General features: G+C 69.1%; 67 protein-coding genes, 1 tRNA gene and 2 pseudogenes (1 of these 70 cut by a window edge). 20 read left to right on the top strand and 50 right to left on the bottom strand.

The features are described 5' to 3' along the window. From ACZ4A5_RS02345 to ACZ4A5_RS02335, 3 genes are all read left to right on the top strand, one after another. A protein-coding gene (locus ACZ4A5_RS02345) for a hypothetical protein (RefSeq protein ID WP_467577446.1) crosses the window boundary here: on the top strand, positions 1 to 226 show its 3' portion. The gene continues 596 nt to the left of window position 1, outside the view; only the last 226 of its 822 coding nucleotides appear in the window; its start codon lies beyond the left edge, outside the window; the stop codon is at positions 224 to 226. 113 nt (positions 227 to 339) lie between these two features. Further along, a complete protein-coding gene (locus ACZ4A5_RS02340) occupies positions 340 to 909 on the top strand; it encodes an SET domain-containing protein (RefSeq protein ID WP_467577444.1) in 570 nt (189 codons plus the stop codon). Between the two features lie 370 nt (positions 910 to 1,279). Further along, entirely contained in the window at positions 1,280 to 1,516 is a 237-nt protein-coding gene (locus tag ACZ4A5_RS02335) for a hypothetical protein (protein ID WP_467577442.1), read from the top strand. An 8-nt stretch (positions 1,517 to 1,524) separates the two neighbouring features. Here the strand turns inward: ACZ4A5_RS02335 and ACZ4A5_RS02330 are convergent, their stop codons facing one another. Both ACZ4A5_RS02330 and ACZ4A5_RS02325 read right to left on the bottom strand, forming a co-directional pair. Beyond that, the gene (locus ACZ4A5_RS02330; protein ID WP_467577439.1) at positions 1,525 to 2,343 is read right to left on the bottom strand and encodes a lipase family protein; all 819 of its coding nucleotides are present in this window, start codon (positions 2,341 to 2,343) and stop codon (positions 1,525 to 1,527) included. Between the two features lie 917 nt (positions 2,344 to 3,260). Further along, the gene (locus ACZ4A5_RS02325) at positions 3,261 to 3,485 is read right to left on the bottom strand and encodes a hypothetical protein (protein WP_467577437.1); all 225 of its coding nucleotides are present in this window, start codon (positions 3,483 to 3,485) and stop codon (positions 3,261 to 3,263) included. 273 nt (positions 3,486 to 3,758) lie between these two features. Between ACZ4A5_RS02325 and ACZ4A5_RS02320 the strand changes: the two genes are divergently transcribed. Next, positions 3,759 to 3,947 carry a hypothetical protein gene (locus tag ACZ4A5_RS02320; protein WP_467577435.1) on the top strand — a complete coding sequence of 63 codons (189 nt, stop codon included), beginning with the start codon at positions 3,759 to 3,761 and terminating at the stop codon, positions 3,945 to 3,947. Positions 3,948 to 4,071: 124 nt separating this feature from the next. On the opposite strand, the gene ACZ4A5_RS02315 is transcribed toward ACZ4A5_RS02320, so the two are convergent. Then, entirely contained in the window at positions 4,072 to 4,440 is a 369-nt protein-coding gene (locus ACZ4A5_RS02315) for a hypothetical protein (protein WP_467577433.1), read from the bottom strand. A 198-nt stretch (positions 4,441 to 4,638) separates the two neighbouring features. Then, entirely contained in the window at positions 4,639 to 6,480 is a 1,842-nt protein-coding gene (locus tag ACZ4A5_RS02310; RefSeq protein ID WP_467577430.1) for a hypothetical protein, read from the bottom strand. 76 nt (positions 6,481 to 6,556) lie between these two features. Between ACZ4A5_RS02310 and ACZ4A5_RS02305 the strand changes: the two genes are divergently transcribed. Both ACZ4A5_RS02305 and ACZ4A5_RS02300 read left to right on the top strand, forming a co-directional pair. Next, positions 6,557 to 7,597, top strand: a complete 1,041-nt coding sequence (locus ACZ4A5_RS02305; RefSeq protein ID WP_467577427.1) for a DUF6624 domain-containing protein — start codon at positions 6,557 to 6,559, stop codon at positions 7,595 to 7,597. Positions 7,598 to 7,612: 15 nt separating this feature from the next. Further along, the gene (locus tag ACZ4A5_RS02300) at positions 7,613 to 7,948 is read left to right on the top strand and encodes an HIT family protein (protein ID WP_467577424.1); all 336 of its coding nucleotides are present in this window, start codon (positions 7,613 to 7,615) and stop codon (positions 7,946 to 7,948) included. A gap of 335 nt (positions 7,949 to 8,283) precedes the next feature. On the opposite strand, the gene ACZ4A5_RS02295 is transcribed toward ACZ4A5_RS02300, so the two are convergent. Beyond that, positions 8,284 to 8,931 carry an HAD family hydrolase gene (locus ACZ4A5_RS02295; protein WP_467577422.1) on the bottom strand — a complete coding sequence of 216 codons (648 nt, stop codon included), beginning with the start codon at positions 8,929 to 8,931 and terminating at the stop codon, positions 8,284 to 8,286. 91 nt (positions 8,932 to 9,022) lie between these two features. Here ACZ4A5_RS02295 and ACZ4A5_RS02290 point away from each other — a divergent pair, with 91 nt between their 5' ends. Continuing rightward, on the top strand, positions 9,023 to 9,466 hold the full coding sequence (locus ACZ4A5_RS02290; RefSeq protein WP_467577419.1) for an NUDIX hydrolase: 444 nt from the start codon (positions 9,023 to 9,025) through the stop codon (positions 9,464 to 9,466). 112 nt (positions 9,467 to 9,578) lie between these two features. Here the strand turns inward: ACZ4A5_RS02290 and ACZ4A5_RS02285 are convergent, their stop codons facing one another. From ACZ4A5_RS02285 to ACZ4A5_RS02235, 11 genes are all read right to left on the bottom strand, one after another. Further along, positions 9,579 to 10,439: a phytanoyl-CoA dioxygenase family protein gene (locus ACZ4A5_RS02285; RefSeq protein WP_467577417.1), complete on the bottom strand. Its 861-nt coding sequence runs from the start codon at positions 10,437 to 10,439 to the stop codon at positions 9,579 to 9,581. After that, the gene (locus ACZ4A5_RS02280) at positions 10,436 to 12,571 is read right to left on the bottom strand and encodes a phosphoketolase family protein (RefSeq protein WP_467577415.1); all 2,136 of its coding nucleotides are present in this window, start codon (positions 12,569 to 12,571) and stop codon (positions 10,436 to 10,438) included. The genes ACZ4A5_RS02285 and ACZ4A5_RS02280 overlap by 4 nt, the downstream gene beginning before the upstream one ends. Continuing rightward, positions 12,561 to 13,223, bottom strand: coding sequence for an L-threonylcarbamoyladenylate synthase (locus ACZ4A5_RS02275; protein WP_467577413.1), 663 nt, complete (start codon positions 13,221 to 13,223; stop codon positions 12,561 to 12,563). The genes ACZ4A5_RS02280 and ACZ4A5_RS02275 overlap by 11 nt, the downstream gene beginning before the upstream one ends. A gap of 13 nt (positions 13,224 to 13,236) precedes the next feature. Continuing rightward, entirely contained in the window at positions 13,237 to 14,025 is a 789-nt protein-coding gene (locus ACZ4A5_RS02270) for a phytanoyl-CoA dioxygenase family protein (protein WP_467577411.1), read from the bottom strand. 87 nt (positions 14,026 to 14,112) lie between these two features. Next, entirely contained in the window at positions 14,113 to 14,895 is a 783-nt protein-coding gene (locus ACZ4A5_RS02265; protein ID WP_467577409.1) for a class I SAM-dependent methyltransferase, read from the bottom strand. Then, positions 14,892 to 15,581: an HAD family hydrolase gene (locus ACZ4A5_RS02260; protein WP_467577407.1), complete on the bottom strand. Its 690-nt coding sequence runs from the start codon at positions 15,579 to 15,581 to the stop codon at positions 14,892 to 14,894. The genes ACZ4A5_RS02265 and ACZ4A5_RS02260 overlap by 4 nt, the downstream gene beginning before the upstream one ends. Then, complete coding sequence (locus tag ACZ4A5_RS02255; RefSeq protein WP_467577405.1) at positions 15,578 to 16,030, bottom strand: hypothetical protein; 453 nt, start codon at positions 16,028 to 16,030, stop codon at positions 15,578 to 15,580. Before ACZ4A5_RS02255 ends, ACZ4A5_RS02260 begins: the two co-directional genes overlap by 4 nt. Then, complete coding sequence (locus ACZ4A5_RS02250) at positions 16,030 to 17,070, bottom strand: enolase C-terminal domain-like protein (protein ID WP_467577403.1); 1,041 nt, start codon at positions 17,068 to 17,070, stop codon at positions 16,030 to 16,032. The genes ACZ4A5_RS02255 and ACZ4A5_RS02250 overlap by 1 nt, the downstream gene beginning before the upstream one ends. Positions 17,071 to 17,084: 14 nt before the next feature. After that, positions 17,085 to 18,194 (bottom strand): hypothetical protein, encoded by a 1,110-nt coding sequence (locus ACZ4A5_RS02245; RefSeq protein WP_467577400.1) that lies wholly within the window; start codon positions 18,192 to 18,194, stop codon positions 17,085 to 17,087. Positions 18,195 to 18,376: 182 nt separating this feature from the next. After that, complete coding sequence (locus ACZ4A5_RS02240) at positions 18,377 to 18,574, bottom strand: hypothetical protein (RefSeq protein ID WP_467577397.1); 198 nt, start codon at positions 18,572 to 18,574, stop codon at positions 18,377 to 18,379. Then, positions 18,571 to 19,074, bottom strand: coding sequence for a hypothetical protein (locus tag ACZ4A5_RS02235; protein ID WP_467577396.1), 504 nt, complete (start codon positions 19,072 to 19,074; stop codon positions 18,571 to 18,573). The genes ACZ4A5_RS02240 and ACZ4A5_RS02235 overlap by 4 nt, the downstream gene beginning before the upstream one ends. Positions 19,075 to 19,334: 260 nt before the next feature. Here ACZ4A5_RS02235 and ACZ4A5_RS02230 point away from each other — a divergent pair, with 260 nt between their 5' ends. From ACZ4A5_RS02230 to ACZ4A5_RS02215, 4 genes and pseudogenes are all read left to right on the top strand, one after another. Further along, a complete protein-coding gene (locus ACZ4A5_RS02230) occupies positions 19,335 to 20,192 on the top strand; it encodes a helix-turn-helix domain-containing protein (RefSeq protein ID WP_467577393.1) in 858 nt (285 codons plus the stop codon). Further along, a complete protein-coding gene (locus ACZ4A5_RS02225; protein ID WP_467577390.1) occupies positions 20,170 to 20,394 on the top strand; it encodes a DUF397 domain-containing protein in 225 nt (74 codons plus the stop codon). The genes ACZ4A5_RS02230 and ACZ4A5_RS02225 overlap by 23 nt, the downstream gene beginning before the upstream one ends. A gap of 308 nt (positions 20,395 to 20,702) precedes the next feature. After that, positions 20,703 to 20,987 (top strand): annotated as a pseudogene (locus ACZ4A5_RS02220) (P-loop NTPase family protein); the annotation flags it as partial. 105 nt (positions 20,988 to 21,092) lie between these two features. Further along, positions 21,093 to 21,866 carry a glycosyltransferase family 2 protein gene (locus ACZ4A5_RS02215; protein ID WP_467577388.1) on the top strand — a complete coding sequence of 258 codons (774 nt, stop codon included), beginning with the start codon at positions 21,093 to 21,095 and terminating at the stop codon, positions 21,864 to 21,866. Positions 21,867 to 21,990: 124 nt separating this feature from the next. On the opposite strand, the gene ACZ4A5_RS02210 is transcribed toward ACZ4A5_RS02215, so the two are convergent. Both ACZ4A5_RS02210 and fxlM read right to left on the bottom strand, forming a co-directional pair. Next, a tRNA-Met gene (locus ACZ4A5_RS02210) sits at positions 21,991 to 22,064 on the bottom strand. Between the two features lie 86 nt (positions 22,065 to 22,150). Continuing rightward, the gene (gene fxlM, locus ACZ4A5_RS02205) at positions 22,151 to 23,383 is read right to left on the bottom strand and encodes a methyltransferase, FxLD system (RefSeq protein WP_467577386.1); all 1,233 of its coding nucleotides are present in this window, start codon (positions 23,381 to 23,383) and stop codon (positions 22,151 to 22,153) included. A gap of 202 nt (positions 23,384 to 23,585) precedes the next feature. On the opposite strand from fxlM, the gene ACZ4A5_RS02200 reads away from it, so the two are divergent. Together ACZ4A5_RS02200 and ACZ4A5_RS02195 are read left to right on the top strand one after the other, a co-directional pair. Next, positions 23,586 to 24,443 (top strand): PhzF family phenazine biosynthesis protein, encoded by an 858-nt coding sequence (locus tag ACZ4A5_RS02200; protein ID WP_467577383.1) that lies wholly within the window; start codon positions 23,586 to 23,588, stop codon positions 24,441 to 24,443. Positions 24,444 to 24,479: 36 nt separating this feature from the next. Then, positions 24,480 to 24,719, top strand: a complete 240-nt coding sequence (locus ACZ4A5_RS02195; protein WP_467577381.1) for a hypothetical protein — start codon at positions 24,480 to 24,482, stop codon at positions 24,717 to 24,719. 28 nt (positions 24,720 to 24,747) lie between these two features. On the opposite strand, the gene ACZ4A5_RS02190 is transcribed toward ACZ4A5_RS02195, so the two are convergent. Both ACZ4A5_RS02190 and ACZ4A5_RS02185 read right to left on the bottom strand, forming a co-directional pair. Beyond that, positions 24,748 to 25,698 carry a hypothetical protein gene (locus tag ACZ4A5_RS02190; RefSeq protein ID WP_467577378.1) on the bottom strand — a complete coding sequence of 317 codons (951 nt, stop codon included), beginning with the start codon at positions 25,696 to 25,698 and terminating at the stop codon, positions 24,748 to 24,750. A gap of 192 nt (positions 25,699 to 25,890) precedes the next feature. Next, entirely contained in the window at positions 25,891 to 27,138 is a 1,248-nt protein-coding gene (locus ACZ4A5_RS02185) for an IS110 family RNA-guided transposase (protein WP_467577376.1), read from the bottom strand. 191 nt (positions 27,139 to 27,329) lie between these two features. Here ACZ4A5_RS02185 and ACZ4A5_RS02180 point away from each other — a divergent pair, with 191 nt between their 5' ends. Together ACZ4A5_RS02180 and ACZ4A5_RS02175 are read left to right on the top strand one after the other, a co-directional pair. Then, on the top strand, positions 27,330 to 27,689 hold the full coding sequence (locus ACZ4A5_RS02180; RefSeq protein ID WP_467577373.1) for a helix-turn-helix domain-containing protein: 360 nt from the start codon (positions 27,330 to 27,332) through the stop codon (positions 27,687 to 27,689). Positions 27,690 to 27,749: 60 nt separating this feature from the next. Then, a complete protein-coding gene (locus ACZ4A5_RS02175) occupies positions 27,750 to 27,935 on the top strand; it encodes a hypothetical protein (RefSeq protein WP_467577370.1) in 186 nt (61 codons plus the stop codon). Here ACZ4A5_RS02175 and ACZ4A5_RS02170 read toward each other — a convergent pair. The 7 genes from ACZ4A5_RS02170 to ACZ4A5_RS02140 form a co-directional block, all read right to left on the bottom strand. Next, on the bottom strand, positions 27,932 to 28,168 hold the full coding sequence (locus ACZ4A5_RS02170; RefSeq protein ID WP_467577367.1) for a hypothetical protein: 237 nt from the start codon (positions 28,166 to 28,168) through the stop codon (positions 27,932 to 27,934). The two genes, ACZ4A5_RS02175 and ACZ4A5_RS02170, sit on opposite strands and share 4 nt — an antisense overlap. Before the next feature lie 138 nt (positions 28,169 to 28,306). Further along, positions 28,307 to 29,845 (bottom strand): terminase large subunit domain-containing protein, encoded by a 1,539-nt coding sequence (locus ACZ4A5_RS02165; RefSeq protein ID WP_467577364.1) that lies wholly within the window; start codon positions 29,843 to 29,845, stop codon positions 28,307 to 28,309. Beyond that, entirely contained in the window at positions 29,832 to 30,383 is a 552-nt protein-coding gene (locus ACZ4A5_RS02160) for a hypothetical protein (RefSeq protein WP_467577361.1), read from the bottom strand. Before ACZ4A5_RS02160 ends, ACZ4A5_RS02165 begins: the two co-directional genes overlap by 14 nt. A 313-nt stretch (positions 30,384 to 30,696) precedes the next feature. Continuing rightward, positions 30,697 to 31,293: a hypothetical protein gene (locus tag ACZ4A5_RS02155; protein WP_467577358.1), complete on the bottom strand. Its 597-nt coding sequence runs from the start codon at positions 31,291 to 31,293 to the stop codon at positions 30,697 to 30,699. A gap of 87 nt (positions 31,294 to 31,380) precedes the next feature. Next, positions 31,381 to 31,878 (bottom strand): hypothetical protein, encoded by a 498-nt coding sequence (locus tag ACZ4A5_RS02150; protein WP_467577356.1) that lies wholly within the window; start codon positions 31,876 to 31,878, stop codon positions 31,381 to 31,383. A gap of 71 nt (positions 31,879 to 31,949) precedes the next feature. Beyond that, entirely contained in the window at positions 31,950 to 33,353 is a 1,404-nt protein-coding gene (locus ACZ4A5_RS02145) for a ParB N-terminal domain-containing protein (RefSeq protein ID WP_467577353.1), read from the bottom strand. Further along, the gene (locus ACZ4A5_RS02140; RefSeq protein WP_467577350.1) at positions 33,346 to 34,008 is read right to left on the bottom strand and encodes a ParB/RepB/Spo0J family partition protein; all 663 of its coding nucleotides are present in this window, start codon (positions 34,006 to 34,008) and stop codon (positions 33,346 to 33,348) included. The genes ACZ4A5_RS02145 and ACZ4A5_RS02140 overlap by 8 nt, the downstream gene beginning before the upstream one ends. Positions 34,009 to 34,194: 186 nt before the next feature. On the opposite strand from ACZ4A5_RS02140, the gene ACZ4A5_RS02135 reads away from it, so the two are divergent. Beyond that, positions 34,195 to 34,563 carry a hypothetical protein gene (locus ACZ4A5_RS02135; RefSeq protein WP_467577347.1) on the top strand — a complete coding sequence of 123 codons (369 nt, stop codon included), beginning with the start codon at positions 34,195 to 34,197 and terminating at the stop codon, positions 34,561 to 34,563. Between the two features lie 99 nt (positions 34,564 to 34,662). Here the strand turns inward: ACZ4A5_RS02135 and ACZ4A5_RS02130 are convergent, their stop codons facing one another. Further along, a complete protein-coding gene (locus tag ACZ4A5_RS02130; RefSeq protein ID WP_467577344.1) occupies positions 34,663 to 35,577 on the bottom strand; it encodes a hypothetical protein in 915 nt (304 codons plus the stop codon). A 1,016-nt stretch (positions 35,578 to 36,593) separates the two neighbouring features. Between ACZ4A5_RS02130 and ACZ4A5_RS02125 the strand changes: the two genes are divergently transcribed. From ACZ4A5_RS02125 to ACZ4A5_RS02115, 3 genes are all read left to right on the top strand, one after another. Next, positions 36,594 to 38,261, top strand: coding sequence for a hypothetical protein (locus ACZ4A5_RS02125; protein WP_467577342.1), 1,668 nt, complete (start codon positions 36,594 to 36,596; stop codon positions 38,259 to 38,261). Between the two features lie 108 nt (positions 38,262 to 38,369). Continuing rightward, positions 38,370 to 39,095: a hypothetical protein gene (locus ACZ4A5_RS02120; protein WP_467577339.1), complete on the top strand. Its 726-nt coding sequence runs from the start codon at positions 38,370 to 38,372 to the stop codon at positions 39,093 to 39,095. A 27-nt stretch (positions 39,096 to 39,122) separates the two neighbouring features. Further along, positions 39,123 to 39,551, top strand: coding sequence for a hypothetical protein (locus ACZ4A5_RS02115; RefSeq protein ID WP_467577336.1), 429 nt, complete (start codon positions 39,123 to 39,125; stop codon positions 39,549 to 39,551). 434 nt (positions 39,552 to 39,985) lie between these two features. Here the strand turns inward: ACZ4A5_RS02115 and ACZ4A5_RS02110 are convergent, their stop codons facing one another. Then, positions 39,986 to 40,864 (bottom strand): hemopexin repeat-containing protein, encoded by an 879-nt coding sequence (locus tag ACZ4A5_RS02110; protein ID WP_467577333.1) that lies wholly within the window; start codon positions 40,862 to 40,864, stop codon positions 39,986 to 39,988. A gap of 232 nt (positions 40,865 to 41,096) precedes the next feature. Between ACZ4A5_RS02110 and ACZ4A5_RS02105 the strand changes: the two are divergent. After that, positions 41,097 to 41,343: pseudogene (locus ACZ4A5_RS02105) on the top strand (M24 family metallopeptidase); the annotation flags it as partial. 59 nt (positions 41,344 to 41,402) lie between these two features. Here the strand turns inward: ACZ4A5_RS02105 and ACZ4A5_RS02100 are convergent. The 21 genes from ACZ4A5_RS02100 to ACZ4A5_RS02000 all read right to left on the bottom strand — a co-directional run bounded on the left by ACZ4A5_RS02100 (position 41,403) and on the right by ACZ4A5_RS02000 (position 52,293). After that, a complete protein-coding gene (locus tag ACZ4A5_RS02100; protein WP_467577330.1) occupies positions 41,403 to 41,954 on the bottom strand; it encodes a hypothetical protein in 552 nt (183 codons plus the stop codon). Positions 41,955 to 42,333: 379 nt separating this feature from the next. Next, positions 42,334 to 42,828, bottom strand: coding sequence for a DUF6283 family protein (locus ACZ4A5_RS02095; RefSeq protein WP_467578132.1), 495 nt, complete (start codon positions 42,826 to 42,828; stop codon positions 42,334 to 42,336). Positions 42,829 to 42,910: 82 nt separating this feature from the next. Then, complete coding sequence (locus ACZ4A5_RS02090) at positions 42,911 to 43,384, bottom strand: hypothetical protein (protein WP_467577328.1); 474 nt, start codon at positions 43,382 to 43,384, stop codon at positions 42,911 to 42,913. Positions 43,385 to 43,522: 138 nt separating this feature from the next. Continuing rightward, positions 43,523 to 44,587 carry a hypothetical protein gene (locus ACZ4A5_RS02085; RefSeq protein WP_467577325.1) on the bottom strand — a complete coding sequence of 355 codons (1,065 nt, stop codon included), beginning with the start codon at positions 44,585 to 44,587 and terminating at the stop codon, positions 43,523 to 43,525. 55 nt (positions 44,588 to 44,642) lie between these two features. Next, on the bottom strand, positions 44,643 to 45,050 hold the full coding sequence (locus ACZ4A5_RS02080) for a hypothetical protein (RefSeq protein WP_467577322.1): 408 nt from the start codon (positions 45,048 to 45,050) through the stop codon (positions 44,643 to 44,645). Continuing rightward, positions 45,047 to 45,328, bottom strand: coding sequence for a hypothetical protein (locus ACZ4A5_RS02075; RefSeq protein WP_467577320.1), 282 nt, complete (start codon positions 45,326 to 45,328; stop codon positions 45,047 to 45,049). The genes ACZ4A5_RS02080 and ACZ4A5_RS02075 overlap by 4 nt, the downstream gene beginning before the upstream one ends. Next, positions 45,328 to 45,570, bottom strand: a complete 243-nt coding sequence (locus ACZ4A5_RS02070) for a hypothetical protein (protein WP_467577317.1) — start codon at positions 45,568 to 45,570, stop codon at positions 45,328 to 45,330. Before ACZ4A5_RS02070 ends, ACZ4A5_RS02075 begins: the two co-directional genes overlap by 1 nt. A gap of 136 nt (positions 45,571 to 45,706) precedes the next feature. Further along, positions 45,707 to 46,048 (bottom strand): VRR-NUC domain-containing protein, encoded by a 342-nt coding sequence (locus tag ACZ4A5_RS02065; RefSeq protein WP_467577314.1) that lies wholly within the window; start codon positions 46,046 to 46,048, stop codon positions 45,707 to 45,709. Continuing rightward, on the bottom strand, positions 46,045 to 46,290 hold the full coding sequence (locus ACZ4A5_RS02060; protein WP_467577311.1) for a hypothetical protein: 246 nt from the start codon (positions 46,288 to 46,290) through the stop codon (positions 46,045 to 46,047). The genes ACZ4A5_RS02065 and ACZ4A5_RS02060 overlap by 4 nt, the downstream gene beginning before the upstream one ends. Before the next feature lie 108 nt (positions 46,291 to 46,398). Then, the gene (locus ACZ4A5_RS02055) at positions 46,399 to 46,713 is read right to left on the bottom strand and encodes a hypothetical protein (RefSeq protein ID WP_467577308.1); all 315 of its coding nucleotides are present in this window, start codon (positions 46,711 to 46,713) and stop codon (positions 46,399 to 46,401) included. A gap of 25 nt (positions 46,714 to 46,738) precedes the next feature. Next, positions 46,739 to 47,626 carry a DNA-processing protein DprA gene (locus ACZ4A5_RS02050; protein WP_467577305.1) on the bottom strand — a complete coding sequence of 296 codons (888 nt, stop codon included), beginning with the start codon at positions 47,624 to 47,626 and terminating at the stop codon, positions 46,739 to 46,741. A gap of 66 nt (positions 47,627 to 47,692) precedes the next feature. Beyond that, positions 47,693 to 47,947: a hypothetical protein gene (locus ACZ4A5_RS02045; RefSeq protein WP_467577303.1), complete on the bottom strand. Its 255-nt coding sequence runs from the start codon at positions 47,945 to 47,947 to the stop codon at positions 47,693 to 47,695. After that, complete coding sequence (locus ACZ4A5_RS02040; RefSeq protein WP_467577301.1) at positions 47,944 to 48,213, bottom strand: hypothetical protein; 270 nt, start codon at positions 48,211 to 48,213, stop codon at positions 47,944 to 47,946. The genes ACZ4A5_RS02045 and ACZ4A5_RS02040 overlap by 4 nt, the downstream gene beginning before the upstream one ends. 36 nt (positions 48,214 to 48,249) lie before the next feature. Continuing rightward, positions 48,250 to 48,483, bottom strand: a complete 234-nt coding sequence (locus tag ACZ4A5_RS02035) for a hypothetical protein (protein ID WP_467577298.1) — start codon at positions 48,481 to 48,483, stop codon at positions 48,250 to 48,252. A 185-nt stretch (positions 48,484 to 48,668) separates the two neighbouring features. Beyond that, complete coding sequence (locus ACZ4A5_RS02030; protein ID WP_467577296.1) at positions 48,669 to 49,634, bottom strand: hypothetical protein; 966 nt, start codon at positions 49,632 to 49,634, stop codon at positions 48,669 to 48,671. A 103-nt stretch (positions 49,635 to 49,737) separates the two neighbouring features. Further along, positions 49,738 to 50,322: a hypothetical protein gene (locus tag ACZ4A5_RS02025; RefSeq protein WP_467577293.1), complete on the bottom strand. Its 585-nt coding sequence runs from the start codon at positions 50,320 to 50,322 to the stop codon at positions 49,738 to 49,740. A 57-nt stretch (positions 50,323 to 50,379) separates the two neighbouring features. Then, positions 50,380 to 50,529 (bottom strand): hypothetical protein, encoded by a 150-nt coding sequence (locus tag ACZ4A5_RS02020; RefSeq protein WP_364963438.1) that lies wholly within the window; start codon positions 50,527 to 50,529, stop codon positions 50,380 to 50,382. A gap of 141 nt (positions 50,530 to 50,670) precedes the next feature. Then, positions 50,671 to 51,084, bottom strand: coding sequence for a hypothetical protein (locus ACZ4A5_RS02015; RefSeq protein WP_467577290.1), 414 nt, complete (start codon positions 51,082 to 51,084; stop codon positions 50,671 to 50,673). 155 nt (positions 51,085 to 51,239) lie between these two features. Then, complete coding sequence (locus tag ACZ4A5_RS02010; protein ID WP_364963441.1) at positions 51,240 to 51,473, bottom strand: hypothetical protein; 234 nt, start codon at positions 51,471 to 51,473, stop codon at positions 51,240 to 51,242. Further along, a complete protein-coding gene (locus ACZ4A5_RS02005) occupies positions 51,470 to 51,847 on the bottom strand; it encodes a hypothetical protein (protein ID WP_467577286.1) in 378 nt (125 codons plus the stop codon). The genes ACZ4A5_RS02010 and ACZ4A5_RS02005 overlap by 4 nt, the downstream gene beginning before the upstream one ends. 59 nt (positions 51,848 to 51,906) lie before the next feature. Further along, positions 51,907 to 52,293 (bottom strand): hypothetical protein, encoded by a 387-nt coding sequence (locus ACZ4A5_RS02000; protein WP_467577283.1) that lies wholly within the window; start codon positions 52,291 to 52,293, stop codon positions 51,907 to 51,909. Positions 52,294 to 52,447: the final 154 nt, after the last annotated feature.

The following is a 52,447-nucleotide window of genomic DNA, read 5'->3' as shown; positions in this document are numbered from 1 at the left end:
GATGACGGACGGTCAGGTGCCGCCGCTCTACCACCAGGTCCGCAACCACCGGCTGGACCGGCGCATCACCGTGCTCTTCCTGGTAAATCCGCCGCTCGACCGGCCGGTCCGCCCCTACGTCACCAACCACGAGCAGCCCGTGGACATCGCGGCGATGGCGCGCACCAGCGGATCGATGTTCGGACTGCCCCCGGCACCGATCCTGAACGCACCGCCGACCCCGTAGGCCGCCCGCAAGGGAACGCGACCCGCGACCGGGCGGGAGATCGTGCGCAAGGCGCCGCCTGAGAGAAGGGCGAGACGCCCTCCACGGGCAGCCCCGCCGAAGGAGCCGCAGAGATGGACCAGCACGGTAATCCCCCGCACGAGCCGAGGCCCAGCCTCGTGGGGCGTGCTGTCCCGACGAACGGCTCCACCACGTTCGGCGCGGCGGGACCGCGGGCGGCGGATGCCCTGCCCGGCGGGGTCGTCATCCGTGATGCTCCCGGCAAGGGCCGCGGTGTGTTCGCGATGCGGGAGTTCGGGGCCGGCGAACTGGTCCTCCGCGGCCTGCCTGAGCACACGGTGCCGCAGCGTTCCCAGCATTCGTTCCAGAAGGACTGGGGTCTTCACATCGAGCTCGATGAGACGGCTCGCAGCATCAATCACTCCTGCTCCCCTAACACCGGCGTCGAGGACAACGCGCTCGGCGGCTACGACTTCGTGGCCCTCACCACGATCCGCGCTGGTGAGGAGATCACCTGGGACTACGAGACCACGGAGTACGAGAGCATCGCCGTCGACCTCTGCCTGTGCGGCAGTACCACTTGCCGGGGACGCACCCGCGGCTTCAAGTACCGCACCGACTCGCCCCAGCACGTCGCCGCCTATCTGCGTGGGCCTTCAGCAGTGAACCCAACGGCCGGGTGACGCCACCTGATTCCTGCGCCTCGCGGCATGAACACGCCCGAATCTCGGACCAGGGGCAACTCCACAGATCAGAGGTAGGACTACGGGGTAGACGTGCAGGTGCTGTGTGGATGGGCGCAGGAGATACCCGTGCCGGACAGAGCGTGGACTCCCGTCGCAGCCGACGAAGTGTGACCACGGCTCCAGCCGCAGTGAACCTGGTCGGACTCGTCCGGCTCGACCCAGCGCGCCATCCAGCCGGAGCCTGCACATCCGTCCCTGCCGATGAAAGCAGTGCACCCCCGTGCGATCTTGAGCCCTTGTGAGTGGGTGTTCTGCGGGGTTTCGCCGAGTTTCAGGCCGGGTTGGTGCCTGGGGTGGTCGGTGCCGGGTGGGTGAGGGTGAACAGGCCGGGCACGGGCTGCGCGCGAAGGACGTCTGCCGAGCACTGGGCATCGGACTGGAACCGCGGCACATCGAGAACATGCGCGCCAAGCTGACACGCCTGGTCTATCGCGGCATCCTCACTGAACCAGAGCCCGGCAAGTTCACCCTGCCCCAGCCCACACCAAGAACGCTCGCCCCGGCGAAAGTAGGTGCTGACCCTGCTGCGCGGAACGGTGTCTGAACTGTGCGTCAGCGGAGGTTCTTCTCCAGGGCTGAAACGTAGTTGTTGATGGAATGGTCGCGGATGCCGGCGGTGGCCGGGGCGAGCGGGTCTGCCGTCAGGCCCTTGGCACGGTCCGCCAGGCCGCCGAGCAGGGTCATGGATTCGCGGACCTTGCCGGAGGCGTCGATGTAGCGCAGGGTCTCGACGTGGGTGTAGGCGGGCTCCGGCGGCAGCTGCGGCACGATGTCGTTGTTGTTGACGAACCGGTAGAGACGCCGGCTCAGGGCCTTGTTGCAGGCAGCGGCCAGGACACGGTCGCAGGTGCGGGGCTGGCCGAAGGTGTAGATGCCGTCAGCGGTTAGCTTCGGGGCCTCCAGATACATCCGTACGCCGGCGAGCATGGCGAGGGCGCCGCCGAGGCTGTGGCCGGTGAACCAGACGCTCTGGCCGTTGGTGCGCAGCTCGGCGATGGCGTTCTTCACGTCGGGATATACCGATTCCAGGGCTTCGCCGAAGCCGTAGTGGATGTATCCGGTCTTCGCCGGTCCGGGCCACGGCGGGGTGGTGGCGTCGGAGAGCCAGTCGCGGATCTCTGCCGGTTCGGTGCCTCGGAACGCGGTGATGATCATGTAGTCGCTGGCAACGGTGTAGGCCTGGGTGTCCTGCAGGGGGAACGGCGCGGTGAAACGGGTCCGGTGATGACGGACCCGTTCGAAGCCCCACGCGGCTGCCTGCCGCTCGATCTCGGGCTCGTCCTTGTAGGACAGGGCTGCCGCCTGGGCCAGGTGGTAGGCGTGGGCGAGGCTGTAGCCGGTGGCGTGGTGGTCGATCTGGGGCGCGGTCACGGTCGTGGTTGTACCAGGTCGGGACCTCCCACAGCAGGTCAGACGCAGTGTGATCACCTCCCTGGGTGCTGAGATTCACCCGCTGAAAACGCCACTGCACACGGGGGCGCCATGTCCCTGAACCGCTGCACCGACACCACCCCGGACGGCACAAGCCGTGCTGTCGACCGCGCTCCTACCCCGCGAGGATTTAGCAGGCGAGGCGCTCCCGGGCCGGGGTCAACCCGGGGTGGAACGGGTGCTTTGCTCGGCGTCGGCAACCATCGGGGCGCCTCAGACCCCGAACCGAACAACAATCCCAACTCGTACTGAACTACCGAAGGCTCGCAGAACACCCTCTGAAACCGCTGCTGCGGTCGCGTCCAGCGCCGGCGAGCCGGCCTGGCCCCTCTGCCGTGTCACACCCCTCGAACCTGAACGTCTTGAACAGCTTTGACAGGAATCGGGCGATGGCGGGGGTGGAGGGCGTTCGTGGACGACGTCCTTGAACAGCTCCGTACCGCCGGTAGCAGGTTCAGGCCGCCGCCGGGACCCGTTCGGCGATATTCGCCAGTGGGGCCGGGCGGCCTGGCTACCTTCCGCCCCACAGGCCGGTGACGGCCCGGGGCTGCGAGAGGGGCAGGCCCATGGCCAGGGACCTGGGACTGGACGACGTGGTCGAGCACTTCACCCTGGACGACGACGAGAGCGCCCTGCTGCGGAACAAGTCCGGGCCGAGTCGCCTCGGCTTCACCGCGATGCTCAAGTTCCTGCTCTGGAAAGGCCGCTTCCCCAAGGCGCGGTTCGAACGGCGGGGCGATGTCCGGGGCCGGTCTGACGAGCCAGCGGGAGAGCGAGCTGGACGCGGCTCAGAAGCAAGGGCAATGTGCAAGTGCACCATGTCCGTGCGCTCGCTCAGATGCCCAATCGGGCCGAGATCAATCGGACGGCAGGCTGCTTTCACCGATGGGCGTGCCGTACTGCATGCTGTCCTTGGTGTGCTGCTTGTAGGCAGCGTCGACCTCGGCGGCGGTGATGTTGTCGGCGCCCGGGGATTCCTTGCGCGCCTTTTCGAGCGCCTCCCCAGTGGTCAACTTGCCCTGCAACATGTAGCTGATGGCCTTGGCGATGATCGCCGCCAGTTGTTCCTTCTTCGTTGCCATGGCACGGCCCTCTCGCTAGTTGCCGATTGTCATGAATAAACCACGGAGAGAAGTCGCTCGCCTGTCTGCTGCGACCGTTCAGGTGACTAAGGCATGTTCGACGGATCGGTGTCGACCTACCGGACACGCCTGTGGGGGCACCCCGGAGGGGTGGGGGATCGTTTTGGCTGTCGCGTTCGAGTGACAAGCTGCTCGGTCACCCTGTCGGGCGGGTATTCCCTTGGTGGTCCTGACTGGGCCCATTGGCACCCGTTCAGCGGAGGAGAGGCAACCATGCTCACAGGCAAGCTCGCCGATTGGCGGCCCGGACCGGGCAGCGGCGAAATCGTCGATGCGAAGGACAGGGAGTGGATGATCCACGACCGGAGTTTCGATCCCGAGTACTACCCGCAGGTGGGGGACATGGTCGTCTTCGAACAGGACGGAAATAAACCCGTCGCGATCAAGGTGCGGAAGGCCTGAGCGTCAGCATCCAGCAGCACGCGAAGACGCCCCCGGAAGAGGGGCACGAGCGTTTCCGGGGGTCGTCTGTGTGCTCGTGCCTCGCCGTCAGGACAGGGAGAATGACGCACCCGTCTGACAGGCCCTAAGGCTTCGGGTAGTGGGGGATTTCAACCCCGATCTTCTTCAAGAGGGGGTCGAGGGTTGCTCGGAAAGCTGCGAGGCGAGGCGCGATGCTTTCCGGCTTCTGCTGCCACTCCTGTGACCTGTACCAGTTCTTTTCTGCGGCAAACGCCGCCATGGCCTTCTCCTGGTCCTCGCCGCTGAGCTTGAAGCCGCCCCCGTCGTGGACGATTGCTTTGACCGCGGCTCCGAAGTAGAACTGGTACTCCCCCAGGTCGGTGTTGTGTTCCTTGCCGGTCACCTGGGGGCCGTCAATGTTTGCGAACACTGCCTCGACATCAAAATCGAGTAGGGCATTCTGGCCGGACTCTTTGTGCTCCTCGACTGCCATATCGTCCTCCACGATTCGTGCCGGGATGGCGAGTCGCCACGGATGGATTCAAGTCGGGGTTCACGGGGCACTCAGGCATTGCTGCTTTCGTGGGCACTGTCCCGCTGAGTGCGTTGGTGACTGTTCCCGTATGCGGCAGCAACTCGTGCGGCGCAGGTCGAGTGATGTCTGCTCACCGTCCATCTACGCGCCCAGAAGCTACGCCGCCTCGGCCCGGTCACGCTTCGGTCCGCCGGGCTGGTCGGCCGGGGAGTCCTCCTCGCTCTCGTCCTGCTTCTTCTGTGCTGTATCCGTCGGCTCGTGCGGCTCGGGGTCCTTCGGTGCCCGGCGGGCACCGATGCGCTCGACTTCCTCACGGGCGTCCTCGATCGGGTATCCGGCGTCCTGAAGCATGCGGATGCCGGTCTCCAGGGAGAGCACACCGGCGCTCACACCCTTGATCACCTCGTCCAGGATGGCGGCCCGGTCGGTCGGGGTGTGCGGGCCGAACACCAGGCGGGCCGGGAGCGGCGGGCCCGCAGGCCAGCCCTCGGCCTGACCGGCCTGGTGAAGGCGCTGCACCATCTTCAGCAGCAGCGCGTACTTGTGGGCGCGGGCGAGCCGCATGGCGTCGACCAACGAGTCCAACGGCCCGAGGCTGAGCTGGAGGGCGTAGCCGCTGGGCACGTCGGACGGGTCGACGGTGCCGAGGCTCACGGCGGGCAACCTCGCATTGACGGCGGCCCGTTCGCGAAGCTCCTCGACCCGGGCGCGGAGTTCGGCGAGCTGGCTGGAGGTGTCGAGGACGTCCATGCGTCCGCCGTCGGCGAGCTGGAAGACCGTGCCGGGCGCGATGTCCAGAGGCTTGGGGCGGCCGGTGATCCGGTCGACCTCGGCATGGGACCCGGCGAGCGCGATGATCGGAGCGCCGGTGGTGGCGGAGGCGCGGGCCGAGTCGGTGTCGGTCTCGGCCAGTTCGTCCAGGGCCTGGAAGACCTTGGCGAGGGAGGACTGTCCGAAGTGCTCGCCGTCCGCGATGGTGTTGCTGATGTGCACGACCGGCAGAAAGTCGATCCGCAGGTCCAGGCGATGGAGGGTCGTTCCGTCGGCGCGCTCGCGGAAGCGGGCCTTGTCGAGGGGGAAGTCGTCAAGCGACTGTCCGTGCCGCAGGTCCTCGAGGAACCAGTCTGCGTCGGTCAGGTAGCAGGTGACGGCGGACGCCTTGTCGGGCGCCCACGGGTACGTGCGCACTATTCGGCCGGTGGCCGGGTCGAAGGCGTCGCCGGGCCCCGCCATCGCGTCCTCCGCCTCCGCGAGGGCGTCGAGACCCTGCCGGCCCACGCCGTCAGCGGCGTCGGGGCGAGCGGCCGGCTCGATCGGGCCCAGCTCGTAGGTGATCCGGCGCACCCGTGCCTTGATACCGCGCTTGGGGTCCTCGGGGATCTCCCACGCCAGGTGGACGCGGCTCGGGTAGTCGCCCGGGTCGGCGTCGTCCTCGATCACGGGGAAGTAGAAGCCGGGATCGAAGGTCTGCAGGCGGGCACGGCCCTTCTCCGGGTCCCACGCCAGCAGGTACACGCCGTCGCCGAGGAGGACGGTCTTGCGCTCGCATGCCTGCATCCGCAGCGGCAGCAGCTCGGCCTCCGCCCACGAGCGCAGCCGCTCCTGCCCAGCTGCCGCCGCAACGGCCTCCGGAGTGGCCTGGTCGTCTTTCGCGTGCTCGGCGCCGGGCACCACGATCTGCTGGGTCTTGCCGATGACGTGCGCGAGGGTAGTGTCCACGAACGAGGACGGATCGCCGAACTCGCGCCGCTCCGCCGCCTCCGTGTTCCCCGCGAGCGCGGCCAGCTCCCCGGCCTGATTGGAGTCATAGGCCGCGAGCAGCTTGTACGCGGCCAGGCGGCGCACCGCCCCGGGCGGCAGCCACGTCGCCTGGACCTCCGGCGCCAGCGCCCGGTGCGGCCGGCCGTCGTACGTGGAGGCCATCACCGGCTTGTAGTTCAGCCACGACCAGGCGTCGGTCAGAAAACGGGGCAGGCCCACCAGCAGCATCCGTCTCATCGGCCCCACGCCCGCCTTCAGCGTAGGTGCACCCGCGCTCTGTACCCGAAGCCCGGCGGCGTGGGACGCTGCCGCGGTGGACCTGGTCCGGCACCGCACCGCCAGCCTGTACTCCTTCGCACGCTTCGGCGACACGTGGCGGCTGGGCGTCATCGAGCAACCCCGTCACGGCGGCTGGATGGTCTGTGGCGGTCGCTTAGAACTGGGCGAGACCCCCGAGCAGGCCGCGCTGCGCGAGACCGTCGAGGAGACCGGCTACCGCGCCCGGCTCCTGCCAACCGCCAGGTACGCGCTGCCCGCGGACTACCCGCACCCCGAGACCGGCGCCAAGGCGTGCGTCGATGGAGCGCCCTGGTGGACGGTGAGCATGCCCGCCGGAGCCGACGGCCAGCACCCCGAACGGCACATGCACATCGACCACATCCACGTCGGAGTCGTCGACCGTCCGTACGGCCCCACCGCCCGCCGCGAGCACCCGTTCCGCTGGATCACCGCCGACGGACTGGCCGCCCTGGACGCGCCCGCGGACACCCGCATCCTCGGCGAGGCCCTGCACGAACTCGTGCCTCCCACAGCCGCCGCCCAGCGCCCCCGCCCCGCCCGGGACGAGGCCCTGCGCAAGGAACTGCTGCGCCGCCGCGACGTCGACCAGGACTTCCGCAACGCCCTCGGTGAGACGGTGCCGGACGACGTCGCCACACGCTGGGCGGCCATGGACAACGACAACACCCACTGGCTCAAGGACGTCATCGACCGGGTCGGGTGGCCCGGGCGGGCGCTGTGCGACGACGACGGCGCCGACGCGGCCTGGCTTCTCGCCCAGCACGCCGACCGGCAACCCCACCTCCAGGAACAGTGGGTCAACCTCCTCGCCGAGGCGGTCACCGACGGCGACGCCGCGCCCTGGCATCTCGCCTTCCTCGAAGACCGCATCGCGGTACGCACCGAGGGCAGCCAGTGGTTCGGGACGCAGTTCCGCCGGCCACCGGGCGGTGACTGGGAGCCCTTCCCGATCCGCGAGCCCGAAGAGGTCGACCAGCGCAGAGCCGAGGTCGGCCTGAACCCGGTTGCTGAGCGCGCCAAGGAGATCGCCGAAGCCAACCCGCGGAAACCGTAAGGAGGGGGCCAGCAGGTGGGGGACGACTTCTACTGCGAGCAGGTCCTGAGCGGACGCACCCAGGTCCGCAAGATCATCGAGACGGACACGGTCCTCGCGTTCGAGCACACGCGACCCGCGTACACCGTCCACCTCGTCGTCATCCCAAAACAGCACGTCCTCTCGCTCATCGACCTGGGCGACGGAGGCGACCAGCTGCTGCTGGACGTGATGACCGTCGTCCGGCAAGCCGCCGCTGCGGTGAAGGACGAGTATGGAGCCTGCCGTGTCGTGACGAACATGGGCCGCTACCAGGAGAGCCAGCACTGGCACGTCCATGTGCTCTCCGGCGAGCCGCTGGCAGCCACCTGAACCGCCCCACCTCGGCACCACGAACGGACAGGGCAGCAGGCGACAGCGTGGGCCCGAGAACAGCCCTGAACGCCCCCTGCGAGCCCGACTAAGCGATCAAGGAACTCGAATGCTTTCGAGCGGCAGAAGACGCTGACAGCGGCATTCACGCCCTCGTCGACTACAGCCGACAGCGGCGTGCGAAGCGTCAGCCAGAACGACACCTGTGGGGGTAGGGGGAACTTGGTGAGGGTCTTAGTAAACACGCCTGGTTCACCGGGGACCGGTTAACCGACGACTGGTAAACCGACGCCTGAAAACCCGTCTCCGGTGACGCCCACGGGCAGTGCACGCTTTTAGTTGATGGTGCGCAGCAGCTCGGCAGCCTTGGCGAGGGTGCAGGCAGTGTGCTGGGGAAGCGGTCCTGGGCGGGTAAGCGGTCGGCCGTGGGAGATCCATACCGTCGTCAGGCCCGCGACACGGGCGCCCTCAATGTCGTCTTGGAGATTGTCGCCGACCATGACTACATGCGGGCCAGGGGCGGCCCCGAGCCGGTCGACGGCGTGGCGGAAGATTCGCGCATCGGGCTTGTGTACACCCACCGCGCCGGAGATGACGACCTCGTCCACCAGGTTGTACAGCTCGGCCCGCATGACCTTCCTCATCTGGTTCCGGGCGAGCCCATTGGTCACGACCCCCAGTCGCCAACCCTCTTCCCGCAGCCCAGCGAGCAGCGCCTGCACCTCGGGGTCGGGCTCGACCAGCTCAGGCATCCGCTGCACATACTGATCGTGCATCGCCTCGGCCGACGGCCCGAGTCCGAAGGTGGTCTTGGCCAGCTCGAAGAACGCCGGCCGCCGCGACAGATACTCCGGATCGGTCTCCAGCAGCCAGCGCAGCGGCACACTGTGCTGGTCGGAGAACTCGGCCGCCCACTTCGGGAACACCGCCCGGCGCGGAATCAGCGTGTCGTCCAGATCGAACAACGCCACCGGCTCACACATCGCGCTCCTTATCAGTCCTTGGATGGTTTGTGAACCCCTCCGGAGTCGGCGCTACCATCATGCTGCCGAACTGTCAGACAGGGGAGCTGAGTTGCAGTACGCGGTCAATGTGGATGTGGCCCTGTGTCGCAGGGACAAGTGGCTGCTGATCGTGCGTGGGCTGAACGAGGAGCACGCGGCCAGCCGCCTGTCCTTGGTCGGCGGCACGGTGGACACGGACACCCCCGGTGGCGACGTGCTGCTGGACACTGCGCGTCGCGAGGTGCACGAAGAGATCGGCATCGACCTGTCGGGCGTCCCGCTCGCCTACGCCGAGAGCGTCTTCTTCGTGACCGACATGGGCACCCCTGTCGTCAACGTCGTACTGGCGGCCGAGCTCCCGGCCGAAGCTGAGCCATGTATCGCCTCGCCCGAGGAAGTGGCAGGGCTCCGTTGGGAGACCCTGCCTTCCCTCGAAAGCGATGTGAGCTGCCCGCCGTGGACACTCCAGGGCGTACAGCGCGCGGCCGCCGCTCTCGCCCGCACCGCCGCCTAGAGGCCACGTGGTCGGGGCTCGTCTGTCGTGCTGGTTGTCAACGATCTCCCCCTTCCTCTACGCGTGCCAGTTCGAGGCCGCCGGCTGTCTAACAGAGTGCTGACCCTGAATGTCACGGCCTGGGCGTGTCCGTCTGGTCGCGCGGAGAGATGGCCGACCAGGTGCGTAGTGGCTCAGCTCCCTTTCCCTTGGCGAGGGAGCCGTCGGGGTTACGGTCAGGGTGTCCGAGGAGCTGCCGTTCGACGTCGGATAGTGACTGGTCAATTCGGAGTTCGGTGTACGGGTTGTCGACGGGCTGGAGCCATCGGTATCCGTACTGCATCATCAGGGCGATGCGCGGCGCGCCGGAAAGGTTGACGCCGCTGGCGTGCCAGGTCCGGTTCTCGAACAGGACGGCGTCCGTGCCCGTGATGGCCGGGGTGGTGGCGCCTTCCGGGTCGATGGCGCCGTCGGTGATGGCGGGGGGCTGGGTGACCAGATGGCTGCCGGGGAGGAACATCGTCACGCCGCAGTCGGGGGTGACGGGTGTGAGGTAGTGCGCGACCTTGATGGCCATGCGTGGGGTGCTGGCTAGGCCGAGGTCGGCGGTCACTCCGTACATGTCGCGGTGCCAGCCGGGCCGGTTGGGCGTGCGGATCGTCTTCGGAGGCCCGGAGGGCAGGGCGATCAGGTGTGCGGACAGCAGGTGGATGTTGTAGCTGAGAATTTCCACGACCGTCGGCAGCGTGCTGGGGTTGGCGAGCAGGGGGAGAAAGTCGCGGTCCAGGGCGAGGCAGCCGCGGAAGCCGTCCTTGCCGTCGCCGCCACGGTCGCGGCCCTGGGTGATGTCGGAGGCGAGGAGACGCTTCGCGGCGCGCAGGAGCTGTTGACGGAGATCTTCGCTGATGGCGTCGCGGATGATGGCGAAGCCGTTGTGGTTGAAGTCGGCGACCACGGATGCTTCTGGGCGGCGCGGCGTGGTTGTGGAGGTCACGAGACGTTCCTCCTCAGGGTGTGCGGAACGAGCGCGGTGGCACGTTCCCACAGGGACGAGGCGTCCAGGTGGCAGTGGTGGAGCAGGCGTTCGCTCGTGCAGGGTCCGCCGGGGTCGCGGTAGCCGAGGACGGTCAGCCGCGGGCCGGGGTGGCGTCGGCCGAGCAGGGCGTGGAGGTCGGCTGCGTGGCCGGTGGTGGCTGCGAGGATCGGGGCGCGGGTGCCGAAGTGCCGGGTGAACGCTTCCTCGGTGAGGGCGAGGGGGCGGGTGCCGGGCTCGGCGAGCACGGTCATGTCGTGGATGTGCAGGTATCGCAGCCGCAGTTCGGGGCGTTGGGCGTGCAGCCGCCGGGCGAGTGCGGCGAGGTGGTGTGCGGGCAGGTCTCCGGCGGAGGTGAGGACGAGATCGGGTTCCGCAGTACCGGGATGGCTCAGGTGCGGCCAGGGGGCGATGCCGTGGCGGATCTCCTCCTCGACGGTGTTCTGGGGGTGGTGGGTGAGTGGGTGTTTGCTGGCGATGACGAGGGTGCACCGGTCGAGTTTGCGCAGCGCGAAGGTCAGGGCGGCGGCGGTGCGGGCCGGGTCGGCGGGTGTCAGGACGTGGACGGACGGATCGCCGGTGGCCAGAAGCGCGGAGGTCAGGGCGGGGTTTTGGTGGGTGTAGGTGTTGTGCCAGCCAAGGCTGGTGAGCAGGTAGACGATGCTCGGCAGAGGCGGGAGCCCGGCGTGACGGCGGGCCGCGCGGTGCTTGAGCTGCTGGATGATCAGGCTGGTGGCGATGGGCGCGAAGGCCTCGTAGGTGGCGGTCAGGGCGCGTCGTCCGGTCTCGGTATAGCCCTGGGCCCAGGCGTGGCACAGCTCCTCGTTGAGGATTTCGACCGCCCAGGGGGGTGTGCGGCCGTTGGCGTCGCACAGGTCGAGGCGGTTGGAGGAGAGTTCGTCGGGGCTGAAGAGCCGGAAGTTGCCGTTGTTCGCGCGGGCGGAGAGCACCGGTGCGATGGCAGGGGCGAAGGGGCGGGGGCCGGTGGCGGTGGCGACGGCGGTGGAGGCCGCGATGCAACCGCGCGGCGGCTCGGCTCCGGTCGGGGCGGCGGGCGGCGGGGGCAGGGCAGGTAACAGGTGGGGGTGTGGGAGACCATCGGAGGTCAGGAGTTGCTGCGGCTGGTAGGAGGCGAGCCAGGTGTCCAGCGCGGCGAACTGCTCCTGATCGTGCGCAGGATCGGGCAGGGGCGTCTTGTGGACCGCACGTGTTCCGGCCACCGGTCGGCCGGCGACAGTGGCGGGGGCGCCGTGTCCCTTGGGCAGGGTGAGGACCAGGACGCTGTGCGGCCCGCGGCTGCCCAGCGGCCGGCAGGCGGCCAGGGCATGCGCCAGAGTTTCGCGCAGGTGGGAGGTGTCGGTGCCGTCGGTGTAGAGGGGCTGGTGGCCCAGCCCGGTGAAGTACGCGGTGAGTTCGTCGCGGGTGAGGCCGGCGAGGAGGCTGGGGCCGCCCATGCGCTGTCCGTTGAGGAGGACGACGGGCAGGACGGTGCCGTGACAGCCGCTGTCGCTGAGGGCTCGGGTGCCGAGCCAGGAGGCCGCGGTGGCACCGGTCTCGCATTCACCGTCTCCGATGAGGGCCACGGTCAGGCGGTGCGGGGCATCGAGGACGGTGCCCTGGGCGACGGCGAGAGCCGGGCCGAGCTGGCCTCCGGTGTAGAGGTGGCCGGGGATCAGCGGGGTGATCTCCGAGCCGATCGCAGGGTGGGGGAAGCCCGTGATCAGGGCGTGCAGCCCTTCGGCCGTACGCGTCAGCCAGGGATAGGCGTCGCCGAGCTGGCCGGTGAGGTAGGCGTGGGCCAGTGCGGAAGGCGCGGCATGTCCGCCGCCGTGTACGACGCGCAGGTCCGCCCCGTCCGGCAGGGCGCGCTGCAGTGGGCCGAGGGCGGCGAGGATCCGGTTGACGGGCGGGCACACGCCCCAGTGCCCCGCGGGCTTCTTCTTCAGGTGGGCGGGGCGGAGCGGCTGTTCGAGGAGCGGATTGTCGGCCAGGTAGAGCTGGGCGAGACACAGGTAGTCCAGCGCGTCGGCGAGCGCGGTCACCGCCTCATCGGCGACCGATTCCTGGGCCCGCTGGGCGAGGTCATGCCACATGCCGGTCTCCCTCCATGGCGGTGACGGTGAGCGCGGCGTCGATGGCGCGCGGGTGCACCGTGCCGTGCCGGTGAATGCGAGCGGCGGCATCGACGGGGCAGTCGACGATGGTCATGTGCTGGGCGAGAGGACAGATCCCGTCATCGATGACGGCGGCGATGCCGGCGGAGGTACGGGTGTTGAACGCGTCGACGTCGATACCGGTCAGGGCAGGGTGGTCGTCGGGGCCGGCGTGGGGTGGCGAGAGGCTGACGGCCGAGGCGGCCAGCGGAACTCCGGCGGTCTGCACGAGATGGCCGAGGACGCCATCGGGGCAGCTGACCAGGGCGGGGGCACCGATCCCCGTAGGGACGCTGCGGTCGGGCTGCCAGGGCAGGCGCAGCGTGAGGTCTCCGGGCCACAGCCCGTTCATCAGGGCTCGGGCGTCGTCGGTGACCTGGAACAGCTGCTCGGCGCGGGCGGGTGTGTCGAGGACCAGCAGGAGCGGCTTGTCGGCGGGACGCTGCTTGGCACGGAAGATCGCGTCGACAGCGTGAGGGCTGTCGGCGCGGGCGCAGAGCATGTACCAGCGGGCGGTGGGAACCGCGACCAGGTGTCCGTCCGACAGCAGTGCGGCGGCCCGGTCGACGTGCTGAAGGGTCAGGATGTCCATGACTGTCCTCCGGTCACAGGGGCCGGGGCTCGGCCGGGGCGTGGTGCTGCGCGAGATCGCGCAGGCCGGGGTATTCGAGCCAGGGGTCGCGGAGCGCCCGCAGAGCCAGACGGTCGTGGTCGTGGTGCCGGACGCGGAAGTAGACCATCGTGCGGGGGACGGGGCTGGAGTTGGCGGCGACCCGGTGCGGGACGAGGTGGTGCATGGCGATGGCGTCGCCGGGCTCCGCGAGGAACGGCGTGCCGGGCTGGGCCGCAACGTCGGGCGGGGTCTGTTCGCCGTCGCCGAGATGCCAGTCGGTGGCGAAGTGGCGGGCCATGCGCCAGTGCCCGCCCGGCAGGTAGTGCAGGGCACCGGCCCCGGCGGCGGGCAGGCCGCAGAGCATGACGCCGACGATGAGGGTGAAGGTCCGCAGTTCGGCCGCGTCCAGGTGGGGACAGGCCACTCCATCGACGTGCATGGCCTTGGCCGGCTGCGGCGCGGCATCCGGCAGGCGGATCTGGACCTGGGCGGTGGTGACGGGCGCGGTCAGGGCCGGGCAGAGGAGTTGTCCGGCGAGATCGGCCAGTCCTCCGTCGTGGAACAGGCCCAACAGGTCCGGGTGGCGGTCGAGCTCGGGGGCGAAGGTGCGGTTGGTGTACGTGGTGAGGTCGTCGGCCCGGTACCGGTTGCGGTACCAGTCGTCGATGAGAGCAGCGGCACGGTCGAGGCGGTCGCCGTGCAGGAGGCGGCGCCGGATGAGGACGCCGTCGCGGACGAAAGCGGTCTTGCCGTCCTCGGTCAGGGCTATGGACGAGGTCATAGCGGGCTCCCGGAAGAAGGGGAAGAAGAGGGCCCGCCGGTACGGGCCCAGCCATGGCCAGGAGGCCACATCGGCGCGCGGTTCGTGTCAGCGGCGGCCGATCAGCACGGTGAACACCGCGGGCTCGATCAGCCCGTCACCTTGGGCGTGCTCGCGCAGCAGCTCCAGGGCCTGGGCCTCGAACTCGGCCCACCGGTCCCCGAAGAGAGGACGGGCAGCGAACGACGTCGAGGCGAGATAGCCCAGCACCGTCTCCGGGCTCCACGAGCGGCGCACGTCGATCCGGTGCTCTTCGACGCGGGCGAACGCGGACTCGCCGAGGACCTCGGCGTACGGACGGTCGTGCACCGCGTAGGTGCTGTTCTGTCCCGCGCGCCGTTCGGCACCCAGGTAGCCCTGGATCAGCGCGCGCAAGGCATCCGTCCACGCCGTACGCGCGGTCCACAGGCTGCCGTCGCCCATCACCACCACCGCGCCGCCGGGGGCGGTGCACTCGTTGAGCAGGGACAGAACTTTCTCCTGGTCCATCCAGTGAAAGGCCCGGCAGATCGTGACGAGGTCGGCCTTCCACGTGGGGGTGGGCGGGGTGAAGTCCTCGGCGCGCACAGGGTGGAACCGGGCGTTCAGGCCGGTCAGAGGGGCGATGGCTGCTTCGGCCTCGGCGATCATCCCGGCGTCCGCTTCGACGATGTCGATCTCGGCGAACGCCTTGTGAAGGGCCAGGGGCACCTGGCCGGTGCCGGAGCCGAGATCCAGCAGGGTCGGGGAGGCGATGTCGTGCACCGTGCTGGTGAGCAGGGACACGGCTTCCTCGGGGATGCCGGGCCGATAGGCAGCGTAGTACTGGGCGGTGCCTTCGAACTTGCTCATGTGCGGCTCCTGGTCGCGCGGGGCGGAGTGGTTGCGGTGAGAAGGAAGTCGATGGCCGCCCGCAGGTCCGGCACGGCCACGACCCGCTGGCGGCAGGCGGCCGGCAAGCGGGCTGCCGGGGCGGGATCGGGTGTGATCCACACAGCCCGGGCGCCAGCCTCCAGGGCGCCGCGCACGTCGTAATCGAAGGCGTCGCCGACGTGCACCAGACGCTCGGCCGGGAGCCGGTGCCGCATCGCGACCGCGCGCAGGGCCCGCGGGTCCGGCTTGGCGAAGCCCAGGCGCCACGACGGGTAATGGGCCGTCAGATGCGGGGCAAAGCGGGCGGTGACATCGCCGGGGCGTTCGTCCCAGCCGGTGACGTTCGACATGGTGACCACCGGTACGGCACGGGCCAGGGCGGCCACCGCCTCGACGGCGCCGGGCCACCAGAGCAATGGCGCCGGCCGGTGGTCGTGGGGGAACGCGGCCGGGTTGATGCGTAGCACCGCGCAGGCACGGGCGACGGCCGCGCTGTCGCCAGGGTGCGCGGTGTGCAGATACTGCTGCGCCACCCTCTTGGCCTGGGCGGCGGGCAGGGGCGACAGCGCGACGAGCCGTTGGGTGATCGTCGGCCCGGCGGGCTCGCCAAGGGTGTATCCGACGTCCAGGCTCACCAGCCCGACGCGCCCAGACGACCAGGTCATTGCCCGGCTCCAGCCGCAGCGAGGATGACGCGGATCCGCTGCGTACGAACCTCCGGGTCGCGGGCTTCGCCAAGAAAGGTCAGGGCGTAGCGCAGCAGGGCCTCATCCCACTGATCGAGGCCGACGCCGGCTGCGGCGGCAGCGCGAGCCAAGTCCTTGGGCAGGGCCGGTGTGCGCCAGCCGTGGGGCAGGCGTAGCACCCCGGTCCACGGCGTCCCCGCGCCCGGCAGAGGATAGGCGGGATCGACGGTGGGGGACAGGACGGTGATGTCGTCGAGGGTGAGGATACGCACCGGTATCTCCGCGGTGTAGGGCTCCGCAAGCAGCAGGATGCCGGTCAGGAACGTATCGTGCCCGGACAAGGGGCCGCCGTCGAGGACCAGGTGAGGGCCGTGGGATGCGGCCTCGTAGCGGCCCTGGACAGCGATCTCGGTGCGCTCGGCAGACATCACGGCCACCTCAAGGTCATCCCCAGCCCGGGACGATCGGGCAGCGTGATGTGTCCGTCATCGGGCTGGAGAGGGCGGGCAAGGGCGCGCTGGCGACGGGGTTCCCAGACCAGCTGGTACTCCACCGCCCCAGCGACCTGCGGGAACGCCGCCGCAAGGTGCAAGGCGGGAACCAGGGCACGGCCATGGAGATGGACCGGGACCGAAGCGACACGGGCCAGGTCGAGCAGACGCAGCGCCTCGGTGATGCCACCGCACCAGGCCACGTCGAACGTGAACGCGGCCGGACGGCAGTCGGCCAGCAGACGGCGGGCGCCCACGGCGCTGGTGACGCGCTCACCGAAGGCCACCGGAAGGGGTGACCCCTCGTCGTGGAGTTCGCGGTACTCCTGACAGTCAGTCTCGGGCAGCGGGTCCTCCACCCAGAGCACCGCCCCCTCCGGCAGCGCGCGGGCAACCGCACGCCCCAGGGCAGCATCCCAGGTACCCAGCGCGTCGATCACCACCGGACCACCGGCCCATGCCGAAGCCCGCCCCGCCAGGGCCGCGATCGACCGGGCGCTCTCGCCAGCAGCCCGTACGGCCCACTTCGTGAAGGCGAACCCCCGGCCGGCAGTACGGCATACGGCGCCCTCGGCGTCCTCGGAGCGCAGGTCCAGCGACAGCCACGACGCGTACACCGGCACCCGCCCAACGACGGGCTCCTCGGCCAGCAGGTGCGCGACCGGGCGCTCGGCAAGTACACCGTGAAGGTCCCACACAGCGCAGTCCAGCACCCCTACCGCCCAGCTGCCCAGCCCAGCCCGATGCTGGCCGAGCTGGGCGAACAGATGCCGGACGAGCCCGCGGTGATCGGTGACCGGCCACCCCACCGCAGCGGCGCCCAGCCGAGCGGCCACCAAAGCGGCCGGCAGCGCGTCCACCGGACCGAAGCAGCCCACCGCCCCGTCGGCGCGGACGAGTACGGCCTGGCAGGGGTCCCCTGCCTCACACGGGCCGCCTGTGTCCACGGCGACGACCTCGACGCTGTCAATCAGCACGTCGGCGCCCCGCATCACAGCGCCTGCCCGGCATAGGTGAAGTACCACAGCGGCCGGTAGCACTCCCAGCCGACCGGCACCAGGCCGGTCGGCCGCATCACCCTCTCGATCGCCGCCCGCGCCGCAAGGTAGAAGTCGAGCGACTCCGCCCCCGCCGTCCGCAGCCCGGCCATGAGCACGTTGTGCGCCTGGAACACCTGGAAGTTCGGAAACGCCGTCACCTGCCCTGCCAGCGCAGCCACCCCACGCACCATCTCCGGCAACGGGTCCAGGCCGACGATGTACGTGTAGGACGTCTCCAGCCCCGCCCAGCGGGCCCTCGCAAGCAGGCCCGGCATCGCGCCCGGGACGAGATCGGCCTTGGAGGACTTCAGCATCATCGGCCGCCGCGTGAAGCACTCCACCGTCAGCCGGAGCACGAACGGTGCCACCGTTCGCGCCAGGGCCTCGAACGCGCCGGTGCTGCGCAGCACCGAGGTCAGCATCCCGATCCGTGCGCCACCGGCCCCCGCCAGCCGTAGGGCGGCCCGTAACGCCTCCAGGTGATCGACAGCGGCCTGTTCGCGCCGGAAGCAGCCGGTGGAGACCGTCACCTCGCCCAGCGCCCCCAGGTTCTTGCACGGGTGGGCTTCCGTCAGGGCAGCCAGGAGTTCGCCGAGCCCGCGTTCTTCGTCCATGCGCGGGTCGGCCGCGGCCTCCAGCGTGTTGGGGCAGAACGCACAGCCGACGCAGCGGCTCCGGGCGTTGGGGTTGAGCGTCACCGCACGCCCGTGATCGCGGAAGTACCCACCAACGGCTTCGTCGGCGTCGATTCGCTCGACCTGGGCGACCACCTTCCCCGCGAGGCATAGATCCTCACCTTGCAGCAGGAACGGGGACACCGGCCGGTTCAGCGGAACGATCACCTGCCACGGCCGAGCCGGATCACGCATCAGCCGCAGGTGGACGCGCGCCCGGTTCCGTTCCCGATGGTCGGAGCTGATACCGAAGAGGTTGACCGCGATGAGCAGCGCATCCTCCACCGGTACGCCGTAGGTCAACGCCGAGCGTTCCAGATCACCCAGCGACCGCACGACAACGTTCGACGGTTCAGGCAGCTCAGGGGCAGCAATGAGCGAGTTCATGGCGTAGTTCCTCCGGTTGTCGATGTGTCCGGAAGGCGAAGCACGTGACGTCGAGTACAGCTCATCTGGCGAGCGGCGGGAGGGGATTCAGGAGAGGCCCGTTGCCCGTCGGTGAAGGCTCCTGCCGCGGATCTGCTGCACTCCTTCACGTACCTGCCAGGGCTGAGGGAGTCCACGGCTGATCACTCCTCCGCGGGAAGGTCCAGCGTCGTCACCGGCGCGGGCCTGGGCGGCGATGCGTTGTGGGCGTGCCCGACTCCCACGATGTGGGCCAGGAGTCCGAGGGTCGCGGCGCTGCCCAGGCCGTAGGTCCACTTGGCGATCGTGCCGACCAGGTCGTACGGCAAGAACCGGCGTCTGGTGTGGGAATGGCGGCTCATCGGGCCCACGCCGTGTGCTGGTGCTCGGCGGTCCCGCTGGCGACGGCAAGGCCCAGGAGCATCTCGCAGGAGCGGGCGTTGTTCTGCAACCAGGTCTTCGTGCAGGCCGGGTAGTCGTGGGCGCTGGGCGGGCCGTGCTCGACCCGGCGCCGCAGGTAGGCCCGGATAGCCCGGTCCAGCCCCTTGGCCTCGGCGATAGGGAGCAGGCACGCCATGTGCCCGTTCAGCCGCCGTGCGATGCCAGCGAGCGCGTCCGGGGCGAGGCCCGCACCGTGGGGCATCGGCTGGAGGGCCTCCGCGATCGTCGAACGGATCACCTCCACGCTCGACGGGGCAAGCACGGCGGGGTAGTCCACGCCGAGTTCCGCCACGGTGTGCACCTGCTCGCCGTCGGTCTCGGCGGAGGGGACGAGCGGGTGCTTGGCCTTGAGCTGCTGCGCGAGCGTCAGACGCTCCAGCGGGGGGCGAGAGAGCATAGTGGTGCCGGGGAAGTTGGGCATGGAATAGCTCCAACGCGAGCGGTGAAGGTGGAAGATGGCTACGGCGGCCCACCGCTTCGGGGACGACGAGCCGCCGCGCCTCGGAGAACCGGACACCAGCTAGGACACCGTCGGAGTGGGCGGATGCCTGCTTGGGAGGAGCCAGGGGCCCGGTTCAGGTACCCCAGTATCCGGTCGCGTGGGTTGGGCCACCATGCTCTGGGTATCGACGTTTCGGGCCGCATATCAGTTGACGCTCTAATAATGAGGAGGGGGCAACTGTGCCAGCTGCACGAGAACTTGACCCGTTACGGAACCTGGCCTCGCTAGCTGGGAAAATGCTCCGCAACCGGCGCAAAGCAGCCGGCCTGACGCAGAAGCAGCTCGGAGATCAGATCCCGCTATCGCAGGCCATGATTGCGGGAATCGAACTCGGGAACGAGGTCCCCAGTGCGCTGACCGGACAGCTGCTCGACGATGCTGTGGGGGCAGACGGCGAGCTGGCAGCCATGTGGCACCACGTCCGCAAGGACCTCCAGCAGCGGGCACTGTATCCGGTATGGGCACACGGCTACCCGGAGGCCGAGGCAGAGGCCACGCGCATCCAGCACTTCGCGAACCTCTTCCCCGGCGTGACGCAGACCGAGGAGTACGCCCGCGCGATCTTCGAGGCCGCCACCCCCCTCTTCGGAGGCGACATCGAAGAGAAGGTCGCGGACCGGATGGCGCGGAAGACCATCCTCAACCGTGACGATCCAGTGTGGTTCTGGAGCATCCTCGACGAGTCCGCGCTATACCGCGTCGTCGGAAGCCACGAAGTCATGTGCGCCCAGCTCACCCACGTACTTGAACTCGCCGAGCGCCCCCGCGTCACCTTCCGCATCCTGCCGTACGACAGAGGCATGCCCGGCGGGGTCGTCTCGATCGGGGCGATCCTGCTGCTGTCGCGCCCAGGGAAAAACGAAGCAGTCTACTGGGAGAGCGGCCTCAACGGCGCCCTGCTGGAGACTCCAAGCGAAGTGGGGGTATACAGGGCGTTCTACGACCACCTGGAGCTCGAAGTCTTGGCGCCCAAGGTGTCAACCGACTTGATCTGTAAGGCCCGTGAGGAGCACCATGCGCACTGCACGCACCACTGACCTGTCCAACCTCAACTGGCGCAAGTCATCGCACTCCGGAAACGGCCACGAGTGCGTCGAGGTCTCCGACGACCTCATCAAGTCCGACGGGCTCGTACCGGTCCGCGACAGCAAGAACCCGAGCGGCCCGAAGGTGGTCTTCACGGAGACGGCCTGGTCCGCGTTCGTCCACAGTGGCTACGCCCGCAAGTTCACTGCCTAGGTGCCGCAACGCACAAACGCGGCTCGCCCCACCCGAATTGGGGTGAGCCGCGCTGTGCTGTCCGGACCCACGCAGCATAGACATTCGCACCTGGCCAGGGCAGAGCATCGCGCACGGGTGCAGAAGAGGCGCAGGTTAACCACGAGAGTTCCGCCGCTGCTCCACAACGGCCCCCGAAGCCGAGCCGCCAGGTTCGCGATCGCCTGCCTGGAGATGGTCCGCGGCACCTCTTCCGTCCGCCTGTCGCCAGGACCTCGTCTCTGCCGAGGCGGCCCGCGCCGGTGACCGAGACCGCTAGCCTCTACGGGGTGACCAACCAGCGGTCCCCCGAACGCACCTACCCACGTGGGCCCGTCGGCAGCGGGAACACCCGGCTGATCGTGTTGCGCGGCAACTCCGGCTCCGGCAAGTCCTCTGTCGCCGACAGCATCCGCCAGCACTACGGCCGCGGCATCGCCATCGTCGGCCAGGACAACATGCGCCGCGTCGTCCTCAAGGACTGCGACGCATCCGGCGACACCCACGTTGGCCTCGTTGACCTCACCGCCCGCTACGCCCTCGACTGCGGCTTCCACGTCATCGTCGAGGGCCTCGGGGTGGCTGCGCCCCAGCTCGGGCTGCCGCGCGGGGCAGCCCCACGTAGCCTTGGCCGGCGACGACAACATCCATGACGACGCCAATCTGGGTAAGGAACGGCTGTGCCCCTGGTTTCTGTGGTGATGCCGGTACACAATTCGACGGCCACGCTCGGGCCCTCAGTCCGGTCGGTGCTGGCGCAGACCCACACCGATCTCGAACTGCTGATCACCGACGACGCGTCCTCGGACGACTCGATGGATCTGCTGAGAGAGCTGGCCCGGCAGGACGAGCGGGTCCTGCCGGAGGCGGCAGCCCGGCAAGGAGGTGCGGCCCGGGCCCGGAACCTGGCCATCGCGCGGGCCCGGGGTGATTACATCGCCTTCCTCGACAGCGACGACATGTGGCTCCCGACGAAGCTGGAGAAGCAGCTCGCCTTCGCCGCGACGGCAGGGACGCCCCTCACGTTCACCTCCTACTACAAGGTCGACGCCCTGTACGAGGGCGAGGCCGCCGACTTCGTCCCGAACGGGCGCGTCGTGTGGGCGCCGGACCGCGTGGACTACAGCGCGATGCTGGTCCAGGACCACATCGGCGCCCTAACCGCCATGTACGACCGCAGGGTGGTCGGGACGAAGCTGATGCCGGACATGCCGAAGAGGCAGGACTACGCGCTCTGGCTGTCGATCATGCGAGACGGGAACCCCGCCCGGGCCCTGCGGGAACCCCTGGCCGTGTACCGGGCGCAGCGGGCCGGGTCGCTCTCATCGAACAAACTGTCTCTCGTCCCGTACAACTGGAACCTCTACCGCCAGCACGAACACCTCTCGGCGCTCCGGTCGGCTCGGGCTCTGGCCGGGGCGGCATGGCACTCGTTGCGGAAGTCGCGGATCTAGCACCCGTTCACGAGCCCTGCCTGATCGTCTTGCGTGGCAACTCCGGCTTCAGGAAGACCACTAAGCCCGCGATCCGATCCGGATGCAGTGAAGGCCCGGCATCTGCCGGGCCTTCACGTGAGAGTAGCGGGGACAGGATTTGAACCTGCGACCTCTGGGTTATGAGCCCAGCGAGCTACCGAGCTGCTCCACCCCGCGTCGGTACGGTGAACAGTACGGCATCGACACGACGGGCGTGAACCAGTTCTCGAGCGCAGCGGTGTAGTCCCCCGGCTACCAGGGGGCTACCGACCTGGATGGGGCCAGGAGACCGTGACCCGGGTGTGCCGCTTGTCGATCACCCTGCCCGACGGAAGTACAGCATCCGGTGTGCCGGCTGGGTGGACCTCGAACCGAGCCCGGTCCGAGCGATGGTCACGATCCCAGTTCCGGATCTCCTGGGCCAGCTGCCCCGCGACCTCCCCGGCGCCCGGGCCGTAGCCGAGAGCCCCGAATTCGTACACGGTTCGCTCCGGGTTGAGCGGGCGCAGCACGCGGTGGGCGAAGTTCGGGCCGTCGATCAACGCCGACGTGTTCGGCCATGTTCCCGTGGCGACGGTGCCCGATTCCCGGGCCTCCGTGGGGAAGGTGAGCATCCCGTAGCCGGGCAGCACGGTCGCGAGCCACAAGTCGAGCTGGTCCCAGGATTCGTAGTTGCCGATGGTGACGCCCGTCCACAGCTCCTCGCCATCCCCGGCCAGAGCCTCGCTCAACCGGTCGGCGTCCACCACCGTGTCGTCATCGAGCCGGAGACCGACGCCGCACTCGTGCAACGAGATCAGCCGCTCAGGGGACCGCCCGGCTCCCTGCATCGGCACGAAGCCGCACAACTCGTACGACCGGCTCACCAGACGCCCGGCCTCACGCTCGAACGCGATCGACCGAGTCAGAGCCCTCGTCCTGAACGGGAGGACAATCCGGCCGCCGTCAGCGAGTTGACCGAGCCAGGTCGGCGGAATGTCTGCGGCTTCAACCGTGACCACGATCCGGTCGAACGGCGCGTGCTCCGGAACACCCATCTCACCGTCCACAAGGAGCACCTGCACCCGCTCGTACCCAGCGGCCGTCAGGCACCGGCGCGCCCGGTCGGTGATGTCCGAGTCGATGTCTACGGTGATGGCCTCGCCCTCCTCGCCGACCAGCTCGGCGATCAGCGCCGCGTTGCAACCGCCCGACCCGATCTCCAACACCCGCATGCCCGACCGGATATCGGCCTGCTCCAGCATGAACGCCTGGATTCGGGAAGCAGACATGGAGCTGATGGGCCGGCCGTCCTGGTCCCGCTTGGTGATCACGGCGGTTTGGGTCGCGTACACCCCCTCCAGGGGGTCGTCGGGGGCGAAAAGGTGCCGGGGGACCGCGCGGAAGGCGGCCTCGACGCGGTCACTGCGGATCGCGTTCAGTGTGCGCAGCTCGGCGATCATCGCCTCGCGCAGTGCATCTACCTGATCTTCATCGCTGACAGTGTCGGCGTGCATTGCCCGGAGTGTAGTCACCCCCGCTCGCCCGCAGCAGCACTTCGCAGTGGACGCGCCGGATCAGGTAGCGCGCCGGGCGACGACGGCCTCCCGAAGCCGCGGTCGTCCCGGCTCCGCGGGCAAAGGTACCCGGCCCTGGGTCGTTACCCTCAGATCGCGAAGTGGGGTTCGTGGAGAGGATGTTGCGGACTACAGTCGCGCCATGACTCCCCATCCGTACGTTCTTGCCGATGTCTTCACCGATCGGCCGCTCGCGGGAAATCAGGTCGCCGTCTTCCGCCATGGTGATCTGCTGGAGGAGCCGCTTCTCCAGCAGATCGCGCTGGAGATGAACCTGTCGGAGACCACCTTCCTGTTCCCCGGATCGGACAGCGCGGATGCGACCGTTCGGCTGTTCTCGACGATCATGGAGGTTCCCTGGGCCGGCCATCCGCTCCTTGGTACTGCCGCGGTCCTTGCCCAGGACGCGGAGGAGTCGACACGCACCTGGCGGCTTGCCACGCCCGGCGGCGTTGTGCCTGTGCGCACGGAGCGGATAGACCACGAGACCTACAGTGCGTCAATGCACCAGCCGATCCCCACCGTGACACCGTTCGAGCGGGCGAACGACCTGGTGGCCGCGCTCGACCTGGACCGGAGCCTGCTGCCCGTCGAGGTTCACGACGCCGGAATCCCCCACGCCTATGTCGCCGCCCCGACCGTGAAGCACGTCGAAGCCCTCGTACCCAACTGGCCACTTCTGCGCGAGGTGTTGAAGGACCGTCGAGTGAGCGTGTTCGCTCGGGACGGAGCGAATCGGGTGGTGTCCAGGATGCTGAGCCCCTGGGACCGTGTGCCCGAGGACCCCGCGTGCGGATCCGCGGCCGGACCCCTCGCCGCCCACCTGCTCCGCCATGGCCAGATCGCGTCCGGTCAGGAGATCACCATCGCGCAAGGTGCCCAGGTCGGCCGGCCGTCCACGCTCTACGCGCGCGCAACAGGCACCCCCGAGCGCATCGAGACCATCAACGTACGGGGCGGCGTCTGCCTCGTCGGCCTCGGCGCCCTCAACCTCGGGTGAGATCATCCTCACCTACTCATAGAAGGAGGCCGCCCCGTGCGCCATATCCCCGGTGACGGTAGGTACGTGATCCTGTGCTGCACCGCCTTGGGCGGGCTCATCGCGGGATGCGCTCTCCCACCCCCGGCTTCCTTGCTGGGCATCCTGATGACGGCCATCAGCATCGGAGGGATGGCCGTCATCAGCAGCGACCTTGTCGCCAAGATCCGAAATGAAGAGCGCAAGCAGTTGCGCCGCAACGTGCAGGAACGCTCGCGAGAGCACTGCGACCAGTAACGTCACCAGCGAAGGACACCCGGGGCCTTCAGCGCCGCAGGATACGGACGAGCTTGGCCGGGTCCAGGAGGGGAGCGCCCTCCGGGCCCTTGAGATGGTCGTCTATCCAGAGGGGCCGGGTGGCCTGGCGGGACGGGAACCAGTGGTCGCGCCAGTGCCCGCCCACCACCCACTGGTACCGGTCGTAGCGGCGCCGGTCGCCGTCAGCGGGACGCGCGGGAGCGCGCCGCCGGTGCCGGAGGTACACGTACCGGACGGAGGTGAGGAGGTTCGGGTCGAGCCGGGCCAGGTGCTTCGCAGCCGTCTTGGGCGCCTGCACCTCTTCCTCGCGAACGATGGTCTGACCGATCAGCAGCCACGACGCGATCAGTGCCCGCTCAGCCAGCTCTTGACGGGACGCGGCAAGGCAGCGGCTTTCGAGTTCGGCCCAGGACATGGACGAAGTGTCCGACGGTGTGGAAGCCAGCCAGCCGGGGGCCTTTCGAAAGGGCAGGAACCCGGCGAACATGCACACGATCGGCTGCGGGTGACGAAGGCGCAGCGCCCGCGTCTCGGCGACGGACAAGTCCCGCAGGCCGAGCTTGGTGTCGCCCTCCGCCATGGACGCGATCCAGTGCTCGCGCGAGGTCCACAGCCGTAGGTAGACGCGGTTCTGCAGGGTCGCCCACGAGGCGGCGATCAGCGGTGCGCCGGTCAGCTCCCCGCCGTGGTGAACCGGGGTGACCGGCTCCTCCCACATCAGCATCCCGTTCCGGGACGGCACATCCTCCTCGTGGAGCCGGTAGGACGGCAGGGCAACGCCCGCGCTCACGGCCGTCCGTGACATGCCCGCGGACACGTAGAACAGGTCCGCCGCCCGCAACGCCGTCGCCCACGTGCCGGCGGCCCGCCGCTCGTCGGCAGCCACGCGCGGCTCATGGCCGAACGCCCACGTCGCCGGGCCGCCGAGCGGGCCGGGGTCGGCCAGCCAGGATGCCATTTCGGCGCGGACAAGCGGGAGATCGCGAGCGCGTATGCCATGCACCGGGCTTTCGTTCCTTTCCAGATATGGCGAAGCGTCCGTCGCTCCGCCGGTAGCGGCGGGCGGGCAGAAGGACGGCCGGGCACCGTTCCCGCGAAAGGGCTCTTGCTGGCCCGAGGCGATTTCCTAGGCGTGTTCCCGGCCGTCCATCTACCCGTCCGCTCCTTCCTGGAGCGCACTGGGGAACGCCTTGCGCTCCCGGTAGTGCTCGCCGGTCCGCAGGCAGTAGTGCAGGCCGGACAACAAACGGCCGTAGAGGTTTCGCAGCGCGGACCGGTACGCGTCGCCAGCGTCCCGGCGCCGGTCGTAGTGGGCCCGGCACCCCGGTGAACGGGTCAGCGTGGTGAACGCCCACACGTAGCCGACGGCCTTGAGATTCTGGTTCGCGATCCTCCTGTAGGTGACGGAGGAACTAGAGCCGCTGGCCCACGTCAGCGGCGCCGCACCCGCGTACGCCCGGAGCCCCTTGGCCGTGGCGAAGCGGTTCGGGTCGTCGCCGATCTCGCCCAGGAGCCGCGCGCCGATCACCGGCCCGCATCCGGGGAAGCTCCGGTAGATCTCGGCATGGGGATGGGCGTCAAACGCCGCCGTGACCTGTTCGGTGAGGTCTTCCACGGACCGGCACGCCTGATCGAGGAGAGCAAGCGCCGCCAGCGTCTGCCGCCCCATCGCCTCCTCCACCCGGGACAGCTGGCGGAGCCGGTTCTCCTGGAACACGGCACGCAGCCGCTCGGCATGGTCGTCGACCAGCCGGAAACGGCCCGCTGCTTCGAGCGCATCGGCGATCTTCCGCTTGCTCAACGCCGCCGCCTCGGCGGGCGTGGGTGCGAGCGCGAGGACCGCCCGCGCCTCGGCACGCACCAGCCCGTGCGGCAGACCCGACCACGCCTCCAGCGCGGCAGGGAAGTATTCGCGCAGATGGCTCCGCATCTGATTGCGGTGGTAGTCCCGGGTGCGCACGGCCCGCAGCTGCGCCCGCGCGAGGACCGTGACCGCCGCCGCCTCGTCGGAGTTCGTGAACAGCGCCCGGTGCAGCGCCCCGTCCGTCCGCAAGATGTTCGCGAGCAGCGCCGCGTCAGTCCGGTCGGACTTCTTCCTCGTCGGGTTCAGCCGCCCCCGGTAGCGGGCGACGACCGACGGGTTGATGGCCACGACCTGCTGGCCGGACGCCCGCAGCGCGCCCACGAGCAGCCCGCGGCTCGTCTCGATCGCTATCGGGACCTGCTTGCGGCTGTGCCGATGGCTCCGGCTCAGCCCACGCAGGAGCTGAAGAAGCTCCTTGACCCCCTCCGGGCTCTCCTCGACCCGCGCGGCGGCGACGACCTCGCCCGCGCGATCCACGACGGCGACGTCGTTGAGACCTTCCGACCAGTCAATACCGCAGAAGTACCTGGCCACCCCGCCCCTCCAGTGTGGTCGACGCGCCGCCCAGAAGGCGGCCCCCTCCCGAGGCCGGCATCAGCAACGACGTCCGTCCGAAACCGGCAGCGACGCGATGATCATCAGCCCTTAGGGTGAACCATATATGGATCACTCCGGGGTGGCGCGTACCGGGTGAAGCGGGGACGGGATGATTAAGGGGACAAGGAATGCAGGAGTGGTGGGAAGGGCCGGAATTGCGCGACGACCAGGTCCCCTGTCGTTATGTCGCCGCAGGGGAGTGGCCGAACGCCCGCCTCCAGGTCGACGCACCGCTCAGTGCCCACTACGGCCAAGAAGTCGCGCGGCGCCTCAAGGCCGCCATGGACCAGCAGCGGATCTCCCAGCGCACCCTGGCCCGGCTGTGCGCCGTCGCCCAGGCCACCATCAGCCGCACCCTCCGCGGAGAAGTGCTCCCCGACCTCGGCACGCTCGCCAAGCTCGAAGCAGCCCTCGGCGTCGACATCTACCCCACCGGCCTGTACCGGCACACCCCCAACCCCGCGACACCCGACGGCCCCCGGCCCTGACGGCGGGGCGGCGTCGGAGGAAAGGCGACAGGAAACCTCTGCCTGCCACGCACTCCGCCCGTGCACTTCCCTGGGGGCATGCCCACCTACTGGAGCCCTCTGGAGAAGGCGCTGCGACGTCTGGACAAGCTGCGCACCGCCGGTCGCGAGACGGCAGTGATCAAGGTGGCCGTCGACCTGGTGGTCCGCCACCAACAGCAGCTCGGGCGCCGAGCGGGGTTAGGGGGTGGTCGACTCGACGGCTAGGAGGCTCCGGCGACGTGCTGTCGGTACTCCTCGATCTCACTGTCCGCCAAAGCCAGGTGGCCTGGCTCGGACGGGTTCATCGGCTGGGCCATCGCATGGCGAAGCGCCTCGTAGATCGGGCCCGGCAGGCTCAGCAGCAGCCTCCCTTGCTCGACGGTCTCGATGGCCATCCAGTTGTCCGGGTGGTCGTCGTCCTCAAGCTCGGTGACCTCGATGGTGCTCACAGCGGTCACGGTCAAAACCGGCGGAAAGTCCGTCATGGCTACCTCTGTACCAATGCGTGTGCGGTGGCGGCCACCAGCGCGAGCCAGATGGGCGACCGCCACTTCAGCGCAACCCAGCTCAGGACGGTGACCGATTGCGGGGATCGCCTACCTCCGCCCGGACAGCCGCCCGTCGCGGTACGAAGAGGTCCCAACCCCGCTGTGCATCGGATCGGCGAGCTGCGTCAGCGCGTGCACGGCAGCATCCATACGGTCCGGGCTGTCCATGCCCGCGACCCACCGCACCATCTGCTGCTCAAGGGTCGGCCATTGCCCGACGTGATGCACACGACCTTGCTCGTACAGTTGAGCGATCGGCTCCGCACGCAACCGCTTGCCCTGTTTAGCGGTGACCGACAAGATCGCGGGCATCAGCATCCCCTCCGTGCGGCCCTCCCGCTGGAGGGCCTGCCACGCCTGTTGAACGACCTGCTTCGACATGTCGCCACCGAAGTTGGACTCGATGACGATGGCGTCCGCGCGCAGCTCGATCGCCAGCAGGCACGTTTCTGTACCCCACGTCTCCGCGCCGAGATTCCCCGACCGATCGTCGAGGACGTACAGGTGACCGTCGCGGTCGCGGGCCGCTGCGACGATGCCGCACTCGTCCCCGACTGCGGACTCCCCGCCGGCCGGGTCGACCGCGACGACGATCCGTGCCAGGTCGATGCCGCGCAGCTGGGCCGCGCTGATGCGATGGCTGGTGATCCAGTCCCACTGCCACACGCCGCCTTCCATCGGGCGCGGTTGCTGCATGTACAGCGACCACCACACGCGCTCGCCGACGCTGCGCCGGATCTCCTCCAGCGCAGGTTCGTCGTACCGCTCCGGCCACAGCGCCGCCCCGACCGGCCGGCCGAGGGCGTCGCTCTCGCTGAGGGCGAGGGCGGGCAGGTCGATGTGCGTCCACCGCTCGGCCTCCTCCGCGAGGATGCGCCCGGCGAGGTCGTCCTCGTCCCAACGGGTCTGGATGACGATCACTGACCCGCCCGGCTCGATACGGGTCAGCAGAACCGCCTGCCACCACTCCCACAGCCGACGGCGCATCGTGGGACTGGCCGCCTCCGCGGCGTCCTTGATCGGGTCGTCAACGACCGCCAGGTGCGCGCCCTTGCCCGTCAAGCCGCCGCCGACACCCGCCGCGACGAAGCCGCCCTCGGAGCCGTCGAGGTCGAACCGGTTTGCCGCGGACGAGCCGGGCCGCAGGGCGACACCGATCTGCGGCCCGTAGGCGAGGATCGCGTCCCGGATCCACCGGCCGTGATCGTCGGCCAAGTCGGACGAATAGCTGGCGATCATCACCCGGTGGTCCGGGCGGCGCCGCAGGTACCACAGCGGCGCCCACCGGGCGGCCCGCCGCGACTTGCCGTGCCGGGGCGGCATCGTCAGCAGCAGCCGCGTCGGCTGGCCCGCCGCAACCCGCTCGAACGCGGCGTCGATCTGCGCGAGATGCGCGGCCTGCATCTCGCGGCCCTCCGTGAGGACCGCCGCCATCGACCCCGGGGAACGGTCCAGCGCCATCTCGCGCTCGATGGCGACGAGACGGGTACGCAGCTGCGGGGACGAGACGGCGGCGATCTCACGGCGACGCCCGGCGGGGAGCGTCCGGTAGGTCTGGAGAACCGCCGACTCGTCAGCCCTCTGCACGCTCGGCCGGCTGGCCACCGGCCAGGCCGATTAGACGCTCCAGTTCCTCCAGAGTCCCGGCCTCCACCTGAACCGGGGCACCGTCCGGGCCCGATAGCTCGGTGCGGACCGGCTGGTCCAGGCCCAGCAGACGGCACTCGCGCTCGATGATGCGAACCGCCCGGTCCACGGCCTGATAGTCCCCATTGCGGACCGCCTGCCGGTACATGGGGAAGAACAACTTCTCCAGGCGCTCCATCATCAGCTGACGCAGCTGATCGGTACTGTCGCTCAGTGCGGCAGCCCGCTCGGAGATGGCCCGCGAGACGTCCTTACAGGCCATCTGGACCAGCTCACGCTCGCTGGGCGGCTCCAACCCCTGCTCGTACTTGTCGATGCCGTACCCCTGCGGGTAGGTGACACCGTCGGAGTTGATGGAGGGGTCGGCGGCGAGCTTCCGACCGATCGTCAGCCAGTCGACGCCCGCGATCCGCAGATCGATGGCGTCGGTACGGCGCTGGGTGATGGCGGCCCGGACGGCGCGGCTGGGGCGGCCCATGAGCTGACTCCCTGGGCCCCGCGCCCTACACCCATGATCTCGTAACGCGGGCCGATCCCGTCAGCGGCAGAGCTTGCCGTTGCTTGCCGCTGGTTGCCGTACCGTGAACTCCGGAGCGCAACATGCCGGTTTAGGTGCAGTGTTCCCGCTTTGCCCGTGCTGCCGTGCTCCTGCCCACGTCCCGGAGATCGTCGGACCGACGTGAGGCCGAGCGTGCCGAGGGGACCGGACTCAGTGGGCGGGACCGGTCCCCTCGAAACTGCCAACGGCCCGGCTGTGGCTTTCCGGATGCACTCAGGCCGCCCCCTTCTGTTCAGGTGCCTTCGGCGCCGTCCAGTGCGATCCGAGCCGCATCAACGAACTTCCGGTGTTCGGCGATGTAGGCCATGCCGGCCGCATGGACAGCAGCGGCGCGCTCGCTCAGGTCATGGGCCGAGGCGGCATGTGCTTCCGCGTACTCGCGGACGTCCTGAACCAGGCTTCCGAGGCGAACTGCCAGCCCGTGAGCCACATCGGCGATGCCTTCGGGACCCTCCAGCATCACCAAGTGCCCCACGCTCTCCGCTTCCTTGAAGGCTTCCCGGACCTCACGAAGACGCGCTTCGTTAAGGGGACCGCCGGAGGGTGCCGTCTGCAGCGAGCGGAAGGACTCCTGGTTAGCGCGGTCGGCGGTCCCCAAGGCTTCGAGAAATGTGAGGTAGGCGGCCTGGCGCCGATCGCGACGCCACCTATGGTGCTCCACTGCCTTCTCGTGCTCCTGGACCTGGCGGGTCGCCGCCTCCTGTGCTTCCAACTGGTGCTGGGCAGCGGCCTCTCGGTGTCGTTCGGAGCGAGCTGAGGTCACCGCTGCGACGAGGGCGCCCGCGACCGTCCCCAGCACGCTCACCACCGAGACGAGTACAGCCTCCATGACCCATCAGCATGCAATCCCGGCCGTGATGGCGACAGGTGTAAAAGCGGCTCAAGGCCGCAGGGGCCCTGAGCCGCGTAACTGCGGTCAGAGCAGCCGCATCTGCCCGCGGACCCAGCTGGATCGCCGGTTCCGCGACGGCGGGTTGTCGATACTCGTCAGCCCCCGCTCCTTCGCCAGGTGGTGAGCGAACTGCCAGTTCCGGCAGGTCGCGAACTCTTTGTCGCCAGCGTGAGGGTCACCGTCCGGGATGGCCTCGGCATCGAAGGGGATCGGTCGGCCATCGGTCAGGGTGAGGTGCAGGCCCTGGACTTGGAGTTCGTGCTGGTCGCCCGGCGCCGTCTCGAAAGCAAGGTGCGCATTGGTCGCCCATCTCCGGGTGACGCCGCACAGGTACCAGGCGATCGGCGGCTCGAACTCGTCCAGCCGCCCCTGCATCACCTCCTCGTTGGGGTTCACGAACTTGCTGTAGCGGCCGTGCAGAGACCGCGCGCAGTGCCGCCCGAGATCCACTCCCGTCACATACTTCAGCCACACGAATTGATGGAACGCCTCACGCTCGATGCGTATTTCTGGAACAATCACTATGCCCCCACGAAAGAGAATGCAATATAATCGCCTCCATTTTATATAAATTGTTGATGATGGGCAATTTCTCAACCCCGGGATTCGCAGGCGTCCATAAGGGCCTTCGTTAGCGGCTTATGGCGATTGTGGCGGTAATTCCCGGGGTATTCCATGTTGAATTCCGTCTCCAGCGCCAAGCGCCGCCGGTCGGGCTCCACCGCCAGTGGCTTCCGGCACACCGCGTAGATGTTGCTGCCCTTCGCCGAGCCCTTGACCTCCACCTCCCCGAAGAAACGAGACAGCGACGCATGCAGCGTCTCCGGGCTGTGGAACTTCTGCATCGTCCACACCCCGGCCCGGAACGTCGCCGAGAAATTGTTCTCGTCCAGGAAGTCCAGCCCGCACCGGTACTTGTTCGACGCCAGCTTCTTGGCCGTCCGCTTCTTCTCGACACTTCCCAGGCTCCGTGTCCCCGTGATGAACGTGCCATCCGCCGACAGTAGAGAATTGCAGGCGATCAGTACGTGCTCCTCAAACTCGGGCGACGTCACCGAATTCAATACCGAATCCAGCACCACCACGTCGTACAGCCCGCGCTGACCGACGTCCCGCTGGAGATCACGGATCTGCGCGACGCTCGCCGCCACGTCGAGGCTGCCCGCCGTTCCCTCGGTCCGTACGTGCGGCTCGTACCAGTGGGCGTCGAAGCCCTGCGCGCGCAACCGGCGGATGTACGCGGCCTCCCCGGCCCCGAAGTCCATGATGCGCTGCCCGCGTTGAACCATCGGCAGCACGTACCGCTCGTACGTCGTGCTGCGGTTCGACGTCCCGTCGTCACCGGCCAGGCGGTGCATCTGGCACTTGTGCTGGTTGTACGCCTTGATCTGCACGCCGCTGTAGTCGTACACGCCGTACTCGCCATCGAGCCACTGCGCCAGCTCGTCGGCCTCTTGCACCGACACCCGGTACACCAGCAGCGGAACCCGAAGGTCTCTGCACACCACTGCGTAGTCCTGGTTGAGGATCACCCGGCCCCGGTGGTCGGCGACGATGGACCCCCACGTCCCGTAGCCCGAGATCAGTCTGCGAATCTCCGAGTGCACCACGGCGTTCGCCCTCGACCGGACGCTGATCTGATCCGGCTCCAGCCACGACCATCCGTGCTCGTGCTCCGCGCAGGCTGGCACGCGCACCGTCGACCCGTCCGTCTCGACGCTGTTGTGCAGGAGGTTGAAGCGGATCTCGTCGTGGATCCCCACCTGGGCGTCGAGCACGATCGCGGGCACCCGGTCCACGCCGAGCGCCTTCAAGCTCTTCGTTCGCTGGTGGCCCGCCACCAGCGTGCCGCCACGGTTGACGATCACCGGCTTCACACAGCCGAAGAGGTCCAGCGACTGCTGGAGCCGTCCGAACGCCTCCTCGCTCAACCGCCGCGGGTTGTAGTCCGCCGGCCGCAGGTCGGACAGCGGCATCGACTCGATGAACTCAGGCACCCGCGGCCACCGTTCGCGCGCTGCCGTCCATGACGTGGTGGCCGAACCCGCCGTCGGTGCCATGCGCCTCGACGTACGCCTTGTGTGCCGCTGTCAGCCGGTCGATCTCCTCGCTCGTGACCTGCACACGCGTGGTGCCCCACTGCATGTACCCCCACTGGAGGTAGTCGTTGGCAGGCGCGGCCCCCTCAGAGTCCTGGGTCTCCGTCGGCAGTGCGGACGGCAGCTCGACCTTGTCCAGCAGCTCATCAAGCGCGTCCTGGTCGTAGCCGGTGCCGTCCAAGTCGGGCAGCTCGCTGAGGGTGTCCGCCAGGAGCACGCTGTCGTAGCCCGCGAGGTCGGAGCTGCGGTTGTCGACGATGACGACCTTCGCCGCGGCCTCGTCGTCGACGTCCAGCCACGTGACCGCGACCCGGTCCCACCCGAGTTCCTTCGCGGCCTTGAACGTGTGATTGCCCGCGAGGATCTCGTTCGGCCGGCCGGTGAGGGATCCACGGTTGACGACGATCGGCCGGTACTGGCCGTTCGTAGCCAGGGACTCGGAGATCGCCGCGATGTCACCCGTGCGCGGGTTGCGGTGATACGGGACCAGATCCGCGATCGGGACGGCGAGGTCCGCCAGCGAGGCCGGGATGCGGGCAGCAGAAGACGACACGGAGGCTCCACAGCCCCGCGCCCGCACACGAGCCTAGGTACACGAGCGCGGCCCCCACGATGTGGCTGATTCGTTCACCCGGGCCCTGGGAACTTCGTCAGCAGCCATCGCTGAGGCGGCCTACACGACGCGGACATTCGCACCCAGATCCGCAGCAAATGCAAACACCCGTCCTACTGTGCTGGCATGACGGCCCATCCCCAGAGGTGCACCGCGCCTGTCACGCTGTCCGAGAACGAGCAGCGGCAGGTGGCAGCCATAGACGGGTTCTTCGGGGTAACCGCGGACTTGACCTGCGGGCTCCAGGAGAAACACACGGGACCGCACTTCGCCTTCGCCGAGGTACAGGACGGGACGGACGAGGGCGCTGAGGAATGCTGGATGCGCTGGTCCTCCGGCTCAGGGCCACGGGAGCTCGTCCTCCTGCTGCCATGCCCTGCTGCCGAGGACCCCGCCTCCGTAGAAAATCCCTGGGTGTGCGAGCTTCCGCTCGACCACTCAGGACGCCACAGCTTCGACCTGAAGGACGGCAAGAAGATCGTCCTCGAAGGATGAGTGTGGGCTTCGTCTGAAAAGGGTCCTGGCGTGAATTCCGTCGCCGACACACGCTCCAGAGCGCCGGTGACTCCCCGTCACAGGTGGTGTGACACTCGCCTAGACGTCCCATGACACGAGCGCGTACCCGTCGGCGCCGCTCTTGCCGTCGCCGAAGTCGCTGCCCCCGGAGCCGCCCGCGCCGCCGTTGCCCGCGTTCCTATCCGCGGGCCCCGGCAAGCCGGCCTTGTAGCCACGCATGCCTGCGCCACCGGCGGCATACGTGCGGGCGTCATCCCCCTTCTCCCCGTTCGCCCCCTTGCCCGTAGAGGTAATTCCGTAGGCGGCGGACCTGCACGCGTACTTGCCGCCTCCGCCGCCGTGACCGCCGATGGTGCCGGGCTTGTCTCCGTGGCCTTCCCCGCCCTTGTGCCCCCCGTAGGAGCGGCCGCCGCCCCCGGTGCCTCCGGGCCCTCCGCGCACGGCACCAACACCTCTCTGGAAGCCGGCGCCGCCACCGCCGCCGCCACCACCGCCCGCATATCCGAGCACGCTGGCGTCCGAAGTCAAGACTGCTGATTCTCCGCCACCACCTCCGCCGCCGGCGCCACCCCCGTCGTTGCGGTTGCCTGGGACGCCCTGAGTGCCCCCATAGCCCGCCGAGCCGCCCGTTCCATGCTCTTCGCGATCCCGGACGCCCTTGGGGCCGCCTCCGCTACCGCCTCCGACCCGTACACCGATCGTCGCGCCGGACGGCATACCCGTGACGGTGCACCTCACCACGGCCCCGCCGCCACCACCGCCACCGGCTCCGCCTTCGGAGCCCGAGGGGTACCAGCCCCCGCCTCCTCCGCCGCCTCCGGCTCCGACCAGGAAGAAACTGAACTGGGTCACTCCATCGGGCAATGTGAGCTCGTAGTAGCCCGGCTGGGTGTAGATCTGAGAGGCAGCCTGCGCGGGTGCCGCGTTGAGCCCACTGATCAGCAGGGACGCCGCGATCACCGCCAGCGTGCTCCGCCGCTGCGACTTGGCCATGATGCCTCCATCCGTGAGTGTCACGTGGGCTTCATGGTTGCTCCGACTCTGTGATGAACTGACTAAATTCCCAACGGGTCACCCGAATTGACCTACCGTCGAATACACGTGGCGGGTCCACGTCCGCCTGTATCGGCGAACGCGGACATGGGTTCGCACATCAGCGAACCGGCGCGCCTCGAAACGAGCCGCCCGGCCGACAACTGCTCGGCCGAGCCGAGTCGGAGCCGCCGGACCGGGACCGCCGGGCAGGCCGTATTCGAGCAGAAAGCCGACGCTTTCCGTACCCTGGCCTTCGCCCGGCCGCCGGAAAAACGGCTCCAGGCTCGTCAAGACCTGTCGTGCCTCGGGCTTGCCAACCAGGGACAGCACCGCCGGACGGATTTACTCTCCCGTCTCCGGACAGTGACCACGCTGAGTGATTCTTCCTCCATGCCGGAGAAGCCGCACGGGGGTTCACGCACGTGGCGGCCGAGGGCCAGACGTTCGCCGCGTTCGGCGGAGAGGGGGTCCGGCGAGCAGCTGCGCCTGGTGACGTACGGCGTGTTCGCTGACTCGTCGCACCCACGCGCCGCCCTGCTCCTGCGGGTGATAGCGGCAGCGCGGCCGTGTCCTGACGGGCGGGCCAATCGTATTTAGACTGCAATTGCCGTTATGTGATGGGGGTTTGGTATGGATGGTCTCGGAAACTTGCTCGGTGGCCTGGTGGGCGTCGTCACCGGCCTGCTGCATACTCTCGGCCTCTGAGCAGTGCTCGGTGGCTCCTGCCCGAGCGGACTGCCGTTCTGGACAGGAGCTTTAAGCAGCGGGGCGAGCGATCGGGCAGGCCCATGCGCCCTGCGCTCCGGGCTCTTCCGAGTCCGGAGCGCAGGGCGCACCCCTTCCCGAGCATTCTGGTAACTCCACGTAGCCAGCCGAAGCGGCATTCACATGGCTGGCCGGTGTCCACCACCGGGGAGTCCCGGAACATGAGGTCACCTGGCAAGCCTGTCCTCCAGCCGGGCTAGGGTCTGCGCATGCCTGTCTACCCGCTTGCCGATCACGCCGCCGCGCTGCGGTCGCAGCTGATCGGGTTCCTCCGCTCTCCCGTCAGCCGGGACTTCTGGACGAGGCTGTCCACCGAGGGCAACCACACCTTCACGATGCCAGCGGCATGGAGCGCGCTGCCGCGCGCGCGGTGGGTCGAGCAGTTGCTGAAGGCGGAGGACCGCCGGGTAGCGGGGGGCACGACCTTCGCGCTCGACGTCCCGGTCGTCGAAGCGGTGCGGGCGGTTGCTGCCGACCGGTCCGTACGGCTGCCGTTCACCGAGGATGTCCTTCCCGCGCCGTCCGGCATGCTGATCGCCGAGACCCCGCTGCACGATCTCGGCGACGCCGAGCTTGTCGCGGCCACGTGGGGGCCGGCCATGGACGGTTTCGCGCCCGGCGTCCACCTGACCATGTGGTCCCGCCTGCCCACCGGCTTCCGCGACGTGCCGCTCATCCCCGACCTCGACCTGCACCTGCCCTTCGCACCGCTCATCGACACGCGGCTGTGGCAGGACGAACAGGCGCTGGGCCTGGAGTACTCCACGACCCCGCTGCGGGCGGTCGTCGCTGCCTGGCACGCTCTCACGCACGAGGCCGTGACCGTGTCCGAGCAACGGCCGGAGGCATCGCTGGGCCGGACGTTGGCCGCCCAGAAGGCCAAGCACCGGGGCATCCAGGTGGCCACCACCGCATCCTCCGCCGAGGTGCAACAGGCGGTCACCGACCGTGCCACCGCGAAGGCGTCCCAGATCGTTGAAGAGGGCGGGGAGCTGGGCGGGCCCGGTGACGCCGTCGCACCTTCCGCCAGCGTCTCGTACGGCGTCTTCCTGCCCGACCGTGACAGCGAGCTGCCTCCGGAGCAGCGCCATACCGCCATGCTGTACCGGGAGGCGGCCGACCGCTGGCATCGGCTCGAACTTGAGGTCTTCCAGACCTACCCCGGTGTGCTCGAACAGCTGACGACTGTGCAGGCCCAGGAGCACGGCAAGTGGGCCCCCTGGTGTTGGATGCCCACGGCGCGGGCCGCCGCGTGGCTCGTCCAGCAGCACCACGTCACCCCGAAGCAGGCTCTATGGGACGCCTCCCGCATCGTTGCCCTCGCGGCCTGGCGCGCCGGAGGCCGCAACACGGTACTGCGCCCCACTTGGCTGACCCCGCACACAGCCGACACTCCGACACCGGACCTGGCTGGCGTCTTCCCCGCCCCTGGGCTGGGGCTCCTGGTGCAGGACGGCGACACCGTCCGCCTGCTGCTCGCCTACCTCGACGACAACCGCAGCGCGGGAACGCCAGAGCTGGTGCTGCTCGACGATGACGGGCAGCGCACGGCCTCCTTCCGGGATCTCACCCGGATCACGCTCCTGCTCTCCGATGCCACCCTCGGTGAGGCGATCATGCAGACGCAGGATCACTACGACCAGGCGGCGGTGCGGGAGGGAGGCACAGCCCAGCGCGCTCCGAGCAGCGCCGAACTCGCGCAGCACGCCGCCTTCGTCGGGTATTTCACCGCGCCGCTGACGGCCGTCAGTACCCCCGATGCTCTCCTGGCCGACGCCGGGGCCCTGGCCGAACGGGCGCCGGCCGTGCCGTGGCCCCCGCAGCCCGACCTGTTGCCGGACATGAGGCTGTGGCTGATGGGCCGCGTCGCCGAGTAGCCCGCCTCCGCGGGCGAACCGGAGGAGCGGGTGGGATCCAGCCGTTGGCCAGCCGATAGCGTGGCAGTCGGCCAACGGGGCCGATAGGGAGACCGGGAGGGGGCCAGGGTGAACTGGAGAGATGCCGTACACCGGGCTGACCAGATCACCGACAACGTCGAGGGAGGCCCCCTGCGGTGGCCGGCAGACTCCTGGGACGGGCGAGCCATCCGGGGCGTCCTGGCCGTCGTCATCGCAGCCCTGGCCGCACGGCAAGGACGGCCCGCAGCCGAGCTCGAAGCCGGCAACATTGTGTGGCACCTCGCCCAGGACGCCCAGCACGTCTACGAACTCGGCTTCGAACTGGGACTGCACGGTGAGGACGCCGACCCGGACGCCGCAGCAGAGTGGGCGTGGCTGACCCAGGAGTGGCCGACAGACCCCCCGCTCGCCAACAGCGATGGCATGCCGCGGGGCATCGGGCGCGGCTCCCCCCTGCCCGCCGTGCAGGTGTGCACCAGCTGGGCCCACAACGCCGCATTCGAGGCGCTCATCACCGAACGGCCTGCCGGCCTGCAGCCCGGCACGCAGGTCAACGTCACCGGAGGCGAGTTCGAGGGACGCACCGGCGAAGTGATCGCTCCCGCCTGGCTCATCGACAATGCGAGAGAGACCTTTGACCCCGGACCGCCCCCCGGCTACGAAGTCCGTCTCACCGTGCCCGGAGAGCCCGAGGGGCCGTACCGCAAGACCATGGGCGCGCCCCTGGAAGACGTGGTGGTGATGATGCCCCACCCACCAGGCCAGAAGGCCATCGTCCGCGCGGAGCACCTCGCTACCCGAGTTGGGGATTGAGCAGCCGCTCCCGCTACCGTGTCGGCCATGGCGAACGAAGAACTGAAGACGATCGAGCACGCGCTCACGCAGGGTATGTGGGTGCCGAGCCAGGAAGAGATCAGGCTCGCCAACGCGCTCTTCGTCCGCCGGAACCGACTGGACGCCGAAGTTCTCGAGCAGCCGTCCGCCGCGCAGAGCCCGCAAGAACGACTGCTCACCCAGGCCATCGCCGTGTGTGCAGGGTTGGAGCGGGAACTGACGGGCGAGGTCCTGCCGGTCTGGCGCGACCGCTTGAGCGGCAGCCCCATGCTGCGCCTGGTGGAGATGTACTCCGACGCCTGCGAGGAAGCGCGGCGCTGGGAGAACTCGCCGGTCACCGCCGAGGAGACCGAGACCACGCAGGCGGTCCTTCACCGCGTCGGAACGATCGGCACGGTGATCTGGGCAGCAGGCAGCGGGGACATCGCTTACTGACCGCCGCGAGCGGCCGGTGCAACGTTGACGCGGTGCGAGTGGCCCGTGGGTCGAGCATCGCGGTCCACGGGCGGAGATCGCGCAGCAACCGTGCGGTTTCGGCGATGTCCGTGCTGCGGCGGGCCGGTTCGGCCGTTGGGCCTCGATAGCCAGCCGTTGCGAGGATCCGAACGCCGTCGATGCGTCCCTCGACCGAGAATCCCTTCCTCCCGGCGGCCCACTGTATGGGGCCGGGCCGGGCATGTCCGGGCGGGGTGCCTAGGGGCTGTCCGGTGGGTCATGGGTGGCTCACCGGACGCGCCCTTAACTTGTTCTTTATCTACGGCTGTTACTCAGAGCGACGAGGCAGTTTGGGGCCTGGCGGTTGTCTCATCTCAGCGACTCTGGAGTGCGTCTCATCGACATTGCTCGGCCTTCGGAATGCCGTCGCGCGCTCACGTGGTGTCTTGGCGTCCCGTCCACTCGCTACCGCTGGCCGCGTGGCCGAGATAGTCCGTCACGGTGTCGTACTGTGGGTCCCTCCCGCGGGTATTGGATGACTCCTCCACCGGGGCCCTGCCTCGCGTGGTTCCTGGTCCGACGCGGACATCCGGGGCCCGGAACAGGGTGAGGACGCGGCGCGAGCTCAGCTCGGCGAGCGGCTTCCAGTAGCTGGTGCTCTTCCTGGGGGCTTGGTCGGTCTTGTTGGTGGGGATGTGGAAGCGGATGTACTGGTCGGCCTTGAAGGCATAGACCCAGTCGGGGTCCCAGCGGAAGATCGCGTCGATCCCGCCCTCGAAGCCCGCCTCCTTGAACCCCGGCCAATAGGCGGCGATCGACTTCGGATACCCCTCGTCGACCTTGTCGGTCTCCAGGTTGTAACGCACGTACTGGAGGCCCTTGAAGATGTAGACCGTCTTCTCGTCCCACCACAGGATCGAGTCGATCCCCTTGTCGAAGCCCACGGCCCGCAGCCCCGGCCAGTAGGCGCCGATCGACTTCGGGAATCCCTCGTCGACCGTCATCGTCTCCAGCGTGCAGCGCACGTACTGGTCCTCGTACAGGAAGTAGACCTTGCCCGTCTTCGGCAGGTAGAGCGACGGAATGCTCCGGCCCGAAGACGCCGCCTTCTCCAGCCAGCTCCGCTGCTCCGGAGTGCCCTCCCAGCACTCCGCGAAGACCCGCGTGAACTCCTTGTCGAGGGTGTCCGTCGGCAGATCCCACTTCGTGTAGAGCGCCCCGTCCTTGCTGCTGCCGTCCTGGGCCGCCCGTCTGCGCCCCTCGCCCGAGGTATAGCTGTCGCCCATGCTGACGGCGTAGATCTTGTTCGCCACGGCGGACCCTCCTGCTGCTGTCGACGGGGTTGTGTGGCCGACCTCGCGAGCCCGGGACCGGTTTGTCGCAGGTCACGCCTCATCTCAGCCTCACGTACCACCAAGCCACGGGCACCCCGGCCACATCGCAGTTCGTCCATACGGGTGACCCATCGGACACGCCCTAGGCTTCCGAGCGGGGCGCATCTGCGTTTTCGGCCGTGGGACCGGTGAGCTCGCGTATTCAACCTTCGCGCGGGCCTCGGCCTACACCGACGGCGTGCTGGAGGAGGGCATGGTGCTCACGGTCGAACCGGGGCTGTAGTTCCAGCCAGACGACACCACCCTGCTGCGGGACTGCGGGACTGCGGGACTGCGGGACTGCGGGACTGCGGGGTATCGGGGTGCGGATCGAGGACGACCTCGTCGTCACCGCGGACGGCGCCCGGCTGCTGTCCGGCGCGCTGCCGCGCACGCCGGACGCGATCGAGGGGTGGATGGACGCCGGTTGACTGATGGTGCGCGGCCGGGTGATGGCCCGGCCCGGCCGTACCGGTACCTATCGCTTCGCCAGGCCGAGGCTGCCCGTGTTGTGCACCCACAGGGTCGCTGTCGGGTCCACATAGGGAGCCGAGTCCCGGTTGCTGTCGTGCTGGCACCGCAGGCTGACGGTCGTGGGGCTCGTGGCGGAGACGGCGCCGTGGACGGCGACCGTGGCCGCGTAGACGCCCGTGCCGGCGCTGCCCGTGCCAGCAGGGTTGCCGACGACGGTGGCCGCCCCGCCGAGGACGGTCTCCCCCGCGTACAGCGTGCAGCGACTGTAGTCGCTCGAACCCCAGTACACCAGCGTCGCGTTGCCGGCCAGCACATACGAACCGGCGTCCACCGTCACGGACGCCAGCGTCGTGGCCACCCCGCCACTGGTACTGAGCGTCACCGCGGACGAGGTCTGTCTCACAACGTCCTGCGCGGTCGTGAGGTGCGGCTGGGCCACGACGGACGTACCGCCCGCGCCACTCTGGCCTGCCGACGCCGACGAGGCCGTCAGGAGGCTGCCCGCCACGAGGCCGCCCGCACCCAACACTGCCATCAGACGGGAGGACTTCTTCATGGTCCTGTTCCCTTCGCTCGGAGCCGGTGCGTGCCGTGCCACAGAATGCTGAGCGGAACGGAGGCCGGACAGGGAGAATCCAGCCGATCGGCGCCCCGCGCAGGCGCCCCGTTGAACCCATCACGAAACGGGGGCCCCAGACTGATGGGCTCGGTACCCTCCCCGGCGCCAACGGAACTGACCGGAGTTCTCCTGTCCCGGAGGCCACTCCAAGGGCTTTGGCGGCACGTTACTGGGCGGCGGGTTCGGCAGAGCCAGGACTGCTCACCCTGCTCTGCACACCTGAGTGAGGCGTCTTTCATCCTGTCTCGGGAGGGTGAAAGGCGCTCACTGACAAGTAACGTCACGGGATTCCGCGTTCACGTCCCGGATTGTCAGACTAGGACACGTGGAGATCGGGGCGGGTCCGAGCGATCTTGGTCATCTTGGCGCGAGCTTCGATGCCGGGCCCCTCAATCTCCGCCTGTCCGTGGTCTGCTGCCTCCCTCCCGGAACTGAACAACGCCACAGGCGACGCGTAGTCAACCGCAGCACGGTAGGTATCCGCAGTGATGTGTCCTTCGAGAAGCGCCACCCGCAGAGCCAGCAGCTCCTCTCCGTGGCAGCCGACCCACCCCGCGCACATTCGACGGACGTCACTTTCACGGTCGGTTTGATGGCACTGGAACAGGCTGCCCGGCTGTTGGGAAGTCGGGGCGTCATAGCGGCGAAGCTTTGTGTACTCCTCATATGCCCAGATGCCTGAGGGAACATCACGCCGGTAGGGGCAGCTGTCACAGGGGCGGGGTGCGGGTGGACGGAGCTGCGCCGTACCTCTACTGTCGCGCTGGCTCTCGGCGGGGTCCGCAGATGCTGTGCGCGAGGCGTTGGACATGGTCTCTCTCATTCTCTTGATATTGATGAACGGTCGGGTGCGCAACCAGCGCAACATCCAACCCGGCAAGGCTTCTTGGTCGTTAGAGAGCGGCGCGCAACTGCTCGGGTGTGTACGTGCGGTGGAACGGGGTGAGCACGGTCATGGTCGCTGCGGACTCGATGGACATGGTCTTGTTGAAGAGTTCTTCGGCGATGTGCTGCGCTAGATCGGCGCGGGCACGACCGTGTGGTGCGGGCACGGGGGCCGTGTAGCCGCAGTCCTCGGCGTTCGGCCGGAGCCCGGAACCCTCGGCTCGGGCGCGGATCCACACGTCGGCGTCGACGTGGATGGAGAAGCCCATGGTGAAGCGGGCTATCCCGTCGAGCTGGTCGGGAAGGTAGTCGACGGCGTACTTGCGGAGGCGTGCGTCTGTGACGTCGAGCATGGGGATGTACGCGAGGCCGTCGCTGAGGTACCAGGGGAACTCGGGGAAGCACCGGGCCGGGTCCATGCCGGCGGCCTTGGCCCAGGTGTCGGGGTTGACCTCCCACCGGGTGTCGAGGCGGACGATCATGTGCGGCTGCTCCTTGGGCGTGAGTACGGGGTGAGGCCAGGGGCGGCGCGGTGTGCGCTGCCCCTGGCCTCACGTGGGTCAACAGGGCGGTCCCGGGTGGCCGGCGGGTGCTGGCGGCCGGTTCCGGTCGGGCCGGTGTCAGATGGGCATGGTCGTGCCGTCCTTGCGGTCGGCGAGCATGTAGGCGCCGAAGATGTCCCTGGGGTTGAACTCCTTGGCACCGGAGGGCGCTTCGACGGTGGGCGCGTCGGCGTGGATGCCGAAGGTGAGCGGCAGTTCGCCCTTGAGCTTCTTGTCGAACTGGGCGAGGTCGACGGTCAGGCCGGAGACTGTGCCGTTCTTGATGGCGACGTCCACGGTGACGTCCTGGTCGGGGACGTCGTCCAGGTCGCGGGACAGCTTGTCGCCCTTCGCGCCGAGCTTGTCGGCCAGCGGCTTGAGACTGTCGGCGAGTTCCTTCACCGCCTTCTTCGCTGGCACGGTGACCTTCACATGGTCGGCGCCGTCACGAGCGGGAGCATCCTTGTACTTCGCGTTGTCCCCGAGGGCCTTGCCCACGGCCCGGAGGACCTGCTGCTGGGTCTTCGCGTCCAGGCGGTCGCTCGTGGACGGACTGTCCTGGAAGGCATCGGTGTCGAGGACGACCCACTCGCCGCGCAGCGCGTTCTTGAGCCCGTCCATGGACGGCGGCAGCTGCTCGGCCTTGCGGGCCAGCGCGTCGAAGTCCGGCTTGCCGGGGTCGTGGGACATGGCGGCCAGGGACTTCAGGTCGGCTCGGGCGTAGAGCTTCTTGCCGCCGATGGCACGGACTTCGACCATGGGCTTGCCGCCGTTACGGCTGATCGCGAACGCGGCGCGCGCACTGTCCTGGTCGTCGGGGCCGATGTCCTTGAGGGGCTTGTCGTAGGCCACCTGGTAGGACAGCTTCAGCTCGGCGAGCATGTCGGCGTCGCGGCGCTCGAAGTCTTCTTCGCCACGAAGGGCGTTGTAGATCGTGTCGGCGTCCGCATCGAAGTGCACGTCCGCGGACAGGGCCTTCTGCTGCCCGAGTGCGTAGAACGCCTTCTTGACCTTGGCCTCGGGGGTCGTGCTGCCGGTGGTGCCGCAGGCGGTGGAGGCGGCGGCTATGAGGGTCGCGCAGCCGACGGCGGTCAGGGTCTTCTTCTGCTTGCTGTTGATGATGGACTCCGAGGTCGGTAGCACAGGTGACCGGCGGGCAGGGAAGAGCCGAGGCCGGTCGGTTGGGTGTGCGGGTTGGTCAGGGCGCGCCTGTGGAGGCGACGTTGCTGAGCGCCTGCGTCTGGCCGTACAGAGCGGCGTGAAACGCGGCAGCGAGGGCGCGGGCGGTGGCATGGTCGCGTATGCCCCAGAGCACGGTGTATTCCGTGGAGCCGCCGGACCCTCCGGCGACGGTGTCGTCCAGCGCAAGGCGGCACAGCGCGTCCCGCCACAGCGGCTCGTACGACGGTGGGGGCCAATCCGAGGCGGCGGTGAGCAAGTCGGTTGTGACTGCCCAGCCCCTCCGGACGCCGCTTTCCTTACGGCTTCGGTATGCGACGGCGACGAAGGGCACGCCAGCGTCCTTGGCCTGCCGGTAGGCGTTGTTGAAGGTGAGGAGCGCGGTTCCGTCCGGGACCTGCGCAGCCTCCAGCGGGGCGTTGATCACGAAGAGCACTCCCCGGGGGGCTGGGTGTCGATGTGGCGGGCGTACACGCAGGCGGTGCCGTCCTCGATGGTGCGCGACCTGGCCTCGAAGGTTCCGACAGGGCGGAAGGCGGCTACCTGGCCGCTGCGGATGCGGTGCGCGAGGTTGCTGGCGCGGTTGGGGTTTTCGTTGTCGGCGATGCATGCCCATTCGCCCGTGCGCTGCCGGAGTTCGTCTGCTACGTCGTAGGCCCACTGGCTACGGCGTTCAGCGGGCAGGGGCTCGAATCGGACGTACATCAGCTGTTCCTCTTCGTGTGGTGGAGCGAGGTTTCGGCGATGCCGCGGATGGCGGCTGCGATGCGCCAGGGGCCGTCGGCGAGGTCTTCGCACAGGACGTTGGCCAGGCGGGCGATCACGGCAAGGTCCTCGGCGGTCGGCTGGCCCGCCGGGGCGCGGTGGAGGCAGGTGGGGCACTGCTCGCGCACCGGCGGGCGCGTCGTGGCGAGGACGGGGGCGGTGTCGCGGGAAGTGCCGTTCACGGTGATCTCCGGTTGTGCGGTTAGGAGTTGTTGCAGCGGCAGGTGTAGGTGATGGGGTTGACGTAGCTGTCGCACGCCTTGCACCACTGCTCCGGGCTGGGCTTGAGGCCGCGGGCGGGGGTGTCGTCGGTGTGGGTCACGGCAGGGTCCTCTTCGGTCGGAGATCTTCGGGGAGTTCGGCGCGCGGCCCGTTGGGGGCGAGCGTGTCGACGATGAGCCGCATGTCGCGGGGCCGCCACAGGGTCGCTTCGAGGCCGCAGGCGGCCAGGTGCTGGAGCCATTCGCGCTGTGCGGGGCGTATGCGGCCCTTGTCCGTCTTGAGTTCCACGAACAGGACGCGGCCCGCGTGCGGGTGCCCGAACACCTCGTCCGGCCAACCTGCATCGGAGCGTTGCGAGTTGTGGGTGTGGTAGGCGAGGGTCCATCCGCGCATCGCGGCGACCTGGCGGACCTGTCGGCGGAACTGCTCCTCGGTCACCGCGATGTCCTTCGTCGGGGCTGGATGGCGGCTTCGAGGACGGCGCGGTGCTCGGCCCAGTACGGGTCCGGCTCCGGTGGCACGGACGGTCGCCGGGTCGGGGGCAGCGGGGCGAGTCGGCGGCGTCGTTCCTTGAGGAGGCCGGCGACCGGGGGGTACTGCTCTTCGAGGATGGCCGCCAGTGGGCGCCCGTATCGCTCGGCGATCAGGGCTTCGTACTCGGCCTGCTGGGTGGTTGGCATGTGGTGCTCCATGGGTGGGCCGGGACCCGCGTGGGGGTGCGGGTCCCGGCCGGAGGGGTGGCCCGTATCGGACGGGCCGGTCCGGCGGGCTGGGCGCGGGGGGTTCGCTTAGCTCGCCGGAGGTCTGTTGGGTGTCAGGGCCGTGCCAGTGCCGTTGACGTCGCCAAACTTAGCACGTGCATAGACAGATACATATTTAAACTCCGGGCAGAGTGCATCAGAGTGGGCCAGTTCACTGGGCCGGTATCCCTTCGGCTGGGTCATTGCGAGCCAGCTCACCATCACCAGCGGCTCGCCTTCGAAGGCCACCGTGACGAAGCCGGTGACGCGGCCCACCAGGCGCTCCTCGGCCTTCGAGCCGGGCGAGGCAAGGCATACGACGTCATTGACGATGAAGCCGTATCGGCTGACTGTGCTGGACATCGAACTCCCCTTTCGAACGGTGCGGTCAGGGGCGGGTCGCGGCGCGGGCCGCGATGTTCGTCGCGCTGGTCACGGCCGTGGCCCGGGTGGTGCGGATCAGCTCGTTCGGCAAGTCGGACAGCTGGGAGGTGATCGGACCCGGCACGGCGAGCAGCGCGCGATCGAATCGTTCGGCGGCGCGGGCGGCGACTTCCCATTTCAGGGAGTGCCCCTCCACGAGGGTCACGGCCTGCGAGAGGGCAGCCAAGAGGGTCGTGCGCTCGACGCTCTTCGCAAGGCTGGTGAGCGTGCCGGGCCCGTAGACGCTCACCAGGAGCCCGCCGCTGCCGAGGATGTTGTCCCGCATGCGCTGCACCGGCGGGGTGGCGCGGCCGGTGATGCCGCCGGACAGGACGCCGATCGGCGTGCCGCCGCCGGCCGTGCAGCCACGCAGGGCGGCTGCGCCGATGCTGCTGCCGGGTGCGGAAGCCGCCGCGACGACGTTGTAGCCAAGGTGCGCGAGCTCTTCGGACAAGCGTGTGGCGGCGTACCTGCCGTAGTCGCTGGCTGCCATGCTTCCGGCCATGGCGACGGCCTTCTCTGCGGCGTCGGCGAGCCGGGCGTCGCCGCGAACCCACAGCCCCAGAGGAGCCTGGTCGCCAAGTCCGGCGAGAGCCTGTGGCCACTCGGCATCCGTGGGGATGATGTAGCGGGCACCGGCCTTCCAGCCCTCGTCCAAGGCGCGGTACCCGTCGTAGCCGAGGACGCTCGCGAACAGCTTCGACCGCTGGGTGCCGGAGCCGGCGAGGTCGGCCATGACGGCGACCAGCTCGGCCGCGGACGTATCCGGGGGGAAGCGCAGGCTCTGGGGCGCTGCTGCCTCGGTCAGGGCGATGCGGGCGGCCCGCTCGTCGCGGTCGTGGGAGAGGCTCATCGTGTACTCCGTGGTGCGTAGTGGATCAAAGCCCGGCCTCGTGGTTGCACGGGGCCGGAGAGGGGGTTAGGGGTGGGGCTGGTCGCGGTCGGCGCCGTCGAGGTCGGCGAAGAACCCGACGTCGCCGCGCCACTCGAAGCCGATCTGGTAGCCCGGCTGGCCGATGGTGATGCCCTCGTTGACGCCCCGGTAGACGGTGGTGAACGGCGCGGCGAGGGCCGCCAGTGCGAGGGTGGCAAGGGCGGCGAGCGCGATCGGCGGGCGGTGTCGGCGGGGGGCGCCCGCCCGGTGGCGTGGCCGAGGGGGCGCGGGAGACGTCATCCGGAGGCCCGCTTCGCGGCGAGCAGGTCGAGGGCCTGCCCGTGGTCGTAGCCGATCGGCTCGTCGAAGAGGCATCCGCCGCCGGGGCTGAGGAATTCCGCGACCCGCCAGTCGGAGGGGCCGCCGGCCTGGGGGCGTTCGAAGTGCAGCACGCCGTCGTCCGGCAGGTGGATGGCCAGCTGTAGCCGGTCGTCGCCGGTGATCCGGCACCCGGTGCGGGTGCCGGTCTCCAGGGCGCTCTGGGCGAGCTCGTCACCGAGAGGCATAACAACTCCATTCGATAGACAGGTACATATTTGAAGTCAGTAGAGGAACCCGGCGCCGTCGCAGGTCAGGCAGCCACCGTCGCCGATGGCCCCGCCGCGGCAGTGGGGGCACTCCAGGTAGGTGCCGTACCCCTGGCAGGTCTCGCACTCGCGGACCATCGCGTACGGGCCGTCGCAGTAGTGGAGGACGCCGTCCTCGCACTCCCCGCAGGGCGGAGCCTGGACTCCGAGCGCCGCCAGTGCCTCGTTGGGGGCCAGGGTGGTGATCATCTTCAGAGTCCCTTCGGTTCTGTCGGAGGCCGTTCCCCCTCTTTCTTATGGCAATATTCTAGTACCTTTCGGGGTGGGCATCCACTCCGGAATGGTGACCTATGTCACGTGGTCGGTGGCGGGTTTGGGAAGAGATCGGGGTGAAGTGGGCGCCGAGCGCCCAGAGTTGAGCGGCCAGCCGCCCGCTACCAAAGGCCCTGCGTCTCCGAAGCTCCCGACCACGCGCTGGGAGAAGGCGGAACGGGCAGGCCGGGCAGCCCGCCGCGCATGGGCTTTTTGTGCAACACCGGCTCCCTCAGCCCCGCATCGACCTCGGAGAGGAAGGCCAGCCACCGCCGACGGACACCGGGTACCTCCTGGCCTGCCTCGGCGGCCTCGGCGTCCTCGTACATCCAGTCATGCAGCAGGTCCCGCCACGGCATCCATGCCCCTTCCATGTCGTAGAGGCGGTGCTCCTCCTCCCGCGGCACGTAGTAGTTGAACACGTGGTACAGACACAGCGGTTCGTCAACCTCCGGGCGGCCGGCGAGGCCGACCCGGACCTTGAGGCGTGGCCCTTCGTGCCAGCCCGGCTCTCCCGGTTGGCACATCACGCACGGGACCGTGTGCGGCGCTGTGCCGAGCAGGCGGATCGTCTGCGGGTCCAAGGCGTAGGCGAGCGAACCGCCGCGAATCATGTGCATGTGGTAGGCGCGGGAGTGGCCGTAGGTGCTGTCGTAGGACATGCCGTTCGGGCGAATGCGCCACAGCCTCTTCCCGCCGAGCTTGGGGGCGTACAGGCGCCACTCGCACCCCATCCAGATGACCCGCTCGTACCCCGGCTCCAGGACCTCGACCACGGGCTCGGTCGAGAACCGGTGCGGGCCGTACAGCACCGGATACCGGACCGACAGAGCCTTGTACCAGGCTTCCCGGGTGCAGCACGTAATAGCGTCGCGCCTGGTCCGGAAGTCGCCGTCGCCGTCGTTGTCGGTGACGAGCGAGTCGCGGAGCCACGGGAGCCGTTGGGCCTGCCAGTACTCGCCCATCGTGCCGACCTCGAAGCCGCGCAGGTCGTACCGGAACCCGAAAAACTCCACCACCTCGCCCAGAGGCGGTCGGCCTTCCTCCTTCCCCTGCTCGGCATCGTGCTGCTCCTGCTCTTCGTTCATCACATCTCCGTGGAGCCACGCGGGCCGTCGCCGAGACGACGGCCGCGCAGCAGTGCGTTCGTGCCGGGGCTGGCTGCACCGCAGGGTGCAGCCAGCACGTGGTTCAAAGGGGTGAGCCGGACTCGGCGCTGCCCGGTTCACGTAGCCCCGGGGCGAGCACACCCGCCGGTGCGGAAAGACCGCGGCGGCGCTCGATGCGCGCGTTCATCACCAGATCCAGAACGCGGCGCCCCTTGACGGCCGCCTGGTGCCGGAGCGCCGGCGGGCACAGGGCGGGGACGGTCACGTCCAGGTTCCGCAGGTTGATCTCGACGACGGCGCGCCGGATCACGGCGCCCGAGCCGCTACCGCAGACGTACAGGTTCATGTGTGCCTGCACGCGGTGGTCGATGGGCTGGAGCCGGACGTACTCGTTGCGCCAGGAGCGGTGTTCCACGTCCGGTGAGATGCGGACCCGCACGGGCGCGGTCTTGCCGGTCGGTACCGAGCGGGGCAGCAGCGGGGCGCAGGGGTCCAGCTCGGTTCGTTCGACGTGCCGGTGGAAGGGGAACCAGCCGGGGCCGTAGACGAGGCCGACGTCGTCCAGGGCGTAGGACCAGGAGCCGAGGTCGAGGCGGACGGCGTACATGTCGAACTCGTCGCGGGGCGCGACAGACGGCGGGATGTAGAGCGGCATGATCTCTCGCATGGGCAGGGCGTCACCGGGGAGCCCCCGGCAACGGTCGGATTAGAGCGGGGCGTCGCGTTACAACGGGGCGTTCTGGCTTGTGCTGTCGGCGAGGCGGCCGGCCGCCTCGGCGTAGCGTGTGAGAGCGCAGCGCGGAGAGCCGTACATCCACATGTCGCGTATGGCGGCGCGGGCCTCCAGCTCCGATGCCACCGCTTCCGAAGGCATGAAGGAATGGCACCGGTGCGGTGCTTGGCTCGGCGTGTGGAGCTGGCCGGGCGAAGTGCTGTTCAATGCAGGGTCCTTGGCGTCGTGGAATTCAGCAGTGATTCATCGGGAGGAAGCAGGGCTGCTTCGCGGCCGGCTGGGTCACAGGGCGGCGCTGATGTCAGCGTGGTGGGTGCCGTAGGGGCGCAGGTGGCGCGGGCCTGCGGTTCTCGGCCCGCCGACGGTGGCATGGGGCGACAGCGGCAGACACTGTGTCCACTCGGCGTCGCCGTAATGACACAGCTCTTCGCGGAGGTCGTCGAACTCGCCGCCCAACGAGTCCATCAGGGCGATGAGATGCTGGAGATCCTTGGTGTTCTGGGGGTCGAGGGAGCCCCACGCGGCACGAAGATCGCCGTCGTTCAGGGCCGCCGGGATACGGTCGCCGGTGAGGTCGCACACGGTCCGGCCTTCGACGTCGCGGAGGCCCGCGAGCTCGGGGCGGTCGTAGTCGTCCCGGTAGAAGACGAGGTAGACCGCGTCGTTGTACATGGCGTGCAGGGTGTCAGCGACCATGAGGGCCAGCCCGGACGGTGGCGATGGCCTGAGCTTCGACGTGCTGGGCGTCGGCGACGCTGATACGCGGCCGAGTGTCGGCGATGGGCGAGGTCACGGAGTTCCATTTCGAGGAGGGGCGGGCTGCCCGTGGCGGGCAGCCCGCCGAGCGGGGCTTAGAACAAGGAGGGTTGAGCGTCGCTGCTGTCGGTGGACGCGGGTTTCCTTGGCGCCGTGCGGGCCGGGGGCGGCTCGTCACCGAAGAGGGCGCTGGTTCCGAAGCGGTCGGAGACGGCGAAGATGCGTGCGGCGGCGGGGACGTGAAGCTCGTTAGGAACTGCCGCATCGAAGTCGGCGGGGCCCATGGCCGCCCAGTCCGGCCTGTCACGGTCTTCCGTGCTGCTCGTCATGACGTGCTGCTCCATGTCCACTCACCGATTCGCTGGTAGGTGCACAGCAGCTCGCCGTTGCGGATCGCGGTCAGCTCGGCTGCCTCCTCTTCGGTGAACTCGCGCACCATCCAGTGGTTGTCGGGCAAGGGAAGGAGCGGGTTCAGGTCGCCGAAGCGCATCGCCTTCGCCTCCATCTGCGCGACCTGTTCGGCGGGCGCGATCTTCTTGTCCATGCAGGGCAGGCAGTAGGCGCCCATCCGCAGGTCCTGCGACCCCGGTATGCGCGGGTTGGCCAGGTTGATCAGGACGCGGGTGGCGGCGTTCCAGCACATGCTGTAGGAGCAGCCGCCGGCCGGGCCGGTGGTGAGCCCACCGGGGGTGGTGATGTCCATGCTTGACTCCTTCGGGTGCGACCGCAGCCGGGCGGCCGCACGGTAGATGGCGGGGTGGATCAGCCCTCGTCGGGCGTCAGGACGGTGAAGACCGGTTCGCTGTCGTCGCCACGGCTGACCTGGAGGAGGAGGGTCACGCCGTACAGCGGCACGTCGAAGGCGACTCGGCGATGCCTGCCGGGGCCGTCGGCGACGGCCTTTACAGCTGCGGTGAGGATGCGGTTGGCGCGCTCTTCGAGAAAGGTCTCGACGAGGGCATCGGGCACCGTGGGCCACCGCTCGGCACCGATCCCGTCCATGACGGCGTCCCAGGCGGCGCGGGTGAAGGCGACGGGCAGCTTCAGGCCGGCGGGGTTCGAGACCATCCAGGGGATCTCGATGAGGTCGCCGTCGGCGATCAGCTCGGCGCGGGTGCGGGCGACGATGATGAAGTCCCAGTGGGACATGAGGTGAACCCTTCATGAGGTGGCAGGGGCGAACTGGCCGCCCGGGGGAGGGGGATGCCGGGGGCGGGGGGGGGGGGGGGGGGGGGGGGGGGGGGGGGGGGGGGGGGGGGGGGGGGGGGGGGGGGGGGGGGGGGGGGGGGGGGGGGGGGGGGGG

The sequence above is a fragment of the Streptomyces sp. NPDC025618 genome, assembly GCF_055558795.1.
This window is presented reverse-complemented; position numbering and strand designations above follow the sequence as displayed.

Excerpts from the sequence above, each read along its gene's own strand:
- ACZ4A5_RS02340 (WP_467577444.1), top strand. The coding sequence starts at position 340 with ATGGACCAGCACGGTAATCCCCCGCACGAGCCGAGGCCCAGCCTCGTG.
- ACZ4A5_RS02325 (WP_467577437.1), bottom strand. The coding sequence starts at position 3,485 with ATGGCAACGAAGAAGGAACAACTGGCGGCGATCATCGCCAAGGCCATC.
- ACZ4A5_RS02320 (WP_467577435.1), top strand. The coding sequence starts at position 3,759 with ATGCTCACAGGCAAGCTCGCCGATTGGCGGCCCGGACCGGGCAGCGGC.
- ACZ4A5_RS02315 (WP_467577433.1), bottom strand. The coding sequence starts at position 4,440 with ATGGCAGTCGAGGAGCACAAAGAGTCCGGCCAGAATGCCCTACTCGAT.
- ACZ4A5_RS02310 (WP_467577430.1), bottom strand. The coding sequence starts at position 6,480 with ATGAGACGGATGCTGCTGGTGGGCCTGCCCCGTTTTCTGACCGACGCC.
- ACZ4A5_RS02295 (WP_467577422.1), bottom strand. The coding sequence starts at position 8,931 with ATGTGTGAGCCGGTGGCGTTGTTCGATCTGGACGACACGCTGATTCCG.
- ACZ4A5_RS02280 (WP_467577415.1), bottom strand. The coding sequence starts at position 12,571 with ATGTGGCATGACCTCGCCCAGCGGGCCCAGGAATCGGTCGCCGATGAG.
- ACZ4A5_RS02275 (WP_467577413.1), bottom strand. The coding sequence starts at position 13,223 with ATGGACATCCTGACCCTTCAGCACGTCGACCGGGCCGCCGCACTGCTG.
- ACZ4A5_RS02270 (WP_467577411.1), bottom strand. The coding sequence starts at position 14,025 with ATGACCTCGTCCATAGCCCTGACCGAGGACGGCAAGACCGCTTTCGTC.
- ACZ4A5_RS02265 (WP_467577409.1), bottom strand. The coding sequence starts at position 14,895 with ATGAGCAAGTTCGAAGGCACCGCCCAGTACTACGCTGCCTATCGGCCC.
- ACZ4A5_RS02260 (WP_467577407.1), bottom strand. The coding sequence starts at position 15,581 with ATGACCTGGTCGTCTGGGCGCGTCGGGCTGGTGAGCCTGGACGTCGGA.
- ACZ4A5_RS02255 (WP_467577405.1), bottom strand. The coding sequence starts at position 16,030 with ATGTCTGCCGAGCGCACCGAGATCGCTGTCCAGGGCCGCTACGAGGCC.
- ACZ4A5_RS02245 (WP_467577400.1), bottom strand. The coding sequence starts at position 18,194 with ATGAACTCGCTCATTGCTGCCCCTGAGCTGCCTGAACCGTCGAACGTT.
- ACZ4A5_RS02240 (WP_467577397.1), bottom strand. The coding sequence starts at position 18,574 with ATGAGCCGCCATTCCCACACCAGACGCCGGTTCTTGCCGTACGACCTG.
- ACZ4A5_RS02235 (WP_467577396.1), bottom strand. The coding sequence starts at position 19,074 with ATGCCCAACTTCCCCGGCACCACTATGCTCTCTCGCCCCCCGCTGGAG.
- ACZ4A5_RS02225 (WP_467577390.1), top strand. The coding sequence starts at position 20,170 with ATGCGCACTGCACGCACCACTGACCTGTCCAACCTCAACTGGCGCAAG.
- fxlM (WP_467577386.1), bottom strand. The coding sequence starts at position 23,383 with ATGCACGCCGACACTGTCAGCGATGAAGATCAGGTAGATGCACTGCGC.
- ACZ4A5_RS02200 (WP_467577383.1), top strand. The coding sequence starts at position 23,586 with ATGACTCCCCATCCGTACGTTCTTGCCGATGTCTTCACCGATCGGCCG.
- ACZ4A5_RS02190 (WP_467577378.1), bottom strand. The coding sequence starts at position 25,698 with ATGGCATCCTGGCTGGCCGACCCCGGCCCGCTCGGCGGCCCGGCGACG.
- ACZ4A5_RS02180 (WP_467577373.1), top strand. The coding sequence starts at position 27,330 with ATGCAGGAGTGGTGGGAAGGGCCGGAATTGCGCGACGACCAGGTCCCC.
- ACZ4A5_RS02160 (WP_467577361.1), bottom strand. The coding sequence starts at position 30,383 with ATGGGCCGCCCCAGCCGCGCCGTCCGGGCCGCCATCACCCAGCGCCGT.
- ACZ4A5_RS02155 (WP_467577358.1), bottom strand. The coding sequence starts at position 31,293 with ATGGAGGCTGTACTCGTCTCGGTGGTGAGCGTGCTGGGGACGGTCGCG.
- ACZ4A5_RS02135 (WP_467577347.1), top strand. The coding sequence starts at position 34,195 with ATGACGGCCCATCCCCAGAGGTGCACCGCGCCTGTCACGCTGTCCGAG.
- ACZ4A5_RS02130 (WP_467577344.1), bottom strand. The coding sequence starts at position 35,577 with ATGGCCAAGTCGCAGCGGCGGAGCACGCTGGCGGTGATCGCGGCGTCC.
- ACZ4A5_RS02125 (WP_467577342.1), top strand. The coding sequence starts at position 36,594 with ATGCCTGTCTACCCGCTTGCCGATCACGCCGCCGCGCTGCGGTCGCAG.
- ACZ4A5_RS02115 (WP_467577336.1), top strand. The coding sequence starts at position 39,123 with ATGGCGAACGAAGAACTGAAGACGATCGAGCACGCGCTCACGCAGGGT.
- ACZ4A5_RS02100 (WP_467577330.1), bottom strand. The coding sequence starts at position 41,954 with ATGAAGAAGTCCTCCCGTCTGATGGCAGTGTTGGGTGCGGGCGGCCTC.
- ACZ4A5_RS02095 (WP_467578132.1), bottom strand. The coding sequence starts at position 42,828 with ATGTCCAACGCCTCGCGCACAGCATCTGCGGACCCCGCCGAGAGCCAG.
- ACZ4A5_RS02090 (WP_467577328.1), bottom strand. The coding sequence starts at position 43,384 with ATGATCGTCCGCCTCGACACCCGGTGGGAGGTCAACCCCGACACCTGG.
- ACZ4A5_RS02075 (WP_467577320.1), bottom strand. The coding sequence starts at position 45,328 with ATGTACGTCCGATTCGAGCCCCTGCCCGCTGAACGCCGTAGCCAGTGG.
- ACZ4A5_RS02060 (WP_467577311.1), bottom strand. The coding sequence starts at position 46,290 with ATGCCAACCACCCAGCAGGCCGAGTACGAAGCCCTGATCGCCGAGCGA.
- ACZ4A5_RS02055 (WP_467577308.1), bottom strand. The coding sequence starts at position 46,713 with ATGTCCAGCACAGTCAGCCGATACGGCTTCATCGTCAATGACGTCGTA.
- ACZ4A5_RS02050 (WP_467577305.1), bottom strand. The coding sequence starts at position 47,626 with ATGAGCCTCTCCCACGACCGCGACGAGCGGGCCGCCCGCATCGCCCTG.
- ACZ4A5_RS02045 (WP_467577303.1), bottom strand. The coding sequence starts at position 47,947 with ATGACGTCTCCCGCGCCCCCTCGGCCACGCCACCGGGCGGGCGCCCCC.
- ACZ4A5_RS02040 (WP_467577301.1), bottom strand. The coding sequence starts at position 48,213 with ATGCCTCTCGGTGACGAGCTCGCCCAGAGCGCCCTGGAGACCGGCACC.
- ACZ4A5_RS02035 (WP_467577298.1), bottom strand. The coding sequence starts at position 48,483 with ATGATCACCACCCTGGCCCCCAACGAGGCACTGGCGGCGCTCGGAGTC.
- ACZ4A5_RS02030 (WP_467577296.1), bottom strand. The coding sequence starts at position 49,634 with ATGAACGAAGAGCAGGAGCAGCACGATGCCGAGCAGGGGAAGGAGGAA.
- ACZ4A5_RS02025 (WP_467577293.1), bottom strand. The coding sequence starts at position 50,322 with ATGCGAGAGATCATGCCGCTCTACATCCCGCCGTCTGTCGCGCCCCGC.
- ACZ4A5_RS02020 (WP_364963438.1), bottom strand. The coding sequence starts at position 50,529 with ATGCCTTCGGAAGCGGTGGCATCGGAGCTGGAGGCCCGCGCCGCCATA.
- ACZ4A5_RS02015 (WP_467577290.1), bottom strand. The coding sequence starts at position 51,084 with ATGGTCGCTGACACCCTGCACGCCATGTACAACGACGCGGTCTACCTC.
- ACZ4A5_RS02010 (WP_364963441.1), bottom strand. The coding sequence starts at position 51,473 with ATGACGAGCAGCACGGAAGACCGTGACAGGCCGGACTGGGCGGCCATG.
- ACZ4A5_RS02005 (WP_467577286.1), bottom strand. The coding sequence starts at position 51,847 with ATGGACATCACCACCCCCGGTGGGCTCACCACCGGCCCGGCCGGCGGC.
- ACZ4A5_RS02000 (WP_467577283.1), bottom strand. The coding sequence starts at position 52,293 with ATGTCCCACTGGGACTTCATCATCGTCGCCCGCACCCGCGCCGAGCTG.